General features: G+C 67.2%; 54 protein-coding genes, 1 tRNA gene and 1 riboswitch (2 of these 56 only partly in view). Of the genes, 25 read left to right on the top strand and 30 right to left on the bottom strand.

Annotated elements, in window-relative coordinates; all coding sequences use genetic code 11:
- The 3 genes from V3B41_RS10125 to V3B41_RS10115 all read left to right on the top strand — a co-directional run.
- Positions 1 to 49 carry the final stretch of a hypothetical protein gene (locus tag V3B41_RS10125; RefSeq protein ID WP_265129114.1) on the top strand. Its footprint begins 89 nt before the window's first position, so only the last 49 of its 138 coding nucleotides appear in the window; its start codon lies beyond the left edge, outside the window; it ends in the stop codon at positions 47 to 49.
- Between the two features lie 90 nt (positions 50 to 139).
- The gene (locus V3B41_RS10120; RefSeq protein WP_329860920.1) at positions 140 to 460 is read left to right on the top strand and encodes a helix-turn-helix transcriptional regulator; all 321 of its coding nucleotides are present in this window, start codon (positions 140 to 142) and stop codon (positions 458 to 460) included.
- On the top strand, positions 411 to 1,370 hold the full coding sequence (locus V3B41_RS10115; protein WP_329860918.1) for a reverse transcriptase family protein: 960 nt from the start codon (positions 411 to 413) through the stop codon (positions 1,368 to 1,370). The genes V3B41_RS10120 and V3B41_RS10115 overlap by 50 nt, the downstream gene beginning before the upstream one ends.
- On the opposite strand, the gene V3B41_RS10110 is transcribed toward V3B41_RS10115, so the two are convergent.
- A complete protein-coding gene (locus V3B41_RS10110) occupies positions 1,367 to 1,828 on the bottom strand; it encodes a hypothetical protein (RefSeq protein WP_329860916.1) in 462 nt (153 codons plus the stop codon). The two genes, V3B41_RS10115 and V3B41_RS10110, sit on opposite strands and share 4 nt — an antisense overlap.
- 90 nt (positions 1,829 to 1,918) lie before the next feature.
- Here V3B41_RS10110 and V3B41_RS10105 point away from each other — a divergent pair, with 90 nt between their 5' ends.
- Positions 1,919 to 2,206, top strand: a complete 288-nt coding sequence (locus V3B41_RS10105; RefSeq protein WP_329860914.1) for a helix-turn-helix transcriptional regulator — start codon at positions 1,919 to 1,921, stop codon at positions 2,204 to 2,206.
- 9 nt (positions 2,207 to 2,215) lie between these two features.
- Here the strand turns inward: V3B41_RS10105 and V3B41_RS10100 are convergent.
- From V3B41_RS10100 to birA, 4 genes are all read right to left on the bottom strand, one after another.
- A tRNA-Thr gene (locus V3B41_RS10100) sits at positions 2,216 to 2,291 on the bottom strand.
- Positions 2,292 to 2,488: 197 nt separating this feature from the next.
- Positions 2,489 to 3,331: an SPOR domain-containing protein gene (locus V3B41_RS10095; protein WP_197632524.1), complete on the bottom strand. Its 843-nt coding sequence runs from the start codon at positions 3,329 to 3,331 to the stop codon at positions 2,489 to 2,491.
- 9 nt (positions 3,332 to 3,340) lie between these two features.
- Positions 3,341 to 4,072 carry a type III pantothenate kinase gene (locus V3B41_RS10090; protein ID WP_197632523.1) on the bottom strand — a complete coding sequence of 244 codons (732 nt, stop codon included), beginning with the start codon at positions 4,070 to 4,072 and terminating at the stop codon, positions 3,341 to 3,343.
- Positions 4,069 to 5,037, bottom strand: coding sequence for a bifunctional biotin--[acetyl-CoA-carboxylase] ligase/biotin operon repressor BirA (birA, locus tag V3B41_RS10085; protein ID WP_329860911.1), 969 nt, complete (start codon positions 5,035 to 5,037; stop codon positions 4,069 to 4,071). Before birA ends, V3B41_RS10090 begins: the two co-directional genes overlap by 4 nt.
- A gap of 144 nt (positions 5,038 to 5,181) precedes the next feature.
- On the opposite strand from birA, the gene V3B41_RS10080 reads away from it, so the two are divergent.
- Positions 5,182 to 5,460 carry a hypothetical protein gene (locus V3B41_RS10080; RefSeq protein WP_005411956.1) on the top strand — a complete coding sequence of 93 codons (279 nt, stop codon included), beginning with the start codon at positions 5,182 to 5,184 and terminating at the stop codon, positions 5,458 to 5,460.
- Positions 5,427 to 6,215, top strand: a complete 789-nt coding sequence (locus V3B41_RS10075; RefSeq protein ID WP_329860909.1) for a M90 family metallopeptidase — start codon at positions 5,427 to 5,429, stop codon at positions 6,213 to 6,215. The genes V3B41_RS10080 and V3B41_RS10075 overlap by 34 nt, the downstream gene beginning before the upstream one ends.
- Before the next feature lie 36 nt (positions 6,216 to 6,251).
- Here the strand turns inward: V3B41_RS10075 and V3B41_RS10070 are convergent, their stop codons facing one another.
- The 4 genes from V3B41_RS10070 to dusA form a co-directional block, all read right to left on the bottom strand.
- On the bottom strand, positions 6,252 to 7,676 hold the full coding sequence (locus V3B41_RS10070) for a sensor histidine kinase (RefSeq protein ID WP_106549921.1): 1,425 nt from the start codon (positions 7,674 to 7,676) through the stop codon (positions 6,252 to 6,254).
- Between the two features lie 25 nt (positions 7,677 to 7,701).
- Positions 7,702 to 8,385, bottom strand: a complete 684-nt coding sequence (locus V3B41_RS10065) for a response regulator transcription factor (RefSeq protein ID WP_004136763.1) — start codon at positions 8,383 to 8,385, stop codon at positions 7,702 to 7,704.
- A 73-nt stretch (positions 8,386 to 8,458) separates the two neighbouring features.
- Complete coding sequence (locus tag V3B41_RS10060; RefSeq protein ID WP_049431386.1) at positions 8,459 to 8,833, bottom strand: hypothetical protein; 375 nt, start codon at positions 8,831 to 8,833, stop codon at positions 8,459 to 8,461.
- 213 nt (positions 8,834 to 9,046) lie between these two features.
- Positions 9,047 to 10,078, bottom strand: a complete 1,032-nt coding sequence (gene dusA, locus V3B41_RS10055; RefSeq protein WP_197619897.1) for a tRNA dihydrouridine(20/20a) synthase DusA — start codon at positions 10,076 to 10,078, stop codon at positions 9,047 to 9,049.
- 220 nt (positions 10,079 to 10,298) lie between these two features.
- Here dusA and V3B41_RS10050 point away from each other — a divergent pair, with 220 nt between their 5' ends.
- The 4 genes from V3B41_RS10050 to V3B41_RS10035 all read left to right on the top strand — a co-directional run bounded on the left by V3B41_RS10050 (position 10,299) and on the right by V3B41_RS10035 (position 13,309).
- On the top strand, positions 10,299 to 10,718 hold the full coding sequence (locus tag V3B41_RS10050) for a lysozyme inhibitor LprI family protein (protein ID WP_219632166.1): 420 nt from the start codon (positions 10,299 to 10,301) through the stop codon (positions 10,716 to 10,718).
- Between the two features lie 42 nt (positions 10,719 to 10,760).
- Positions 10,761 to 12,542, top strand: a complete 1,782-nt coding sequence (locus V3B41_RS10045) for a peptidoglycan-binding protein (RefSeq protein WP_329860905.1) — start codon at positions 10,761 to 10,763, stop codon at positions 12,540 to 12,542.
- 144 nt (positions 12,543 to 12,686) lie between these two features.
- Entirely contained in the window at positions 12,687 to 12,977 is a 291-nt protein-coding gene (locus V3B41_RS10040; protein WP_329860903.1) for a type II toxin-antitoxin system RelE/ParE family toxin, read from the top strand.
- Between the two features lie 38 nt (positions 12,978 to 13,015).
- Complete coding sequence (locus V3B41_RS10035) at positions 13,016 to 13,309, top strand: addiction module antidote protein (protein ID WP_049431370.1); 294 nt, start codon at positions 13,016 to 13,018, stop codon at positions 13,307 to 13,309.
- Between the two features lie 57 nt (positions 13,310 to 13,366).
- Here V3B41_RS10035 and V3B41_RS10030 read toward each other — a convergent pair whose 3' ends face one another.
- Positions 13,367 to 13,492 (bottom strand): hypothetical protein, encoded by a 126-nt coding sequence (locus V3B41_RS10030; RefSeq protein ID WP_295550089.1) that lies wholly within the window; start codon positions 13,490 to 13,492, stop codon positions 13,367 to 13,369.
- A gap of 5 nt (positions 13,493 to 13,497) precedes the next feature.
- Entirely contained in the window at positions 13,498 to 13,710 is a 213-nt protein-coding gene (locus V3B41_RS10025; RefSeq protein ID WP_049431367.1) for a hypothetical protein, read from the bottom strand.
- Between the two features lie 22 nt (positions 13,711 to 13,732).
- Here V3B41_RS10025 and V3B41_RS10020 point away from each other — a divergent pair, with 22 nt between their 5' ends.
- Positions 13,733 to 14,689 carry a cation transporter gene (locus tag V3B41_RS10020; protein ID WP_238378670.1) on the top strand — a complete coding sequence of 319 codons (957 nt, stop codon included), beginning with the start codon at positions 13,733 to 13,735 and terminating at the stop codon, positions 14,687 to 14,689.
- Positions 14,690 to 14,800: 111 nt separating this feature from the next.
- A complete protein-coding gene (locus V3B41_RS10015; RefSeq protein WP_004153735.1) occupies positions 14,801 to 15,226 on the top strand; it encodes an organic hydroperoxide resistance protein in 426 nt (141 codons plus the stop codon).
- Between the two features lie 340 nt (positions 15,227 to 15,566).
- Here the strand turns inward: V3B41_RS10015 and mmsB are convergent, their stop codons facing one another.
- The 5 genes from mmsB to V3B41_RS09990 are packed head-to-tail and all read right to left on the bottom strand — an operon-like array spanning position 15,567 to position 21,106.
- On the bottom strand, positions 15,567 to 16,457 hold the full coding sequence (mmsB, locus tag V3B41_RS10010) for a 3-hydroxyisobutyrate dehydrogenase (RefSeq protein ID WP_004136647.1): 891 nt from the start codon (positions 16,455 to 16,457) through the stop codon (positions 15,567 to 15,569).
- Complete coding sequence (locus V3B41_RS10005) at positions 16,454 to 17,629, bottom strand: enoyl-CoA hydratase/isomerase family protein (RefSeq protein WP_329860898.1); 1,176 nt, start codon at positions 17,627 to 17,629, stop codon at positions 16,454 to 16,456. Before V3B41_RS10005 ends, mmsB begins: the two co-directional genes overlap by 4 nt.
- On the bottom strand, positions 17,626 to 18,423 hold the full coding sequence (locus tag V3B41_RS10000; protein WP_197619896.1) for an enoyl-CoA hydratase: 798 nt from the start codon (positions 18,421 to 18,423) through the stop codon (positions 17,626 to 17,628). The genes V3B41_RS10005 and V3B41_RS10000 overlap by 4 nt, the downstream gene beginning before the upstream one ends.
- The gene (locus tag V3B41_RS09995) at positions 18,420 to 19,586 is read right to left on the bottom strand and encodes an acyl-CoA dehydrogenase family protein (protein ID WP_049431356.1); all 1,167 of its coding nucleotides are present in this window, start codon (positions 19,584 to 19,586) and stop codon (positions 18,420 to 18,422) included. The genes V3B41_RS10000 and V3B41_RS09995 overlap by 4 nt, the downstream gene beginning before the upstream one ends.
- Before the next feature lie 14 nt (positions 19,587 to 19,600).
- Positions 19,601 to 21,106 carry a CoA-acylating methylmalonate-semialdehyde dehydrogenase gene (locus V3B41_RS09990; protein WP_049431353.1) on the bottom strand — a complete coding sequence of 502 codons (1,506 nt, stop codon included), beginning with the start codon at positions 21,104 to 21,106 and terminating at the stop codon, positions 19,601 to 19,603.
- 114 nt (positions 21,107 to 21,220) lie between these two features.
- On the opposite strand from V3B41_RS09990, the gene V3B41_RS09985 reads away from it, so the two are divergent.
- Positions 21,221 to 22,588 (top strand): short-chain fatty acyl-CoA regulator family protein, encoded by a 1,368-nt coding sequence (locus V3B41_RS09985; RefSeq protein ID WP_049431349.1) that lies wholly within the window; start codon positions 21,221 to 21,223, stop codon positions 22,586 to 22,588.
- Between the two features lie 353 nt (positions 22,589 to 22,941).
- On the opposite strand, the gene V3B41_RS09980 is transcribed toward V3B41_RS09985, so the two are convergent.
- Complete coding sequence (locus tag V3B41_RS09980; protein WP_049429762.1) at positions 22,942 to 24,834, bottom strand: patatin-like phospholipase family protein; 1,893 nt, start codon at positions 24,832 to 24,834, stop codon at positions 22,942 to 22,944.
- Between the two features lie 188 nt (positions 24,835 to 25,022).
- Here V3B41_RS09980 and V3B41_RS09975 point away from each other — a divergent pair, with 188 nt between their 5' ends.
- The 4 genes from V3B41_RS09975 to pncA all read left to right on the top strand — a co-directional run bounded on the left by V3B41_RS09975 (position 25,023) and on the right by pncA (position 29,352).
- Complete coding sequence (locus tag V3B41_RS09975; protein ID WP_100443744.1) at positions 25,023 to 26,078, top strand: bifunctional nicotinamide-nucleotide adenylyltransferase/Nudix hydroxylase; 1,056 nt, start codon at positions 25,023 to 25,025, stop codon at positions 26,076 to 26,078.
- A 64-nt stretch (positions 26,079 to 26,142) separates the two neighbouring features.
- On the top strand, positions 26,143 to 27,552 hold the full coding sequence (locus V3B41_RS09970) for a nicotinate phosphoribosyltransferase (protein ID WP_049429764.1): 1,410 nt from the start codon (positions 26,143 to 26,145) through the stop codon (positions 27,550 to 27,552).
- Positions 27,553 to 27,641: 89 nt separating this feature from the next.
- Positions 27,642 to 27,859, top strand: a riboswitch (cobalamin riboswitch).
- Positions 27,860 to 27,997: 138 nt separating this feature from the next.
- On the top strand, positions 27,998 to 28,669 hold the full coding sequence (locus V3B41_RS09965) for an epoxyqueuosine reductase QueH (protein ID WP_049429765.1): 672 nt from the start codon (positions 27,998 to 28,000) through the stop codon (positions 28,667 to 28,669).
- Positions 28,670 to 28,725: 56 nt separating this feature from the next.
- Positions 28,726 to 29,352 (top strand): bifunctional nicotinamidase/pyrazinamidase, encoded by a 627-nt coding sequence (gene pncA, locus V3B41_RS09960; protein ID WP_329860892.1) that lies wholly within the window; start codon positions 28,726 to 28,728, stop codon positions 29,350 to 29,352.
- 98 nt (positions 29,353 to 29,450) lie between these two features.
- Here pncA and purU read toward each other — a convergent pair whose 3' ends face one another.
- Positions 29,451 to 30,302 (bottom strand): formyltetrahydrofolate deformylase, encoded by an 852-nt coding sequence (gene purU / locus V3B41_RS09955; RefSeq protein WP_049429870.1) that lies wholly within the window; start codon positions 30,300 to 30,302, stop codon positions 29,451 to 29,453.
- Between the two features lie 114 nt (positions 30,303 to 30,416).
- On the opposite strand from purU, the gene V3B41_RS09950 reads away from it, so the two are divergent.
- Positions 30,417 to 31,328, top strand: coding sequence for a LysR family transcriptional regulator (locus V3B41_RS09950; RefSeq protein WP_049429767.1), 912 nt, complete (start codon positions 30,417 to 30,419; stop codon positions 31,326 to 31,328).
- A 3-nt stretch (positions 31,329 to 31,331) separates the two neighbouring features.
- Here V3B41_RS09950 and V3B41_RS09945 read toward each other — a convergent pair whose 3' ends face one another.
- From V3B41_RS09945 to V3B41_RS09935, 3 genes are all read right to left on the bottom strand, one after another.
- Positions 31,332 to 32,432 carry an NADH:flavin oxidoreductase/NADH oxidase gene (locus V3B41_RS09945; protein ID WP_197620495.1) on the bottom strand — a complete coding sequence of 367 codons (1,101 nt, stop codon included), beginning with the start codon at positions 32,430 to 32,432 and terminating at the stop codon, positions 31,332 to 31,334.
- Between the two features lie 159 nt (positions 32,433 to 32,591).
- Positions 32,592 to 33,398 carry an NAD-dependent protein deacetylase gene (locus V3B41_RS09940; protein WP_100443743.1) on the bottom strand — a complete coding sequence of 269 codons (807 nt, stop codon included), beginning with the start codon at positions 33,396 to 33,398 and terminating at the stop codon, positions 32,592 to 32,594.
- 55 nt (positions 33,399 to 33,453) lie between these two features.
- Positions 33,454 to 33,855 carry an acyl-CoA thioesterase gene (locus V3B41_RS09935; RefSeq protein WP_004153688.1) on the bottom strand — a complete coding sequence of 134 codons (402 nt, stop codon included), beginning with the start codon at positions 33,853 to 33,855 and terminating at the stop codon, positions 33,454 to 33,456.
- Between the two features lie 154 nt (positions 33,856 to 34,009).
- Between V3B41_RS09935 and V3B41_RS09930 the strand changes: the two genes are divergently transcribed.
- Positions 34,010 to 34,645 (top strand): LysE family translocator, encoded by a 636-nt coding sequence (locus V3B41_RS09930; protein ID WP_049429770.1) that lies wholly within the window; start codon positions 34,010 to 34,012, stop codon positions 34,643 to 34,645.
- A gap of 132 nt (positions 34,646 to 34,777) precedes the next feature.
- Here the strand turns inward: V3B41_RS09930 and V3B41_RS09925 are convergent, their stop codons facing one another.
- Together V3B41_RS09925 and V3B41_RS09920 are read right to left on the bottom strand one after the other, a co-directional pair.
- Positions 34,778 to 35,797 (bottom strand): ribonucleotide-diphosphate reductase subunit beta, encoded by a 1,020-nt coding sequence (locus V3B41_RS09925; protein ID WP_049429771.1) that lies wholly within the window; start codon positions 35,795 to 35,797, stop codon positions 34,778 to 34,780.
- A 130-nt stretch (positions 35,798 to 35,927) separates the two neighbouring features.
- Positions 35,928 to 38,330 carry a ribonucleoside-diphosphate reductase subunit alpha gene (locus V3B41_RS09920; protein ID WP_049429772.1) on the bottom strand — a complete coding sequence of 801 codons (2,403 nt, stop codon included), beginning with the start codon at positions 38,328 to 38,330 and terminating at the stop codon, positions 35,928 to 35,930.
- A gap of 530 nt (positions 38,331 to 38,860) precedes the next feature.
- Here V3B41_RS09920 and V3B41_RS09915 point away from each other — a divergent pair.
- Positions 38,861 to 39,697, top strand: coding sequence for a DUF2884 family protein (locus tag V3B41_RS09915; RefSeq protein WP_197620491.1), 837 nt, complete (start codon positions 38,861 to 38,863; stop codon positions 39,695 to 39,697).
- A gap of 28 nt (positions 39,698 to 39,725) precedes the next feature.
- On the opposite strand, the gene zapE is transcribed toward V3B41_RS09915, so the two are convergent.
- Both zapE and V3B41_RS09905 read right to left on the bottom strand, forming a co-directional pair.
- A complete protein-coding gene (gene zapE / locus V3B41_RS09910) occupies positions 39,726 to 40,826 on the bottom strand; it encodes a cell division protein ZapE (RefSeq protein ID WP_295550065.1) in 1,101 nt (366 codons plus the stop codon).
- The gene (locus V3B41_RS09905) at positions 40,823 to 41,494 is read right to left on the bottom strand and encodes a CocE/NonD family hydrolase (protein WP_049429775.1); all 672 of its coding nucleotides are present in this window, start codon (positions 41,492 to 41,494) and stop codon (positions 40,823 to 40,825) included. Before V3B41_RS09905 ends, zapE begins: the two co-directional genes overlap by 4 nt.
- 43 nt (positions 41,495 to 41,537) lie before the next feature.
- On the opposite strand from V3B41_RS09905, the gene V3B41_RS09900 reads away from it, so the two are divergent.
- Entirely contained in the window at positions 41,538 to 42,395 is an 858-nt protein-coding gene (locus V3B41_RS09900; RefSeq protein ID WP_197633637.1) for an EamA/RhaT family transporter, read from the top strand.
- A gap of 141 nt (positions 42,396 to 42,536) precedes the next feature.
- On the opposite strand, the gene V3B41_RS09895 is transcribed toward V3B41_RS09900, so the two are convergent.
- The 3 genes from V3B41_RS09895 to V3B41_RS09885 all read right to left on the bottom strand — a co-directional run bounded on the left by V3B41_RS09895 (position 42,537) and on the right by V3B41_RS09885 (position 45,540).
- Positions 42,537 to 43,982 carry an ExeM/NucH family extracellular endonuclease gene (locus tag V3B41_RS09895; protein WP_329860885.1) on the bottom strand — a complete coding sequence of 482 codons (1,446 nt, stop codon included), beginning with the start codon at positions 43,980 to 43,982 and terminating at the stop codon, positions 42,537 to 42,539.
- A gap of 210 nt (positions 43,983 to 44,192) precedes the next feature.
- A complete protein-coding gene (locus V3B41_RS09890) occupies positions 44,193 to 44,711 on the bottom strand; it encodes a c-type cytochrome (protein WP_043400625.1) in 519 nt (172 codons plus the stop codon).
- 211 nt (positions 44,712 to 44,922) lie between these two features.
- Complete coding sequence (locus tag V3B41_RS09885) at positions 44,923 to 45,540, bottom strand: TetR/AcrR family transcriptional regulator (protein WP_049429778.1); 618 nt, start codon at positions 45,538 to 45,540, stop codon at positions 44,923 to 44,925.
- A gap of 161 nt (positions 45,541 to 45,701) precedes the next feature.
- On the opposite strand from V3B41_RS09885, the gene V3B41_RS09880 reads away from it, so the two are divergent.
- The 3 genes from V3B41_RS09880 to V3B41_RS09870 are packed head-to-tail and all read left to right on the top strand — an operon-like array spanning position 45,702 to position 50,510.
- Complete coding sequence (locus V3B41_RS09880; RefSeq protein ID WP_049429779.1) at positions 45,702 to 46,865, top strand: isovaleryl-CoA dehydrogenase; 1,164 nt, start codon at positions 45,702 to 45,704, stop codon at positions 46,863 to 46,865.
- 10 nt (positions 46,866 to 46,875) lie between these two features.
- Positions 46,876 to 48,486, top strand: a complete 1,611-nt coding sequence (locus V3B41_RS09875) for a carboxyl transferase domain-containing protein (protein ID WP_049429780.1) — start codon at positions 46,876 to 46,878, stop codon at positions 48,484 to 48,486.
- A gap of 41 nt (positions 48,487 to 48,527) precedes the next feature.
- Positions 48,528 to 50,510, top strand: coding sequence for an acetyl/propionyl/methylcrotonyl-CoA carboxylase subunit alpha (locus V3B41_RS09870; protein WP_295550050.1), 1,983 nt, complete (start codon positions 48,528 to 48,530; stop codon positions 50,508 to 50,510).
- 21 nt (positions 50,511 to 50,531) lie between these two features.
- On the opposite strand, the gene V3B41_RS09865 is transcribed toward V3B41_RS09870, so the two are convergent.
- The gene (locus V3B41_RS09865; RefSeq protein ID WP_049429782.1) at positions 50,532 to 51,707 is read right to left on the bottom strand and encodes a putative peptide maturation dehydrogenase; all 1,176 of its coding nucleotides are present in this window, start codon (positions 51,705 to 51,707) and stop codon (positions 50,532 to 50,534) included.
- 142 nt (positions 51,708 to 51,849) lie between these two features.
- Here V3B41_RS09865 and V3B41_RS09860 point away from each other — a divergent pair, with 142 nt between their 5' ends.
- The gene (locus tag V3B41_RS09860; RefSeq protein ID WP_049429783.1) at positions 51,850 to 52,155 is read left to right on the top strand and encodes an NHLP-related RiPP peptide; all 306 of its coding nucleotides are present in this window, start codon (positions 51,850 to 51,852) and stop codon (positions 52,153 to 52,155) included.
- Here V3B41_RS09860 and V3B41_RS09855 read toward each other — a convergent pair.
- Positions 52,128 to 54,599, bottom strand: the 3' portion of a protein-coding gene (locus V3B41_RS09855; RefSeq protein ID WP_049429784.1) for a putative peptide modification system cyclase. 66 nt of this gene lie beyond the right edge of the window; the window shows 2,472 of its 2,538 coding nt (coding positions 67-2,538); its start codon lies beyond the right edge, outside the window; its stop codon occupies positions 52,128 to 52,130. The two genes, V3B41_RS09860 and V3B41_RS09855, sit on opposite strands and share 28 nt — an antisense overlap.

Genomic DNA, 54,599 nt, shown 5'->3' with positions numbered 1-54,599 from the left:
GCGTTTGGTGATTGGGGTGATCTGGAAGTTGATGGATCGCTATCTCTGATTTCAGCCAATAGCCAGCAAGCACGATACGACAAGATCAGCACCCTCCCTTAGAACAGACCTAAGCACTCCTTGCAAAACGGGAGTAGACATGTTGAACAAAGCCCTCAAGATCGTCCGAGAAGTGCATCGGATGAAACAGGGCGAACTCGCTGACGCACTAGGAATCTCCAAGTCCTATTTGTCAGAACTGGAGCGAGGCGAAAAGAAGGTGAGCCTCGAAGTCTTGAACAAGTACGCGCACACCTTCGACGTACCAGCCTCCACCTTCCTCAGCTTCATGGAAGCGCTTGAAGGTGAGTCCGATGCACGGCGTGCTCGCGCCCGAAAACTGCTGAGCGTTCTCTCATGGACTGTTGGGAATGAACACACCGAGGACGAAAAAGACGACGCCCACACGAAAGCGAACTGAGCGCTACGCGATCGTTTCGTCCCCGCTATACGGAATGACGAGCCATACCCGGCTCGCCGCAATTCTGCGGTGGGCCGGGACGACTGGCCAGCTTAGAGAGTTCTGCAGGAGGCCCAGCAACTTCAGTCGGTACATCGACAGGTCGAAGCCAGGCAAGGAGCGGCTGATCGAAGCTCCTGCAAAAAGTGCCAAAGCCTTCCAAGCTCGCTTCCTTGAGCTCCTCCGCCGCGTTGAGCTTCCGGACTACCTGCATTCCGCGCGATCTGGCCGCTCCTACCTAAGCAACTCTGCCACTCATTGCGAGGCGGATGGATGCACGATCACGATGGACATCGACTCGTTCTATCAGTCAGCCACCCGCGAGCGCGTTATCCATTTTTTCGAGGTCTACTTGAAGCAGCCGAGGGACGTAGCTGAGACGCTGGCCAACCTACTCTGCTGCGATGGACACCTGGCTACTGGCAGCCCTGCAAGCCCTCTCGTGTCCTTTTGGGCATACCGCGAGGTATTCGACGCCATTGATAAGCGCGTCCGCTCACGCGGTGGGGTGTTTACGCTTTACATCGACGACATGGGGATAACCGGAAAAGGGTTCGGGCATACCGACATCCGTTGGATCAGTCGATTATTGCGCAAAGCGGGTCTGACCGTGAAGGAAACCAAGACCCGAGTGTTCCATGCACACGCACCCAAGCTTGTGACAGGCAGGGCATGCAGAAATGGAGTAAGCCGCGCCCCGAACAAGCAGCACCGAAAGATGCGGGCTGCGCAGACGCAGCTTGAGTTGAATCCCCACGATCCCAGCCTTAGGGCAAGTGTCGCAGGACAAAAGCGCCATCTCGCGCTATTGGACGACGCGAACCGCGACAGGCACCGAGCGGAAGCCGCACGGTTGACGAAAGGGCATTAGAGACAGGCCTCGACCCAAGCATCGGCGACGTTGTTCCGCCCCTCAAGAATCACTCGCCCATCCCCGAATACAAAGCGTTGGAAGCCGGTGTACCCGCCGAACTCGTTCTTGGCGTTGACTCGGCCGCAGGCGACCACGCCGAACTCCTCGGTGTAGTTGGCGCGCACATCCTTGAATTGCGCTGAGTTCGGGTCCTTAAACTCGCGCCTGACGGCGCGCTCGGCCGCGATGATGGCCTCGGCGCCGAACCACTTCTCCTGCTGCGCCTTCTTCTCGGCCGCCGACATGGGGCGATCCGGCTCGGGCTGTGGCGCTGCAGGCTCTTGCGCTTGCTTCGGCGACGGCTCTGCCGCCGTTACAGGCGCGGGGGCGACTGTCGGCTCGCTTCGCGGCACCACCTTCGACCCGATCCAGGCCAGGACCACCAGAACGACCAGAAGAATACCTATCCGCTTCATGCACTCCCCCTGAGCTAGGTCAGTAAATAGTCTATTTTGGACTAATCCAATACGGACTCTAGCGTGCGGTGACCCGCCTGTCACCGCACGATGGCCCAATCGACCCACAATCCCGACTACCAGCTACTGCTGGCCGTCCTGAAGACGGCCCGCAAGCGAGTCGGCATGTCGCAGGTCGAGCTGGCCTCGCGCCTGGGCAACACGCAGACGTTCGTGTCGAAGTGCGAGCGCGGGGAGCGTCGGATCGACGCCGTGGAGCTGGTCGAGTTCGCCGAGGCGCTCGGCGTGGAGCCGCTCGGGCTGCTGGGCGAGTACCTGGAACAGCGCGCGGCCAGGCTGTACCCGAGGTCCAGGAAGAGCAGCGCGAAGGGGCGCTGATCGCGGGGATGGTGCCGCTTGTCCGATTCGAACGGACGACCTACTGATTACAAATCAGTTGCTCTACCAACTGAGCTAAAGCGGCGATGTCGTACTTCTCTTGCTCAAACCGTGTTCGGCCTGCCCCGCAGTTTACGCGCTGGCGGGCCTAAAGCCTTGCCGCGCTTAGCCTTCCGGCCTGCCGCCACAACAACCGCGTCCGAGTTACAAGACAGTTGCTCTACCAACTGAGCTAAAGCGGCATGGGTGCATCACCGGCGGCAGCGCCGCGGTCCGGGGATTCTAGCGCAACCTTGCGCATTCCAGCGACCGGCTCTGTGCCGCGCCGCTGCGCTGCTGGGCCTGGGCCGGCTGCGTGCCCGCCGCCAGCTGCCCCTCCAGCCACCACTGGCCGGCGTCGCCGCTGGCCACCAGGCGCGGCTGGAAGCCGGCAGCCTGCACGGCAGCCATGCGCCGCTCGGCGCCTTCGCGGTTGCGATACTGGCCCAGCGCCACGGCGTTGATGTCCTCGCCCTGGCTGATGATGTAGTAGTCGCTCAGGCCGGCGGCGACGATGCGCTTGACCGTGGCCTGGGCCTCTTCGCGGTTGGCGCCGGCCGGCAGCATCACCCGGTAGCGGGCGCTGCCGCTGGCGGCAGGCTGTTCGCGCAGGCGTACCTGACTGATGACGTTGCCGGCCTTGCCCTGCGCGCTGGTGGCGGCGGCGCGGTCAGCAAACGGCCCCAGTGCGACACAGCGCGGCGGCTCGGCGGCGGCAGGCGGGGGCGCGGGCTTTTCCGGCGCCAGGGTCGGGGTCGGGGTCGGGGTCGGCGCGGGCGGCGTCACCGGCTTGGCAGCTGCGGCAACCGACGTGGCCTCAGGCTTGGCCGGCACGGCCGGCGCAGGCGTCGCTGCCACAGCGGTCTTCTCGGCCGGTTCCCGTTCTATCAGCGGCGCGGTCGGCGCGGCGGCCGTGGCTTCGGCAGCGGCGGTGGCATCCACGCCACCGGGCACCCAGCGCAGCTCGGCCACGCCGGGCGCTTGCGGCGGCGGCGCAGGCTTCTGCGGCGCATCGCGCAGCAGCCACCAGCAGGCGACGCCAAGATTGAGGATGGCCAGTACGACGATCAGGGCACGGGTCAGCATGCGCGGATACTAGCCTGCGGGCTGGTGCACCGCCCAGCGGGCGAGGCCATCCAGCACCAGCGACGGGTGGTAGTCGGCGCCGGGCAGCAGCGGCATCAGCGCCGGTGCGCCGCCGCCGTGCACCAGCAGCGACGGTGCCACGCCCAGCAGCGCGTCCGCCTGCTGTGCGCTGCGTTCGATCAGCGCCACGGCCGCACCATCGCAGCCGGAGGCCAGCGCGTCGGCGGTGTCGTTGGCGAATTCGCTGTAATCACCGCCCGTGGCCGGCAGCTGCACCGCGCGGGCATGCAGTGCTTCGCGCATGGTGGTGGGCGATGCGGAAATGCGGCCACCGTGGTGCTGGCCGTCGGCGTCGAGCAGATCAATCGTCAGTGCGGTGCCCACGCCCACCACCAGCACCGGGCGCTGCGCCTTGGCCGCGGCCAGCAGGGCCAGGAAGCGATCGACACCGAACTTTTCCGGCTTGGCATAGGCAATGCGCACGCCGGCGCATTCGGCGCTGGTGCGCACCACGTGCACGTGTTCAAAGCGGCGCTGCAGCTGGTCCAGCATGGCGCTGGTCAGCGACGGCGCGGCCACGCTGGCCACGAACGCGGTGCGGCCGCTGGGCAGGCTGTGCGGCGGCTGCCCGGCCATGCCTTCGGCGCCATGCGCCCAGGCCTGCACGTCGCCTGCACGGTCACCCTGCAACGGCGCGAACTTGAAGCGCGAGTTGCCGAGGTCGAACAACCAATCGCTCATGCCGCCCTCACGCTGACTTCGCCGGCGTGCAGCAGGCGCTCCTGGCCATCGATGCGCACGCGCAGTGCGCCGTCATCGGCCAGGCCGAGCGCGGTACCGTGCTGCCACTGTCCTTCCAGCTCCACGCGTACTTCGCGGCCGGCCAGCATGTCGAAGGCGGCGTAGCGTGGCAGGAAGGGCGCCAGCCCTTCGCGGTCGAATTCTTCCAGTGCCGGCAGCAGGCGCGCGAGTACGGCGGCGACCACGACGTTGCGATCCACCGGCTTGCCGGCCAACGTGTCCAGATCCACCCATGGCTGGGTGATCTGCTCGGCAAACGACGGCGGCATGTGCGTGTTGATGCCGATGCCGATCACCGCCCGCGCCGGGCCGGCGTATTCGCCACCGCCCTCGGCCAGCAGGCCGACCAGCTTGCGACGGCCATCAACGATCAGGTCATTCGGCCACTTCAGCTGTGCCTGGGTGTAGCCCAGGTCGTGCATCGCCTCGGCCACGGCGATGCCGGCCACCAGGCTCAGCCCGGCCAGGCGACCCAGGCCACCGGAGTACAGGCGCAGCACCGACAGATAGACGTGCGCTGCCAGTGGCGAGGCCCAGGTGCGGCCGCGGCGACCCCGGCCACCGGTCTGGCGTTCGGCCAGCAGAACGCTCACCCCGCGCTGGGGCGCGCTGCAACGCAGCAATTCGGCATTGGTCGAGTCCACTGTCCAGGCCACCTGCAGGTCATGCAGCAGGGCCTGCGCGTCGGCGGGGAGGCCGGCGCGGATCGTGGCCGGGTCCAGCAGATCGACCGGCCGGGTCAGGCCATAGCCCTCGCCAGCACGGCCCTCGATGTCTACACCGGCGGCTCTAAGTCCTTGAATACGCTTCCAAATGGCCGCCCGGGTCTGGCCCAGCTCACGGGCCAGGGCGTCGCCGGAGAGGCGACCGGCAGCGAGTTTGGCCAGCAATTGGCGGTCGTCCACGGCAGCTTCCACGAAGTCAGGAAGGAATTATGCGGGAAAGCCGCCAACGACGCCCGCCACGCTGGGTTCCGCGAGGGCTTCCAACGGGGCGCCGGGTTCGGGCTAGAATCGGGAACTCACCTTCCCTTAACGTGGATGTCGTCAATGCGCCGTTATGCCCATTGCCTGATCCTGCTGACGATGCCCTTCGCGGCGTCTGCGACGGCAGCGCTGGACGACAGCCGCGGGGCCTGCGTGTCCTCCAACGGCGATGCCGCCTCGCAGCGCGCACCGACCGCGACCGCTTCGGCCGCCACCACCAAGCCGGCGCCGGTCCGCCCGGCGGCCAACACCAGCACGGGCGGCGGTGGCAGCGACGACGACGTGCTGCAGCGCATCCGTGCCCCGAAGTGGCACAGCTACCTGCCGGGAATGTTCCGCTGATCAAGTCGTTGCTGCAGTGGCTGCGGCCTGCACCGCGGCCGATCGACGATGCACTGTGGGATGAGGCCTGCCGCCGCGCGGCCTGGCTGCACGGCCTGGACGACGAACGCCGCGCACGCCTGCGCGTGCTGGCCACCCGCTTCCTGCACGAGAAGACCATCACCCCGATCGGCGATCTGCAGCTGCACGCCGGCGATGGCGTGCTGCTGGCCGCGCTGTGCTGCCTGCCGCTGCTGGAATTCGGCGAGGTGGGGCTGGAAGGCTGGTCGCAGCTGGTGGTCTACCCCGATGCGTTCCGGGTGCACCGCAGCCACATGGATGCGGCCGGCGTGCTGCACGAATGGGATGACGAGCTGATCGGCGAGTCGTGGGACAGCGGCCCGTTGATCCTGTCCTGGGCCGACGTGCAGGCCGAGCTGGCCGCGCCGCACGAGGGTTACTGCGTGGCGGTGCACGAGATGGTGCACAAGCTGGACGCGCTGGATGGCGCGATGGATGGCACGCCGCCGCTGCCGCGCGAATGGCAGCGCGAATGGGCGCGCATTTTCCAGCGTGCCTACGATGCGTTCTGTGCGCAGGTGGACGCGGGCGAAGAAACGTTGATCGACCCGTACGCGGCCGAAGCACCGGAAGAGTTCTTCGCGGTGGCCAGCGAGTACCACTTCTCGGCACCGGATGTGCTGCAGCAGGCGCTGCCGGAGGTGGCGGCGCAGCTGCGGCAGTTGTATGGCGAGCCGCCGAAGATGGTGGGGTGATTCACGGGTCCGCCGGGCATGGCCCGGCGACGTGGATCACGGCCCCGGCGGCAGGCGCACTTCGAAGCGGGCCCCACCCAGTTCGCCGGAACGGCCAACGGCCAGCTCGCCGCGGTAATCCTTGATCAGGTCCTGCACGATCGACAGGCCGATGCCGTGGCCCTGCACGCGCTCGTCGCCACGCACGCCACGCTGCAGCACCTTGCCGATGTCGTCCGGGGCGATACCCGGGCCATCGTCGTCCACCGCCAGCAGCAGGCCCGCGCGGCGCGCGTTCGGGGCCGGCAGCGGCTGCGCGGTCAGCAGTACGCGGCGGTTGGCCCACTTGAAGGCATTTTCCAGCAGGTTGCCAAGCAGCTCCTGCAGGTCGCCCGGTTCGCCGTGGAAGCGCGCGGCCGGGTCGATGTCGAACTCGCACAGCACGCCCTTGGAGGCGTAGACCTTTTCCAGGCCACGTACGATTTCCTCGGCGTTGGACTCGATCGGCAGCGGTGCGGAGAACAGCTTGTGGCCCGATGACGCAGCACGTGCCAGCTGGTACGAAACCAGGTTGTTCATGCGCTGCAGCTGCACGTCCAGTTCCTCGCGCAGCGCGCCATCGCCGGCACCGCTGTCCATCTGCGTGCGCAGCACGGCGATGGGCGTCTTCAGGCTGTGCGCCAGGTCGGCCAGGGTATTGCGCTGGCGCTCGAGGTTCTCGCGCTCGCTTTCAATGAAGGCGTTGATGCTGTCGGTCAGCGGCTCCAGCTCGCGCGGGTGGCGCTCGCTCATGCGCTCGGTCTCGCCGCGCTGCACCTTGGTCAGCTCGGTGATCACCCGCCGCAGCGGGCGCAGGCTCCACTGCAGGATGACGGTCTGCAGCAGCAGCAGGATCAGGCCGATGCCGCCCAGGTAGAACCAGACACGGCCACGGAACACCCGCAGCTGCGCGCCCAGTGCGCGCGAGTCTTCCATCACGTAGATGGTGTACGGGAATTCGGTGGCCGGGTCGGCGTCGGCGTCCCACACCAGGCCCAGGCCATAGCGGTACACCGAGCCTTGGCTGCCGTCGATCTGGATCATCGGCAGCGGGCCTTCGAACACTTCCTGGCGCGGCGCCAGCAGGCCGCCGCCGACGGTGGGCAGCATCGGGCCTTCGGCGGACATCGAATTGCCCTTGCCGTGCGGCATCACCACCTGCAGGTACAGGCCGCTGCCGGGCACGTCGAAGCGCGAGTCCGGCGGCTGCTCGCGGATGTACAGCGAGCGGTCGCGGGTGAAGTCGATGCCGGCCGCGTAGGCGGTGGCGTAGTTCTTCAGGCGCTCACGCAGGTTCGCCTTCGCCGTATCGGCGAAGGCGGCGTCGAGCGCGTAACCGGCCAGCGCCAGGAACGCGACCAGGCCCACGGACGCGGCAAGCATCTGGCGCGCCTGCAGTGAGCGCGGCCGCCAGCGTCGGAAGAACCACAGACGGCCGGACATCATGGTCTCGCCAGGCGGAGCCGGCTCAGCCCTCGTTGCGCGGGATCGCGAAACGGTAGCCGCGACCGCGCACGGTCTCGATCGGCTTCAGTTCGCCATCCGGGTCCAGCTTCTTGCGCAGGCGGCCGATGAACACTTCCAGCACGTTCGAGTCGCGGTCGAAGTCCTGCTGGTAGATGTGCTCGGTGAGGTCGGCCTTGGAGACCAGTTCACCGGCGTGCATCATCAGGTACTCCAGCACCTTGTACTCGTAGCTGGTGAGGTCGACATTGCTGCCGGCCACGCTGACGGTCTGCGCAGCCAGGTCCAGGGCGACCGGTCCGCATTCCAGGGTCGGCTTGCTCCAGCCGGCGGCGCGGCGCAGCAGCGCGTTGACGCGGGCCAGCAGCTCTTCGACGTGGAACGGCTTGACCAGGTAGTCGTCGGCGCCCTGCTTCAGGCCCTCGACCTTGTCCTGCCAGCTCGAACGCGCGGTCAGGATCAGCACCGGAAACTTCTTGCCTTCGTCACGCAGGGCCTTGATCAGCTCCATGCCCGACATCTTGGGCAGGCCGAGGTCGATGATGCCGACATCGAACGGAACTTCGCGCCCCATGTAGAGGCCTTCCTCGCCGTCCTGCGCAGCATCGACGGCAAAGCCTTCGCGCTTGAGCCGGGCTGCCAGGGTCTCACGCAGCGGGGCTTCGTCTTCGACCAGAAGGATACGCATGAACTCTCCCTAGTGTCCTGGGTGTGGCCCGGAGGCCTGTGGGGTACGGGTTGATAGCGACAACTATCCCTGTTCAGGGGTTATCGCCGCGTAGTGATGACATATCCGACCGCGGCGTGCGCGGCTGTGAACGCGACGGGGCGGGGTCGTCCATGTAGCGGACACGGCCCCGGTCGTCCATGTACTTCACCCGGTTGATGTCACGACCATCGAACGGCACGCGCTCGGCGCCGAGGATGTGGCCGCCGGTGGTGCGCTGCACGCGGCGCACGGCATCGGACAGCGAACGCTCGTCGCCACGGTTGCCACGCTCGCCCCGCTCCATCATCTCCGCCCGCCCCTGGTCGCCGCGCGGCGGCTGCTGCGCCAGCGCCGAAGACAGCGGCACAGCCGACAGCACCACGCAGGTGGCGAAGGCAATGCGGCGATGGAAGGGAGCGGAAGACATCGATGCGATCCTAGCCGAGCTCGGCGATTCGTTCAAAAGTCGTAAATCCGGGAGCCGGGTTCGGGACCCGGCGCTTTACAATTCCTTTGCAAATTCTTGGTTTGGGGCAGTGAATCCGGTCTGAACTTTTCCGGCCCCGCCCCTGCGTTGTTCAGCTAAGTGAACATTCGGGACGAATCGGCGCCCCTTGTCAAGCCAGGAGTGTGACCGCGCTCACGCCGCGGCACGATCCGCGTCGCGTTCGGTGACGGCCAGCGCCTGCTCGACCAGGGTCCAATCGGCGCCAGGGCGGTGTGCGCCCTCGCTCAGCACCTGGCGGAACGCGCGGCCACCGGGTTGGCCGTGGAACAGGCCGAGCAGGTGGCGGGTGATGTGCTTCAGCGCCAGGCCTTCGCCCAACCGTGCTTCCACATAGGGGCGCAGCGCGCGCAGCAGATCGCCACGGGCCTGCAGCGGGGCGCCGGTGTGCAGCGCCTCCAGCTGATGCAGCAGGTAAGGGTCGTGGTAAGCCGCGCGGCCCAGCATCACGCCGTCGACGTGCGCGGCCTGCGCCTGCACCGCCTCGATGCTGGCCAGGCCGCCGTTGATCACCACCGGCAGTGCCGGGCGCTCCTGCTTGAGGCGGTAGGCCCAGTCGTACTTCAGCGGCGGAACCTCGCGGTTCTCCTTCGGCGACAGGCCCTTGAGCCAGGCATTGCGCGCATGCACCACCACCATGCTGGCACCGGCGGCGACCTGGCGGTCGACGAAGGCGGCGAACACGTCGTAGTCGTTGTCCTCGTCCACGCCCAGGCGGCACTTCACCGTCACCGGGATGTCGACCGCATCGACCATGGCCGCCACGCACTCGGCCACCAGCACCGGCTCACGCATCAGGCAGGCGCCAAAACGCCCGGCCTGCACGCGGTCGGATGGGCAGCCGCAGTTGAGGTTGACCTCGTCGTAACCCCACTCGGCGGCGATGCGCGCAGCCTGCGCCAGCAAGGCCGGATCGCTGCCGCCCAGCTGCAGCGCCAGCGGCTGTTCGCTGGCATCGAAGCCGAGCAGGCGCTCGCGATCGCCGTGGATGACCGCGTTGGCGTGCACCATTTCCGTGTACAGGCGTGCGCCCGGCGCCAGCACGCGATGGAACACGCGGCAATGGCGATCGGTCCAGTCCATCATCGGGGCAACGGACAGGCGCAGGGAATCGGCGTAACGGGCGGTGGCGGACGTCATCGGGGTGTTGATCGTGGAAACTGGCATTGCCAGTGAGATCAATAGTTTACACCGGGTGGCTGAATGGCGGCGGGTGGCGCCGGGATACCGCTTCGGCGCCCCGGCCCGAGGGCCGTCCGCACGCCGGGCGGCGCCCACCCGCAATGACGGGCAACCGGTCACAGTTGTCGCGATTCGTTGACGACGACGAAATATTGACGCCGTTATAGTCCAGCGCTCGCAATGGATTGGACGTGTGGAGCAGATGATGCAGCACAAGCGTTTGAGCAGGACCCTGGCCACCGCGCTGGCCGTCGCCACCCTGGCCATCGGCACGGCAACCGCAGCACCGGCGGCCACCGGGCTGAGCCCGACCTTCACCACCTGCCGTGACAAGGCGCAGGGTGCGGTCGAGCAGGCCGCCTGCCTGACCTCGGAAAGCGCGCGCCAGGACCAGCGCCTGAACCAGGCCTACCGCCAGTTGCAGGCAAAGCTGAGTGGCGCGAAGAAGACCAAGCTGGTGAATGCCCAGCGTGCGTGGCTGCAGTCGCGCAGCCGCGATGGTGAACTGGATGCCGCGCTCTACGACGATTCGCAGCCCGGCAACCTGCAGGGCGAGCTGAACGATGTGATGCGCCTGAGCGCGCGCGCCGACCAGCTGCAGAAGTATCTCCAGCTGCTGGACTGACCCATGAGGGGCAGACCCTCTGACTGCACAAGGATGTAAGACATGCCAACCAACATCGATACCCACGATCTCGATGCCACCTCCGGCGCCGTGTATTTCGCCGTCGGCCGTGGCACCGAAGGTGGCCCCGCCTCCTACCATCTGGCCATCGCCGGCATCACCCAGGGCGTGACCGAACCGCACTGGGGCACGGTGAACAAAGTCGCGCAGAACAGCGGTTACAGCCTGGGCGCGATCCAGGTCGACTTCGGCCAGCGTGGCGAATGGGCACTGGGCGCCATCGACGGCCACGCACTGAAGGCGGGTGAGACGACCTATGTCGACGCCGTGATCGATCAGGCCAGCAGCTATGCCAAGGCGCACAACCTGCCCTTCACCCAGGACCACGCCGACCTGCGCCGCGACCTGCTCAGCCACGGCAATGGCCTGAGCGGGCGCAGCTCGATCCAGTTCATCGATACCAGCACACGCGACAGCATCAACGCCTGGGCCGGTTCGGCCGAGGGCAAGCAGTGGATCCACGCCAACATCGACTACCCGCAGGTGCGCAACGCCACCCGGATCGGCATGACGATGGTGGACGCGCACGGCAGCGGCATCGCCGAGGAAAACCGCTTCGAAGCGATCAGCCTGATCGCCAAGACCGCCAACCAGTTGCCCAGCCAGCTGCCCAAGCTGCAGAAGGTGCTGGAAGAAGGCGGTGACTACGAGGCGCTGCGCGCCAAGGCCGGGCAGATCCGCGAAACCTACCAGTACTTCGATGCGCCCAAGGCCGGCGACATCGCCGTGCGCTATGAGGACGCGTATGCCAACAACAAGGACGCAATGGACCGCGCCCATGCCAAGGTCAGCAGCCGCGACTACTCGCCTGCCGGTGAGCACAACGACGCCGATATCCAGGTGGCGCTGGGCCAGATCGGCGCACCGCGCCAGCAGGCCGGTTCGCAGACGTTGAAGGAAGGGTCCAGCGGCCGTGACGTGCTGAAGCTGGAAAGCAACCTGGTCACGCTGGGCCATGCCAGTGCTGACGGCCAGCAGACGCTGAATCCGGACCGGCGCTTCGATGCCACTACCCGCAAGGCGGTGGAAGACTTCCAGCGCGCACACAATCTGGACCCGGTGGACGGCAAGGCCGGCCCGGCCACGCTGGCCGCGATCGACCGCGACGCGCGCGAACTGCAGGGCAACCTGGCCGCGCTGGGGCTGACCGATGCCAAGGGCCAGGCCATCGGCAGCGACGGCTATCTGGGCGGCGGCAGCCGCCACGCGATCAACACCTTCCAGCAGCAGCATGGCCTGCCTGCGACTGGCATCGCCGATGCGGAAACCCGCCAGGCGCTGGCCAATGAAGTGCGGCAGCGTGCGCAGGGACAGGGCAACACCCCGGAACAGCAGGCAGCGGCCGAGCCAGCGCGCGAGACGGTGTACCCGATGTCCGACCCGCGCAGCCCACAGAACTGGCTGTACACCGAAACCCTGGTGCAGGTGAAGTTCGCCGAGGAAGCGCGTGGCCTGCCCTCCGGCGAGCACAGCGAGAAGCTGGCCGCTGCGCTTACCGTGGAAGCTGCGCGCGCCGGCCTGTACCGGGTTGATCGCGTTGAGCTGAACCAGGATGGCTCGATGGCGCGCGCGGTGCAGGCCAATGCACTGCACGACGAAAGCGCGTTGAACCGCAATACCGCGCCGGTATCAACCGCTGACGCGATGCGCCAGAGCGTGCAGGAGAACAGCGAGCGGGCGTTGCAGGTGAGCGATCAGCAGCGCGAGCAGCAGAAGATCGACCAGCAGACCCAGCAGCACGGGCCGCGGGCCATGATGGCGTGAGGGATGCAGGCCCACGGGCCTGCTGTCGTCATTCGCGCGCTCCCACTGGTCCGCCTGAGGCAGACCAGTGGGGTCGAGCACGGTGCGTCGATGATCGTCGCGGATGCCAATTGAACCATGTATCCTTATGGATACTGTGGATGAATGGCGATTCTCCAGGCAACAGAAACATTCACGCGATGGCTGCGCGGACTCAACGACAGCAGGGCCCGCGGCGTGATCGTGGAGCGCCTGCAGCGCGTCGCCCGCGGTCTCGAGGGAGATGTTCGATCAGTGGGTCATGGCGTGAGCGAACTGCGAATCAACCATGGGCCGGGATATCGCGTGTATTTCGCGCGTCGCGGGAGATCCATCGTCGTGCTCCTGCACGGTGGCGACAAGTCGAGCCAGCGTCGCGATATCGAAAAAGCGGTCAGGCTCGCGGAGCTGCTGTAGCCACCATTTGATTCCATGCCGTTCCCAGGACTCTCCCCATGAGCAAGCTGAAGACGATTCCCTTCGACCCCGCCGACTATCTGGCTGATGACGTCGCAATCGCCACCTATCTGAGCGAGGCGTTGGCAGCAGGTGATGCGGGCCACTTCCAGGAGGCGCTCGGAACAGTGGCGCGCGCCCGCGGCATGGGCGGCGTTGCCGAGGTGTCCGGTCTTGGACGCGAGAGCCTGTACAAGGCGCTGCGCCCCGGAGCACACCCACGCTTCGATACCGTGCAACGTGTGCTGTCAGCGCTTGGGGTGCACCTGATCGTGCAGGCCGGCAAGGCCTGACCGCGACCGCTTCATTCGCCGGGCGTGGCCCGGCGCTACCCGGGCCAGGTGACCGCTTCAGTGCCCGCCGCCGCGCGCTTCCACCTGCTCGATCAATGTCTGGCAGGCCGCATTGAGGCCCACCACCGTCACCTCCGCACCATGCGCGGCCAGCTTTTCCTGCGCGCGTTCCAAGGCGGCCACGGCAGTCAGGTCCCACAGGTGGTCATCATCGATTCGAGCGGGCCGACCACGGCCAGCGTGGCCGACACCGGCAACAGGATGCGCAGCGTTTCCCAGGATGCCGGCGATGAAGGCAATGGAGAACGCGGGTTGACGCCGGCGATGAGCGAGAGGGCGATAGCCTCGGGAATCAGCGGCAGGACGACGACGATGCCGGGCAGCAGAAGGCAGCGGAGCATGGCGCCGCTCTACAATCGGGTCATGCCTACCGATCGCCCGCAGTTCTTCGACCCCGCCACCGAACAGGGCGTGCTGCGCCTGTCGATCGCCGCTTCGCTGCTGCTGGCCGCGGCGGCGGTGGTGTTCGGCCTGCTCGCCAATTCGTCATTGATCATCTTCGACGGCATCTACGGCCTGATCGACGTGGTGATGACCTGGCTGTCGCTGCTGGTGGCACGGCTTATCGCGCTGTCCACACAGACCGACGCCCTGCAATCGCGGCTCAACCAGCGCTTCACCATGGGCTTCTGGCACCTGGAACCGATCGTGCTGGGGGTCAGCGGCACGCTGATGATCGGTGCGGCACTGTATGCCCTGGTCAATGCGGTGGATGCACTGATGTCCGGGGGCCGCCACATTGCGCTGGGCCCGGCCATCGCCTTTGCCGGGCTGTCGATCGTGGGCGAAGGCGCACTGGCGTGGTTCATCCTGCGCGCCAACCGCCGCATCGGCTCGGAGTTCATCGCGCTGGATGCAAAGAACTGGGTGATCGCGGCCAGCATGTCGGCCTGCTACCTGCTGGCCTTCCTCGGCGGCGTGCTGGTGCAGGGCACCTCGTGGGCCTGGGTCGGGCCGTACATCGACCCGGCCATCCTCGCCTTCGTCTGCGTGCTGGTGATGATCGCCCCGCTCGGCACCGTACGCCGGGCGCTGGCCGGCATCCTGCTGGTGACGCCGCCGGAACTGCAGGCCCACGTGGATGCGGTGGCGCGCGGCATCGTCGCCAGGCATGGCTTCGTCGAGCACCGCAGCTACGTGGCGCAGGTGGGGCGTGGCGAGCAGATCGAGTTGTTCTTCGTGGTGCGCGAGGACGACCCGCCGCGGCCGCTGGTGGAATGGGACCAGCTGCGTGATGAGATCGGCGATGCACTGGGCGAGGCTTCGCCGGACCGCTGGCTGACCATCATGTTCACCACCGACCGCGAATGGACGATCTAGGCCCGCAGGACGATCAATCAAGTTTTTCGTACGCATTGCAACCCAACGTACGCGGAAACCGGGCAAAGTAGGCTCCAACGCAACACCCACCCACCGACCAGGAGCATCCCGATGTCCATCGAAAAGGTTCTGTACACCGCCCAGGCCACCTCCACCGGCGGCCGTGAAGGCCGTTCCGTGTCCTCCGACAACGTGCTGGACATCCAGCTGTCGACCCCGCGCGAGCTGGGCGGCGCCGGCGGCCCGGGCACCAACCCGGAGCAGCTGTTCGCCGCGGGCTACTCGGCCTGCTTCCTGGGCGCGCTGAAGTTCGTGGCCGGCCAGGCCAAGGTCGCGCTGCCGGCCGACACCACCGTCACCGGCAAGGTCGGCATCGGCCAGATCCCGACCGGCTTCGGCATCGAAGCCGAGCTGACCATCAACGTGCCGGGCGTGCCGCGCGAGCAGGTGGAAGAACTGGTGCAGAAGGCGCACATCGTCTGCCCGTACTCCAATGCCACCCGCGGCAACATCGACGTGACGTTGATCGTTGCCTGATGCAACGCGGGGTCGGCCGGGGTCGGATCCCTTTGCCAACGGCAAAGGGCTCTGACCCCAGCACAGGATCTCAGGGGTCAGAGCCTTTTCGCGTTGCGAAAGGGATCCGACCCCAAAAAAAAATGGGCGGATGCCGGTCGAAACCGGGCATCCGCCCATCCCACCTCGGGTGGGCCCCGGCACGCGACCGGGGACGCATTCGCTTGCGAAGCGCCGAGCCCATGCTCTGCTGATCCGTCCGACGCTGAGACATCCGGCGGAAAAGCAGCCGAGCATGGGCTCGGCTCTACAGAATCCGGGGGGCGCCATCCATACGGAGGAAAGGCGCGCCGCAGACCGGTTACTTCTCGCTCGTGATGAGCTGCACGACGCTGGAGAAATCCAGCTTGCCGCGGCCGGCCTGGTGGTTCATCGAGTACAGGTTGCGGGCCACTTCGCCCAGCGGAATCGAGGCGCCGACACTCATCGCCGCTTCCACCGCCAGACCCATGTCCTTCAGCATCAGGTCACTGCCGAAACCGCCGCTGTAGCCGCGCGAGGCCGGCGCATTCTCCAGCACGCCCGGCCACGGGTTGCACACTTCGGTGGCCCAGCTGCGGCCCGTGCTGACCGCCATCATCTGCGACAGCACCTTCGGGTCCAGCCCGTGCGCCACGCCGAGCGCAATGGCTTCACCGGTCACCGCCATGATCACGCCCAGTGCCATGTTGTTGCACAGCTTGGCGACCTGACCGGCGCCGCTGGCGCCCACGTGGAAGATGTTCTTGCCCATCGCCTGCAGCACCGGGCGCGCGCGTTCCAGCGCGTCCTCTTCACCACCGACGATGAAGGTCAATGTGCCGGCCTGGGCACCGGCGGTACCGCCGGACACCGGCGCGTCGATCATCTGCAGGCCGCGCGCGGCGGCGGCTTCAGAAACCTTGCGTGCGCTGGCCGGGGCGATGGTGCTGCAGTCGATGACCAGTGCACCGGCGGGAATCGCGGCGAGAATGCCGTCGTCGCCCAGGTACACGCCTTCGACGTGGCGGCTGGCCGGCAGCATCGAGATCACCACTTCGGCATCGGCCAGGGTTTCGCGTGCCGACGCGGCCGCGCTGGCACCGGCGTCGACGGCGGCCTGCACTGCGGCCGGGACCAGATCGAACACGCGCACGGTGTGGCCGTTCTTGACCAGATTGGCGGCCATCGGGCCACCCATGTTGCCCAACCCAATGAATGCAATGCGGCTCATGCCAGGCTCCTTTCAGCGACGGGGGTGCCCAGGTCGGCCAGCGGATGCGCGGCATCGGCCCAGGGCGAAGCGAAGAACGTATCGGCCCACGCGGTGTCGGCCTCGGCCAGGCTGGCCGGGTTCCACTGCGGGTTGCGGTCCTTGTCGATCAGCAGCGCGCGGATGCCTTCGGCGAAATCGCCGTGGGCGGCGCAATGCAGCGCGGTGATGTACTCCAGACGATAGACACTGGCCAGATCCTGGCCGGCGCTGCGGCGCTGCAGTTCAAAGGCCAGCCGCGCCGAGCCCGGCGCACCAGCAGCGAGGGTCTTCTGTGCCGCCTGCAGCCAGGCATCGTCGGTCTGCAGGCCACTGATGCGATCGATGATGGCGGCAAGGTCATCGCCCTCGCACAGCCCGTCGACCTGCGCGGCATTGGCCAGCAGCGGACCGGTGGCGGCATCGCCGGCGTGGGACTGCAGCAGATGGCTGAGGCGTTCGTGGTTGTGTGCGGCATCGCCCGACCAGGCCACCTGCAGCAGCGCATCGAACACTGCGCTGCGGCGTTCTTCAGCCACGTGCACATCGGCCAGGCCGGCATAGATGGCATCACCCGGGTTGAGCAGGGCGCCGGTCAGGGCCAGGAACAGGCCGCCCTTGCCGGGCACGCGCGGCAGCAGCCAGCTGCCACCGACATCGGGGAACAGGCCGACGGTGATTTCCGGGAAGGCCAGCTTGGAGCGCTCGCTGACCACGCGATGGCTGGCGCCGGACATCAGGCCGATGCCGCCGCCCATCACGATGCCGTGGCCCCAGCACAGGATCGGCTTGGCGTAGGTGTGGATGAGGTAATCGACGCGGTATTCGACGTCGAAGAACTCGGCCGCGTAGTCGTTCTCGCGGATGTCGCTGCGGCCGGCCTCGCGGAAGGCGACCATGCTCTGGTACAGGCTGTGCAGGTCGCCGCCGGCGCAGAACGCCTTTTCGCCAGCACCCTGCAGCACCACCATGGCGATGCCGCCGTCGTCGGCCCAGGCGTTCAACTGCTTCAGCAGCAGGTGCGCCATCGGCAGCGAGAAACCATTGAGCGTACGCGGCGCGTTGAGCGTGGCGATGCCGATGCGGGTGCCGTTGCCGGCCACGCGCTCTTCGAACAGCACCGGTGCGTCGTCGGCAGCGGTGTCGGTGCTCATGCGTTCTTCCACTGCGCGGTGCGCTTTTCCAGGAAGGCAGTCACGCCCTCGACCTGGTCGGCGGTGTCGAACAGGTCGACGAAGGCTTCGCGCTCGGCCACCAGCGCCGAGGCGTGGGTGCCGGTGCGGGTGGACTGCACCAGGGTCTTGCAGGCGGCGATGCTGGTCGGGCTCTGCTTGCCGGCCTTCTTCGCCCATTCCAGCGCCAGTGCCTTGGATTCGCCCTTGCCAACCTTTTCTTCGGCCAAGCCAATGCGCAGTGCGGTCTCGGCGTTGATGCGCTCGCCCAGCAGGATCATGCGCTTGGCCCATCCCTCGCCCACCAGGCGCGGCAGGTTCTGGGTGCCACCGGCGCACGGCAACAGGCCGACGGTGGCCTCCGGCAGCGCGACCTGGGCGTGGTCTTCGATGATGCGCAGGTCGCAGGCCAGCGCGCATTCCAGGCCACCGCCCATGGCGTAGCCGTTGATCGCGGCGATCGACACACCACGGAAACCGGACAGCGCTTCGAAGGCTTCACCGAAACGGCGCGCGGCTTCACGTGCAGCGGCCTTGTCGCCGGAGGCGAACTGGTTGAGGTCGGCGCCGGCAGAGAAGAACTTCTCGCCGTCACCGGTGATCACCAGCGCGTAGATCCCGCGGTCTGCGTTGAGCGCGCCCACCAGGTCGCGCAGCGCCGACAGGCTGTGCACGGTCCAGGTATGTGCCGGCGGGTTGTTCAGGGTGACCACGGCGGTGTGGCCGTCGGCCTCGACCTTCAGGCCCACGTGCTCCTGGGTACGCCAATCCTTCATCGCAGTTCCTCTTCGGTGTTGAGCAGGTGACGGGCAACGATCACCCGCATGATCTCGTTGGTGCCTTCCAGGATCTGGTGCACGCGACAGTCACGCAGCAGGCGCTCGATCGGGTATTCGCGGATGTAGCCGTAGCCACCATGGATCTGCAGCGCTTCGTTGCAGACGTTGAAACCGGCATCGGTGGCGAAGCGCTTGGCCATCGCGCACCAGACATTGGCATCGCTGGCACCGGCATCGAGCTTGCGCGCGGCGGTGTGCACCATCTGCCGGGCGGCCACCAGCTGGGTGACCATGTCGGCCAGCTTGAACTGCAGCGCCTGGAACTCGGCCAGCGCCTTGCCGAACTGGCGGCGCTCGCCCATATAGCGGCGTGCGGCATCCAGCGCGCCCTGCGCGGCACCCAGCGAGCAGGCGGCGATGTTGATGCGGCCGCCGTCCAGCCCCTTCATCGCCAGCTTGAAGCCGCCACCTTCCTCTCCCAGAAGGTGGCTGACCGGCACGCGGACGTTTTCGAAGGTGATGCCACGGGTGGGCTGGCTGTTCCAGCCCATCTTCTCTTCCTTGCGGCCGAAGCTGATGCCCGGCAGGTCCGACGGCACTGCAATGGCGCTGACGCCACCTGCACCGACACCGCCGGTACGCGCCATCACCACCAGCAGCTCGGTGGCACCAGCGCCGGAAATGAAGGCCTTGGAGCCGTTCAGCACGAAGTGATCACCATCGCGCACCGCCGTGGTCTTCAGCGAGGCCGCATCGGAACCGGCACCCGGCTCGGTCAGGCAGTACGAGGCCAGCTTGATGCCCGAGGACAGGTCGGTGCCCCACGCATCGCGCAGTGCCGGCTGGCCCCACTTGGACACCATCCACGAGGCCATGTTGTGGATGCTGATGTAGGCCGCGGTCGACGGATCGACGTTGGCGAGCTCCTCGATGACGACGGCGGCGTCCAGTCGGCTCAGGCCGCTGCCGCCCACTTCCGGGTCCATGTACAGACCGCAGAAGCCCAGTTCACCGGCCTTGGCGATCGCCTCGCGCGGAAAGATGCCCTCCGCATCCCATCGCGCGGCGTGCGGTGCCAGTTCGGCCTGTGCGAAGTCGCGCGCGGCCTCGCGGTACGCCTGCTGCGCTTCTTCCAGTTCCGTCGTCATCGAGTGGCTCATGGCTGCTCCTGCCGTTACTTCAGGCTGATCGTGGTGTTGACGCCGTGGCTGAGCGTCTCGTCATCGAACCAGCGCGCGGTGACCGTCTTGGTCTGGGTGTAGAACAGCACCACCTGCTTGCCGTACGGGCCCAGGTCGCCCAGCTTGGAGGCGCGCGAACCGGTGAACGAGAACAGCGGCACCGGCACCGGGATGGGCACGTTGATGCCGACCTGGCCGACGTCGATGTCTTCCTGGAACTTGCGGGCGGCCGCGCCGGACTGGGTGAACAGCGCGGTGCCGTTGCCGTTCGGGTTGCTGTTGACCATCGCGATGGCGTCTTCCAGCGTCTCTGCTTCGAGGATGACCAGCACCGGCCCGAAGATTTCTTCCTGGTAGATGCGCATGTCGGTGGTGACACCGGCAAAGATGGTCGGGCCGACGAAGTTACCCTTCTCGAAGCCATCGACCTGCGGCTTGCGGCCGTCGAGCACCAGCTGGGCGCCCTGCTCCACGCCCGAGGCGATCAGGCCTTCCACGCGCTCGCGGGCGCTGCAGGAAATGACCGGGCCGACATCGGTACCGGCGACGGTGCCGCCGCTGACCTTCAGGGTCTTGGCCTTGGCCACCAGGTCCTGCACCCAGTTGCGTGCTTCACCGACCAGCACCAGGGTGGAGGCGGCCATGCAACGCTGGCCAGCGGCACCGAACGCAGCACCGACCATCGCGTTGAGGGTCTGTTCCTTGTTGGCGTCCGGCAGCACCACGGCGTGGTTCTTGGCGCCCATCATGCACTGCACGCGCTTGCCGGCCAGCGAGGCGCGGTTGTAGACATGGGTGCCGACGCGGGTGGAACCGACGAACGACACGGCCTTGATGTCCGGATGGTCGCAGATCGCGTTGACCACTTCTTCGCCGCCATGCACCACGTTCAGCACGCCCTTCGGAATGCCGGCTTCCAGCGCCAGTTCAACCAGGCGCATGGTGACCATCGGGTCCTGCTCGGACGGCTTGAGGATGAAGGTGTTGCCGGTGGCGATCGCCATCGGGAACATCCACAGCGGGATCATCGCCGGGAAGTTGAACGGGGTGATGCCGGCGCACACGCCCAGCGGCTGCATGATCGTGTAGGTATCCACGCCATTGGCCACGTTGTTGGCCAGCTCGCCCAACTGCAGGTTGCCGATGGCAGCGGCATGCTCGACCACTTCCAGGCCGCGGAACACATCGCCTTCGGCGTCCGGCAGGGTCTTGCCCTGCTCGGCGGTGAGGATGTGGGCCAGCTCGCTCATGTTCTCGCGGATCAGCTGCTGGTACTTCAGGAAGATGCGCGCGCGGGTGCCGATCGGGGTCTTGCGCCAGGTCTTGAAGGCTTCCTTGGCGGCGGCGACGGCGGCGTCCACTTCGCCGGTGGTGGCGAACGGCACCTTGGCCAGCACGTCCTGGGTGGCCGGATTGATCACGTCCTGCCAGTGGGAGGTGGCCGATTCGATGAACTGGCCATCGATCAGCATGCGGATACGGGGCGCTGCAACAGTCATGACGACAATCCCACGGGCTCGAAAGATGCTTGGCATTATTCACAGCACCCACCTCGATTTCCGGGCTGAATCCGCTTAATCTGGCCAACACGCCAGACGATTCATGTTAATTCTGTGAATTATTCAGCCACCCAGCGACAACTTGGCCTGCGCCTGCTGCGGCTGCGCGAGCAGCGCGGCTACAGCCAGGCCGACCTGGCACGAGCGCTGGGGTTGTCGGCCAGCTACCTGAACCAGATCGAGCGCAACAAGCGCCCGCTGACGCCGGCGGTGCAGAAGAAGCTGGGTGAGGTGTTGGGCGACGTTTCGTCACTGTTCGACGAGGATGAACCCGCTGCCCTGCAGGAGGCGCTGGGCGAGACCTTGCGCGACCTGGGCCTGGCGGAGGTGAGCGCGACCGAACTGCGCGCACTGGCCGGCAACCTGCCGCAGGTCAGCCGCGCCCTGCTGGACCTGCACCGCCGCCACCTGGCTCTGCGCGAACATGCCGCTGCCCTGGAATTCCAGCTGGGCGAGCCGGGTGCCGGCAGCACCCTGCCCGCCGGTGACCAGGTGCGCGAGTTCTTCAACCGCATGCACAACCACATCCCCGAGCTGGACGAACTGGCCGAGCGCCTGTTCGCCGAGTGGGGGTTGTCGCCCGGGCACGTGGCGCCGCGCCTGCGCCAGCTGCTGGCCGATCGCCACGGGGTGCTGGTGGAAGTGGCCGCGCTGCAGGCCGGGCGCGAGAAGCGCCAGTACGACGCCGGTACCCGCCGGCTGTGGCTGCCGGACTACCTGGAGCCGGGCCAGCAGGCGTTCCAGATGGCCGCCGAACTGGCCCTGCACGGCTACCTGCCACAGATCGATGCGGTGGTGGCGCGTGCCGGTTTCAGCGATGACGCGCGCATCGCGCAGGCGCGTATCGGTCTTTCAAACTACTTCGCCGGTGCGCTGGTGATGCCGTACCTGCGCTTCCTGCGCGCCGCCGAGGCCAGCAGCTACGACATCGAACTGCTGGCGCACCAGTTCGGCGTCGGCTTCGAAGCGGTCTGCCACCGGCTGAGCACGCTGGCGCGGCGCAGCGCGCCTGGCCTGCCGTTCTTCTTCATCCGCGTGGACCGCGCCGGCAATGTGTCCAAGCGCCACTCGGCCACCGACTTCCACTTCTCGCAGGTGGGCGGCTCGTGCCCGCTGTGGATCGTCTACGAGGCGTTCAACCAGCCCGGGCGCATCCTCACCCAGACTGCGCGCATGCCCGATGGCCGCCGACATTTCTGGCTGGCACGGCAGGTCAGCAGCGGGCCGGTCGGGCATGGGCAGCCACGCAAGACGTTTGCGGTGGCACTGGGCTGCGATCTTCAGCATGCCGAACGGCTGGTGTACTCGCTGGGGCTGGACGTGCAGAGCCCGGGCAATTCGGTGTCGATCGGGCCGGGCTGCCGGGTGTGCCCGCGCGAGGACTGCATGCAGCGTGCGTTCGCGCAGTTGCCGGGGCGGTAGGGTTGGTTCGGCAGGGCTGCGCCCTGCACCTGCTTCAATCCAAGGCAACAGCAAAAGCAACAGCGGGCTTTCCGTGGGATGGCGGGGTGGGTCCGGTGGCGGGGGACGCCGTAGACCCGTCCTTGGGGGCTTGGCCGCGGCATCCATGCCGCGGACACCCCCGCCACCGGACCCACCCCGCCTTCGACAGATCTCCGCGAGCTGTCAAAACGGCATCCTTTGCTGCTGTGGGTAGGTGTCGACCTTGGTCGACACGCTTGATCCACGCCACGCGTGGATGCTCTTCGATGAATGTTCGAAATGCTCGACTTCAACGGGGTTCCATCCACGCATGGCGTGGATCTGCTACCCGGTCAGTAGATCGGCGTCACCTTCATCTGCGGCAGCGGGCGTGGTGCGCCGTCGGTCAGGTCCGGGCCAAGGTCTTCCCAGGTGCGGCCCTGCTCGACCATCTGCGCCCACAGCTGCTGCGAGCCGCGACGCTTGTCGTCCGAGCCCAGCTTGTACGACGGCGGTGCCGGTTCACCCCGGGCGACCATCGAATAGGCCGCGCGGTAGGCCAGCACCTGCTGCGCCGGGTCGTCGGTACGCGCCACTTCCAGCGTGTAGCGCTGGTAGGCCGAGGCCAGGTTGCGCCAGCGGATCCAGTAGTGGTTCTCGAACGAGAACGAACAGAAGCGCGCACCGGCCAGGCTGCCCTTGTCGGCGATGCGGGTGAGCACCTCCTGTGGCATGTCCAGGTTCATGCCGCCTTCGTCGCCCTGCAGGCTGACGTGCACGATGCGGTCGCGGTAGCCCGGCGCGCGCGCCTGCAGCAGATCACGCCAGTTCTGCATGGTTGCCACCACCGCGAACAGAAAACGCCCCAGTTCCGCAGCCGCCAACGGCGTGGCGATCGACTGGTAGGTGCGCTGCCAGCCATGCCGGTTTTCGGTGGGCAGGAACACGGCGTGTTCCAGCGCCTGGCGGCCACTGCTGCCCTGGTTCACCTCTTCGGCGTGCTGCGGGTAGACCAGATTGATGGCGAAGGTCGGCCAGCGCGGCAACGCGGCATCGAACAGATGAATCGGGAAGTTGCTGCTGATGCCGCCATCGGAGAACCAGCAGATGCGGAACGCGGTGATCACCGGGCCGCAGGCCTGCCCGGCACTGGTCAGCCCTTCCATGCTGTCGGCCACGTTGTGCTCGGGGTCGGCCGCTGGCGCAGTCGGATCGCAGCGACGCTCGCGGCGCGAAGGTTCGTGCAGCGGCACGGCGCTGATCAGCAGCGGGAAGCTCAGGCTCATGCGCGTGGCCACCAGCACCGGCAGCTGCGGGCCCGGCGGCAGGTGATAATACTGGCGCCCCTCCACCTCCAGCGGCGGGCCAGCCTGCTTCACCAGCCACTGCACCACGCTGGCCGGGAACAGCTGCTCGAATTCCTCGCGCAGGAACCAGAACTGCGCGCCGCCCAGCGGCAGCGTACGCGGCTCGTTGTGCGACACGCAGGTGGTGATCATCTGCAGGCTGATCGCATGCGGGCTGTCCGGCTCGCCGGCATAGCGCGGCGCGTCGTGCAGGTCGGCGAAGGTGAGCGGTGCATCCAGCGGCTTGCCGGACAACTGCTGCAGGCATTCGTGCAGCCACTCGGTCAGTGCCGGCGTGCGTGCATCGCGGCCGAGTCCACTGCACAGGCCCAGCAGATTGCGTCGCGCCACGCGTGCCACACGCAGCGCGGCACCGGCCACACCCGCACCATACGCACACAGCAGCGACGGCAGCAGCGTGGCCGCCACGCCGCTCCAACCACCGCCCCACCAGCCCAGGCCGAGCAATAGCGCCAGCGACACCAGCACTTCCAGCGGTGCGATCTCGAACACGGCAACGGCCAGGCACAGCAATTTGTGCGGCAGGCTGGCATTGCCGGTCAGCACCACCAGCAGCCGATAGGCCGCGCGTGCGCCGCGCGCCGGCTGGAACAGGCTGTAGATAAAGCCGCGCCGCGACAGCTGCGCCGATACCGCCGACAACCCACCATAGCCGGCATCGCCGGGCAAGTGCTCACCGGCCTGCTGGCGGCGATCACCGCAGGCCGCCGCAGCCGCCACCGCCGCAGCGATGGCGCCGGCCGAAGTGCCGCCGATGCTCTTGAATCGATACTCGCGCGCCAGCGCCAGTACCGCATTGGGGTACACGATGCCGCTGGTGATGCCGCCTTTCATGACCAGATCGCAGTACTTGTCTGCCACTGTCTTGCCCCCGAGCATGCCGTCCGCCGCGTGGGTGCCAGTATGGCGCAGAGGCTTCTCAGGGCCTGAGAACACCACCGCAGTCCGAGCAGGAATCTGCGGCGTTCAGCCGATGGCATGCCTGCAGGCTTGACCCGCCCAGCCATCGGCGTAGCATCTGCAGCAAGCCAAGGGACAGACCTGCGGCTGCCACAACGACATGAGGGATTCTCATGGAATTCGACTATCTCGTCTTCATCGGGCGTTTCGAGCCCTTTCACAACGGCCACGCCGCCGTTGCGCGCCTGGCCCTGAGCCGGGCCCGCAAGCTGATCTTCCTGGTCGGCTCTGCCGATACCCCCCGCAGCCTCCGCAATCCCTGGACCGTGGCCGAACGTGCCGTGATGATCCAAGCCGCCCTCGACGGCCATGGCGACCGCCTGCTGATCCGCCCGCTGCGTGACCACCTGTACAACGAAGCCCAGTGGATCGCCAACGTGCAGCGCCAGGTGGCCGAGGCCCTGCGCAACGACGGCGCCGCGGCCGATGCCAGAGTCGGCCTGATCGGCATGGACAAGGATGCGTCCAGCTACTACCTGCGCGAGTTCCCCCAGTGGCCGCTGGTGGACGTGCAGCACACCGCCACGCTGTCGGCCACCGAACTGCGGCGTTACCTGTTCGAGGCCGGCGACGTGGACTTCCACGGTGCATTGCTGATGCTGCGTGGCAATGTGCCGGCGCCGGTCTTCGACATGCTCGAAGCGTTCCGCAAGAGCGCGCCGGCCTATGCCCAGCTGGTGGCCGAGTACCGCTTCATCGAGCAGTACAAGGCCGCCTGGAAGGATGCGCCCTACGCGCCGACCTTCGTCACCACCGATGCGGTGGTGGTGCATTCGGGCCACGTGCTGCTGGTGCGCCGCCGCTCGGAACCCGGCAAGGGGCTGTGGGCATTGCCCGGCGGTTTCGTCGGCCAGGAACAGAGCCTGCTCGACAGCTGCCTGCGCGAACTGCGCGAGGAAACCCGGCTGAAGATCCCGCTGCCGGTGCTGAAGGGGTCACTGAAGGGCCAGCAGGTCTTCGACCACCCCGACCGCAGCCAGCGCGGCCGCACCATCACCCACGGTTTCCACTTCGAATTCCCCGCCGGCGAGCTGCCGCCGGTGCGCGGCGGCGATGACGCCGACAAGGCGCGCTGGGTACCGGTAAGTGAAGCCCTGGACATGGGCCCGCAGCTGTTCGAAGACCACCTGCACATCCTGGAGTATTTCCTCGGCCGCGGCTGACAGGCCCGGCCTCCCCACTGGCGGATAGACCGCCGGTGCCACCCGACGCGAAGGAGCTTCCGTCATGCACTACCTCGATAATCTTCTCCTCAACACCGACAGCTACAAGGCCAGCCACTGGCTGCAGTACCCCCCGGGTACCGATGCCACGTTCTTCTACGTCGAATCGCGTGGCGGCCTGCACGATCGCACGGTGTTCTTCGGCCTGCAGGCGATCCTCAAGGACGCACTGGCACGGCCGGTCACCCACGCCGACATCGACGACGCTGCTGCGGTGTTCGCCGCGCATGGCGAACCGTTCAACGAGACCGGCTGGCGCGATATCGTCGACCGGCTTGGCGGCCACCTGCCGGTACGCATCCGTGCCGTGCCCGAGGGCAGCGTGGTGCCCACCCACCAGGCACTGATGACGATCGAGTCGACCGATCCGGCCGCGTTCTGGGTGCCGTCGTACCTGGAAACGCTGCTGCTGCGGGTGTGGTATCCGGTCACCGTGGCCACCATCAGCTGGCACGCACGGCAGACGATTGCCGCGTTCCTGCAGCAGACCAGCGACGATCCGCAGGGGCAGCTGCCGTTCAAGCTGCACGACTTCGGCGCGCGCGGTGTATCGAGCCTGGAATCGGCCGCGCTGGGCGGTGCCGCGCACCTGGTCAACTTCCTCGGCACCGATACCGTATCGGCCCTGTGCCTGGCCCGCGCGCACTATCACGCGCCGATGGCCGGCTATTCGATTCCCGCCGCCGAGCACAGCACCATCACCAGCTGGGGCCGCGAGCGTGAAGTGGACGCCTACCGCAACATGCTGCGCCAGTTCGGCAAGCCCGGTGCGATCGTGGCGGTCGTGTCGGACAGCTATGACATCTACCGCGCGATCAGCGAGCACTGGGGTACCACCCTGCGCGATGCAGTGATCGCCTCGGGCGCCACCCTGGTCATCCGTCCCGACTCGGGCGACCCGGTGGAGGTGGTGGCCGAAAGTCTGCGCCGGCTGGATGAAGCGTTCGGCCACGTGATCAACGGCAAGGGCTATCGCGTGCTCAACCACGTGCGGGTGATCCAGGGCGATGGCATCAACCCGGATATGATCCGCGCCATCCTGCAACGCATCACCTACGATGGCTACGCCGCCGACAACATAGCCTTCGGCATGGGCGGCGCCCTGCTGCAGCGACTGGACCGCGACACGCAGAAGTTCGCGCTGAAATGCTCGGCGGCACGGGTCGACGGTGAGTGGGTCGATGTATACAAGGATCCGGTCACCGATGCCGGCAAGACCAGCAAGCGTGGCCGCATGCGCCTGCTGCGCCGCCTGGGTGACGGCAGCCTGCATACGGTGCCACTGCCGGCCAACGGCGACGACACCCTGCCGGTCGGCTTCGAGGACGCGATGGTGACCGTGTGGGAGAACGGGCACCTGCTGCACGACCAGCGGCTGGACGACATCCGCGCGCGGGCTGCGGTGGGACGTTGAAGGTACGTCCCGCCCGGGGTCGGATCCCGTTGCAGCGCAACGGGCTCTGCCCCCTTGACCCTGGCCAGCAACCCGTCCACCGTGGGCGCGCCGAAGGTATCCCTCCAGGCGTTCACGCGCGGGGAGGGATTTAAACGGGAATCCGGTGAAGGCGCCTCACGCGCCCATTCCGGAGCTGCCCCGCAGCGGTGAATGGAAACGAATCCTGCCAACAGCACTGGGCTCACGCCTGGGAAGCGGCAGGGAGTAGGTGGGCTGCGGCCCGTGTCCATCAGCCCGAATACCGGCCCCGGCCGGGGGACACGACCGTCCCCTGATTCGACCTGGACTCTCCGCGGGGAGGGTGCCGGGGCCGTCGTCGTCCTGCGCGCGCAGGCGGTGTGGCCGCGCGCGTCCTGTTCACGGTATCCGGCCAGCCCACTTCCACGCCCTGACGCACCCGACGATGACCGAGTTCCAACGCCCCGCCCTGACCCTGCCCGCCGACGGCAAGCGCCTGCTGCTGCATTCGTGCTGCGCACCCTGCTCCGGCGAAGTGATGGAGGCGATCACCGCCTCCGGGATCGACTACGCGATCTTCTTCTACAACCCCAACATCCACCCGGTGAAGGAATACGAGCTGCGCAAGCAGGAGAACATCCGCTTCGCCGAGAAGCACGGCATTCCGTTCATCGACTGCGACTACGACACCGACAACTGGTTCAGCCGTGCGCGCGGCATGGAGAACGAACCCGAGCGCGGCATCCGCTGCACGATGTGCTTCGACATGCGTTTCGAGCGCACCGCCCTGTACGCGCACGAACACGGTTACGACACCATCAGTTCTTCGCTGGGCATCTCGCGCTGGAAGAACATGGCGCAGATCAACGACTGCGGCATCCGTGCCGCGTCGCGCTATGAAGGCCTGCAGTACTGGGACTACAACTGGCGCAAGGGCGGCGGTGCCAGCCGCATGATCGAGATCAGCAAGCGCGAGCAGTTCTACCAGCAGGAGTACTGCGGCTGCGTGTATTCGCTGCGCGATGCCAACCGCCATCGCCGCGAGAACGGCCGCGAACGGATCAAGATCGGCCTGCTGTACTACGGGCAGGACGCTGGGACGCCGCAGGGCGATTGACCTGTGCCGCCGGGGCGGCCACGCTGGTCGCCCCTTTGCGTTGTAGTGGATCTGCCATGACCGCCCTGCCCGCCGACGTCGCCCTGCTGGTGATCGACCTGCAGCCGGACTTCATGCCCGGTGGCGCGCTGGCCTGCGACCAGGGCGATGCCCTGGTGGCACCCATTGCAGGGCTGCTGGCGCAGCGCCGCTATCGCACGGTGGTGGCCACCCAGGACTGGCACCCCGCCGATCACGCCTCATTTGCCAGCCAGCACCCCGGCAAGCGTCCGTTTGAGACCATCCTGCTGCACGCACAGCCACAGACCCTGTGGCCCGACCATTGCGTGCAGGGCAGCGACGGCGCCGCGCTGCATCCGGGCGTGGACTGGACTGTGGCTGATCTGATCCTGCGCAAGGGCACGCGCCAACAGGTGGACTCGTACAGCGCCTTCCGCGAGAACCATGGCCCCGATGGCGAGCGTCCTGCCACCGGCCTGGCCGGTTGGCTGCACGAGCGCCGCATCCGCGAAGTGCATGTCTGCGGCCTGGCCCGCGACTACTGCGTGCTGTGGAGCGCGCAGGACGCAGTGAAGTCCGGCTTCCGGGTGAAGTTCCTGTGGGAGCTGACCCGACCGGTGACCGACGCCAACGATGCGATGGTGCGCGAGGCGCTGGGCAAAGCAGGGATCGCGATCATCTGAGTTGCCCTGTAGAGCCGAGCCATGCTCGGCTCATCCGTCAGATTCACGGCCTTGGGCCGAAGTGCAGCCGAGCATGGCTCGGCTCTACAGAAAGGCCCCTACCGGAATACGACGGTGCGATGCCCGTTGAGCAGGATGCGGTGCTCCACATGGCGGCGAACCGCGCGTGCCAGTACCAGCGATTCGGTATCGCTGCCCAGCCGCACCAGCTCGCGCGGTGCCATCGCGTGGTCCACGCGGGCCACGTCCTGTTCGATGATCGGGCCTTCGTCCAGATCCTCGGTGACGTAGTGCGCGGTGGCACCGATGATCTTGACCCCGCGCGCGTGCGCCTGGTGATACGGCTGCGCGCCCTTGAAGCTGGGCAGGAAGCTGTGGTGGATGTTGATCGCACGGCCGGCCAGTGCGCGGCACAGCGTGGGCGACAGGATCTGCATGTAGCGCGCCAGCACCACCAGGTCGATGCGCTCGTGCTCGACGAGGTCGATGATCTGCTGTTCCTGCACCGCGCGCGTTTCGGCGGTCACCGGCAGGTGGTGGAACGGCACCTGGTAGGACGCGGCCAGCGGCGCGAAGTCGGCGTGGTTGGACGCCACTGCCGCGATGTCCACCTTCAGCTGGCCACTGTGGGCGCGGAACAGCAGATCGTTGAGGCAGTGGCCCTGCTTGCTGACCAGCACCAGCAGGCGTGCGCGGCGGCGGCCATCGTGCAGCTGCCAGTCCATGCCGAAGCCTTCGGCGAGCGCGGCCATGCTCGTGTGCACGGTCTCCAGCGGCAGCCCGGCGTCGCGGTCGAAGTGCACGCGCAGGAAGAAGCGGCCGCTTTCCTCGTCACCGAACTGCTGGGCGTCGAGGATGTTGCAGCCGTGGTCGAACAGCAGGCCGGACACGCGGTAGACGATGCCGGTACGGTCGGGACAGGACAGGGTAAGAATGGAATCGGGGCGCATCCCCCGAGTGTAGGGCAGCGCCGCGTCCGCCGGATCGATGGTCACCGATGCAACCGAACAGCTTGGTTCAGTCCCAAGCGATACTTGGGTGTACCCGTGGCAAGCTGGTTGGTCATGAACCTGTTGCAACTGATCCGCAGCTTCACCCGCACCGCAGAGACCGGCAGCATTGCCGCCGCGGCCCGCATCCTTGGCATCAGCGCCACCGCTGTCGGCCAGAACATCAACCGGCTGGAGGCCCATCTGGGCGTGCGGTTGCTGAACCGAAGCACGCGGCAGCTGGCTCTCAGCGAGGCCGGCGCGCTGTACCTGGCGCAGGTGCGCCACATCGAAGCCGACCTGGCGCGTGCGCAGGCCATGGTCACCGCCGGCGACATCGAACCGGCCGGGCCACTGCGCATCGCCAGCAGCAGCGCGTTCGGCCGCCACGTACTGGCGCCGTTGCTGCCGTCACTGCAGCAACGCTACCCGCAACTGCAGCTGGAACTGCGCCTGACCGACCGTGCCGTGCAGCATGGCCCTGAAGCCGTGGATGCCAGCATCCGCATCGGCGCACAGCTGGAGGACGGCGTGGTCGCACGGCAGCTGGCGCGCGTACCGTTCGTGTTCTGCGCCTCGCCGGCCTATCTGAAGGCGCACGGCACCCCGCGGCAACCCTCCGACCTGGGCAGCCATCGTGGTCTGCTGCACCGCTTCCCCACCGATGGCCGGCCATTGCGCTGGGGCCTGCTGAAGGACGGCCAGCGCGTGGACGCCGCGCTGCCACCAAGCATGGTCTGCGATGACATCGATGCGCTGGCGACGCTGGCGGCGGCCGGTGCCGGCATCACTCGATTGGCTGCGTTCGTGGCCGAGCCCTACCTGCGCGATGGCCGCCTGCAGGCGGTGTTCGGCGCCGATACCGCGTGGCGCCCGGAACCGATGGAGGTCTACTTCTGCGTCAGTGACCGCCGCGACTTCACCGCCAAGATCCGCGCGCTGTTCGAACACCTGCAGGCCGGCATGGCGCCCGCCTGGCGGGTGTGAGCCTCAGCGTGCCTTGAACACGCCACGCGCGTCGCGCGGCTCGCAGCGCAGGTACTGCGGCGCCGGTACCACGCTCTCGCGCAGTGCAGCTGCGGCATGCCACGGCCAACGCGGGTCGTAGAGGATGCCGCGCGCCAGGGCCACGGCATCGGCGTGGCGATGGCGCAGGATCGATTCGGCCTGTTCCGGTTCGGTGATCATGCCCACCGCGATGACCGGCATGCGCACCTTGGCCTTGATCGCCGCCGCGAACGGCACCTGGTAACCCGGGCCGACGGTGATCTTCTGGCGCTCGTCCAGGCCGCCGCTGGAGACATGCAGGAAATCGCAGCCGCGCGCGTCCATCACCTGCGCCAGCGCCTCGCTCTGCACCAGATCCCAGCCGCCATCGACCCAGTCGCTGGCGGAGATGCGCACGCCCACAGCGACCTTGTCCGATACCGCCGCACGCACGGCGTCGAACACTTCCACCAGCAGGCGCAGGCGGTTGGGCAGCGAGCCACCGTAACCATCGGTGCGGCGGTTGCTCAACGGCGACAGGAACTGATGCAGCAGGTAACCGTGCGCGGCGTGCAGCTCGATCAGTTCGAAGCCCAGGCGCTCGGCACGCACCGCGCTGGCGGCGAAGGCGGCGATGACGTCGGCGATACCGGTCTCGTCAAGTTCCTGCGGCGCTGGATCGGCGGCATGGAACGGCAGCGGCGACGGCGCCACCGTAGTCCAGCCACGGGTATCGTCGGCCGGCAGCTGGCCGCCGCCGTCCCAAGGCCGGTTCACCGAGGCCTTGCGGCCGGCGTGGCCGAGCTGGATGCCCAACGGCATCGGCGACCAGCGGCGGACGCTGGCCAGCACCTGTGCCAGCGCGGCTTCAGTGCCATCGTCCCACAGGCCCAGGTCGGCCCAGCTGATGCGGCCGCGCGGTTCGACGGCGGTGGCTTCCAGGATCAGCAGGCCGGCACCGGACTGCGCCAGGTTGCCCAGGTGCATGGCGTGCCAGTCGCTGGCGCGGCCGTCCTCGGCGGAGTACTGGCACATCGGCGCGATGACGATGCGGTTGGACAGGGTCAGGGGGCCGAACGAAATCGGCGAAAACAACTGGCTCAAGACGGTGATGGACGACGAAGGGGTGCGTATTGCACCGCCGCACGGCCTGCGAATCAACCGTCTGGATGGATCGCTGTTTCGCGCGGCCTGCTGAAGCCGAGCGTGGGCTCGGCTCTACAGAAACCAACACCCCCTTGTAGAGCCGAGCCCGCGCTCGGCTCAGCCCGCCACCCAACCGGCCAACGCCTCGGCGCAGTCCCGCTCGTCCTTGAACTGCAGCAGGTCGTCGGCACGGGTACGGCCACGATTCAGCGCCGCCACCGGCAACCCTGCCTTCGCGGCCGCCTGCACGAAGCGGAAGCCGGAATAGACCATCAGCGACGAGCCCACCACCAGCACGGCATCAGCCTGTTGCAGGTGGTCATGCACCGCCGCCACGCGTTCACGGGGCACGTTTTCGCCGAAGAACACCACGTCCGGTTTCAGCAGGCCGCCGCAGGACGGGCAATCGGGCACCACGAAGCTGGAGAAATCGGTCTCCAGATCGGCATCGCCATCCGGGGCGATGCCGGCCTCCAGCGCGTCCCAGCCCGGGTTGGCGTCCAGCAGGCGCTGCTGGAAGTCCTCGCGGCCGCTGCGGCGTTCGCAGCCCATGCAGCGCACCTGGTCCAGGCGGCCATGCAGGTCGATCACGTTGTGGCTGCCGGCGCGCTGGTGCAGGCCATCCACGTTCTGGGTCAGCAGCACCTGCAGCGTGCCGCGCGCTTCCAGGGCGGCCAGGGCCTGGTGGGTGCCGTTGGGCCGGGCCAGGCCGAAGCGCGGCCAACCCAGCAGGCTGCGCGCCCAGTAACGCTGGCGGGTGGCCGCCTCGCCCATGAAGGCCTGGTAGGTCACCGGCGGCGTGCGTTTCCACTGGCCGTCGGCATCGCGGTAGTCGGGAATGCCCGAGGCAGTGCTGCAGCCGGCGCCGGTCAGCACGAACAGGCGCTGGGCGCGGTCGATGAAGTCGGTCAGCGGCGGGGTCATGGGAGCCAGATGGGGGCGCGTGGGCGCCCCCGCAAGCGCTGGTCAGTTGGCCGGGTCAGGCCGCCGGCAGGGGCGGCACCGCGATCGGGTGGCCTTCCTCGTCCAGCGCGATCATCACGAAGTGGCCGCGGGTACACAGCTTGCGCTCGCCGCTGTGCAGGTCCTCGGCGACCAGCTCCACCTCGACCTTCATCGAGCTGCGGCCGACTTCGACGATGCGGCCGATGGTCTCGACCATCTGGCCGATGCGGATCGGCAGCTTGAAGTCGACCTGGTCGCTGCGCGCGGTCACCACGGTGCGGCGTGAGTAGCGGGCGGCGGCCAGGAAGGCGGCCTTGTCCATCCACGCCAGCGCCTGGCCACCGAACAGGGTGCCGAGGTGGTTGGTGTGGTTGGGGAAGACGATTTCGGCCATGCGCACTTCGGTGGGCGGCACGGTCTCGGGAATCGGGGTCATGGGAGCGGCTTCGGTGTGTGGGGTCCCGTGATTTTATGCGACCGGCGTGACGGCCATCGGAACGAATGTGCAATGGCCACCTGGCAGTGGTGCCTGCGCAGGCCGCGTCCATGGCAGGCGCTACACTGCGCCACGACCACCGCCAGGACCACCCATGCCCGCCACTTCCGACCTTCTGGCCTTTGCACTGGTCTCGCTGGCCATGGTGATCACGCCCGGGCCGAACATGATCTACGTCATCTCGCGCTCGATCTGCCAGGGGCCGATGGCGGGACTGATCTCGCTGGGCGGGGTGGCGCTGGGCTTCGTGTTCTACATGCTGTGCGCGGCGCTGGGCATCACCGCCCTGCTGATGACGGTACCGTTCGCCTACGACGCGCTGCGCATCGGCGGCGCGCTGTACCTGCTGTACCTGGCCTGGCAGGCGCTCAAGCCGGGTGGCCGTTCGCCGTTCGCGGTGCGCGACCTGCCGCAGGACAGCCCGCGCAAGCTGTTCACGATGGGCTTTCTGACCAATCTGCTGAACCCGAAGGTGGCCGTGATGTACCTGTCGCTGCTGCCGCAGTTCCTGCACCCGGACGGCGAAGGCAGCGTGCTGATGCAGTCGATCGTGCTGGGCTCCACCCAGATCCTGGTCAGCGTCAGCGTGAACGGTATGATCGCGCTGACTGCAGGCAGCATCGCCGGCTTCCTGGCTGCGCGCCCGACCTGGCAGGCGGTGCAGCGCTGGCTGATGGGCACGGTACTGGCCGGGCTGGCGGTGCGCATGGCGGTGGAAGGGCGGCGGTAGCCGCCCTTTGTAGAGTGGAGCCATGCTCCACTGCTGTTCGCGAAGATCAATCGAGCATGGCTCGACTCTACAGAAACGAAGAACCCCGGCATTGGCCGGGGTTCTTCGTTGCGGTAGGCCTGACCGGTTCGATCAGAAGTTCATGTCGAAGGCCACTTCGCCCTGCACGCCCACCTGGTAGGCCGAGACGCGGCGTTCGAAGAAGTTGGTCAGTTCCTGCACGTCCTGCAGCTCCATGAACGGCAGCGGGTTGCGCACGTTGTACTTCTTTTCCATGCCCAGCTTGGCGAAGTGCTGGTCGGCGCAGTGCTGCAGGTACTGGCGCATGTCGCGGGTCGAGATGCCGGCCACGCCGCCGGACAGCACGTCCTCGGCGAACTGCACTTCGCATTCGATGGCTTCGGCCAGCATGTCGTAGACCTGCTGCTTCATTTCATCGTCGAACAGGTCCGGCTCTTCCTCACGCACCACGCGCACCGACTCGAACGCGAACTCCATGTGCGCGCTCTCGTCGCGGAACACCCAGTTGGTGCCCGAGGCCAGGCCCGGCAGCAGGCCGCGCGAACGGAAGTAGTACACGTAGGCGAACGCAGCGAAGAAGAACAGGCCTTCGATGCAGGCAGCGAAGCAGATCTGGTTGAGCAGGAACTGGCGGCGCTGTTCGCGGGTCTCGATGCGGGTCAGGCTCTGGATCGAGTCGATCCACTTGAAGCAGAAATCGGCCTTCTTCTTGATCGAGTCGATGTTCTCCACCGCCGAGAACGCCTTGGCGCGCTCTTCCGGATCCGGCAGGTAGTTGTCGAGCAGGGTGAGGTAGAACTGCACGTGCAGCGCTTCTTCATACAGCTGGCGCGACAGGTACATGCGCGCTTCCGGCGCATTGAGGTGCTGGTACAGGTTCAGCACCAGGTTGTTGGACACGATCGAGTCGCCGGTGGCGAAGAACGCGACCAGGCGGTGGATCAGGTGGCGCTCACCCGGCGACATCTTGCTGTGCAGGTCGGTGATGTCGATCTGGAAGTTGATCTCTTCCACCGTCCAGGTGTTCTTGATCGCGTTCCGGTACATGTCATAGAACTGCGGGTAGCGCATCGGGCGCAGGGTCAGTTCAAAACCGGGATCGAGCAGCATCTGCTTGGGCTTGTCGGCCATGGGTGTTTCCTTGTCTTCTCGGGTCAAAACGCCGGGCATGGCCCGGCGCTACCTGGGTGTTTCCGTGCGGCAGCCGAGCATGGCTCGGCTCTACAGGTGCGAGGTGCCGGCAAGGCCGGCACGCCGCGTCTTACTGGCAGGCCTCGCAGGCTTCCGGGTTTTCCAGCGAGCAGGCGATGGCTTCGTCCGGGCTGAACACCTTGGCCGGTGCGGCGGCACTCACCGTGGTCTTGGCGATCTTGGTGGCCGGGCGCGAACGCAGGTAGTAGGTGGTCTTGATGCCCTGCTTCCAGGCGTACATGTACATGGAGGACATCGCGCCGATGTTCGGGCTTTCCATGAACAGGTTGAGCGAGGCCGACTGATCGATGAAGGCGCCACGCTCGGCGGCCATGTCGATCAGCGAACGCATCGGCAGTTCCCACGCGGTGCGGTAGACCTCGCGCAGCGTTTCCGGAATCTGCGCCACGCCGGCGATGGAACCTTCGGCCAGCTTGATGGCGTCGCGCATGTCGGCGGTCCACAGGCCCAGCTTCTTCAGCTCGTTCACCAGGTAGCGGTTGACCTGCAGGAAGTCACCGGACAGGGTCTCGCGCTTGAACAGGTTGGACACCTGCGGCTCGACGCACTCGTAGCAGCCGGCGATCGAGGCGATGGTCGCGGTCGGTGCGATCGCGATCATCAGCGAGTTGCGCAGGCCGTGTTCCTTGATGCGCTCACGCAGGGCATCCCAGCGCGCGGTGTCTTCCGGCACCACGTTCCAGGCGTCGAACTGCAGTTCGCCGCTGGCGGCACGGGTGTCGTTGAACGACGGGTGCTTGCCGCGTTCCTGGGCCAGCTCGCAGGAGGTTTCCAGCGCGTGGAAGTAGATCGCTTCGGCAATCTTCTTCGACAGCGCGCGGGCTTCGGCGCTGTCGAACGGCAGGCGCTTGCGGAAGAACACGTCCTGCAGGCCCATGCAGCCCAGGCCGACCGGACGCCAGCGCAGGTTGGCACGGCGCGCGGTTTCGATCGGGTAGAAGTTCAGGTCGATGACGCGGTCGAGCTGACGCACGGCCAGGCGCACGGTCTCGGCCAGCTTCTCGAAGTCGAACTCGTTGTGCTCGTCGAAGTGGTTGCCCAGGTTGATCGAACCCAGGTTGCACACCGCGGTTTCATCGTTGGAAGTGACTTCCAGGATTTCGGTGCACAGGTTGGACAGGTGGATCACGTTGCCCGGACGCAGGGTCTGGTTGCTGGCGCGGTTGCACTTGTCCTTGAAGGTCATCCAGCCGTTGCCGGTCTCGGCCAGCGTACGCATCATGCGGGCGTACAGCTTGCGGGCAGAGATGGTGCGGTTGGCCTTGCCCTGCGCTTCGGCCTGCAGGTAGGCGGCTTCGAAGGCTTCGCCGAACAGGTCGGTGAACTCCGGCACCACGCGCGGATCGAACAGCGACCATTCCTGGTCGGCTTCGACGCGCTTCATGAACAGGTCCGGCACCCAGTTGGCCAGGTTCAGGTTGTGCGCACGGCGGGCTTCGTCACCGGTGTTGTCACGCAGTTCGAGGAAGTCCTCGATGTCGGCGTGCCAGGTTTCCAGGTAGACGCAGGCCGCGCCCTTGCGCTTGCCGCCCTGGTTCACCGCGGCCACGGACGAATCCATGGTCTTCAGCCACGGCACGATGCCGTTGGAGTGGCCGTTGGTCGACTTGATGAGCGAACCACGCGAACGCACGCGGGTGTAGCTGACGCCGATGCCGCCGGAGAACTTCGACAGCTGGGCGATGTCGCCGTACTTGGAATAGATCGACTCCAGCGAGTCCTGCGGCGAATCCAGCAGGAAGCACGAGGACAGCTGCTCGTGGGTGGTACCGGAGTTGAACAGGGTCGGGCTGGACGGCAGGTAGTCCAGGTTGCCCATGCGCTTGTACAGCGCCAGGGTCTCGGACACGTCCTCGCTCAGCGCGCTGGCGATGCGCAGGAAGAACTGCTGCGGGGTCTCGATCACCTTGCGGGTGTGCGGGTGGCGCAGCAGGTAACGGTCGTACAGGGTACGCAGGCCGAAGTAATCGAAGTTCAGGTCCAGCGAGATGTCGATGGCATCGTTGAGCTTGCGCGCGTTGGTCTGCACGAAGTTCAGCAGGCGGTCGTTGATCAGGCCGACTTCATGGCCACGGCTGACCGACTGCGAGAAAGCGTAGATTTCCTGGCCCGAGACTTCCTTGGCGATGTAGTTGGCCAGCAGGCGCGCAGCAAGGCGGCCGTACTCGGGCTCTTCACCGATCAGCAGGGCGGCGGTGCGGATGGACAGTTCGTCCAGCTCGCGGGTGGTGGCGCCGTTGTACAGGCCGGAAATGGTGCGGGTGGCCACGCGCATCGGATCGACGGCGTGCAGGCCTTCAGAGGAACGCTGCACCGCGCGCACGATCTTGTTCAGGTCCACCAGTTCGGTGGTCCCGTTGCGCTTGGTCACACTCATCGCGTTGGCCGTCGGCGGCGACGTCAACAGGAACTCGCTTTCCTTCTCGATGGTGGCGCTGGATTCGGTGCTCACGGCGTATGTCCTCTTGGCGTGATTGGGGGTGCTCGATGCATCGGGGTGACGCAGCCCGGGACATGACGGCCCAGGATGGCAGGACGGCGTCGCAGGGAATGAGACCCTGCGCCTGCCACTGCCGTTGACGATCGCGGATGGGTGCTGCTGCCAACCCCCAGACTTGGGGTTGCTGCGACCGACGGCCACAAGATAGTGGGGGTAATGGGGTCCGTCAACGCCAAATGTAGTGAAATTCGGCAATCCCTTGCGCCGCAAGGATCGTGCCATCGGCGCCCTGATCAGACGCTTCAGACCTGCCGGAACGGGCTGCGCAGTCAAGCCCGAAAGGCGTCACTGCGGTGGCACAACACACCGCGGAAACGGAACAATGACAGCTTCACATGACAGTGATGAAGCTGGCTAGGGACAACCCTGTGGATAGGTGGTGGGCAGCCGGTGGGAATGCGGTGGACGGGTGACTTCCGGCCGGTGACGCCCGCGCGCGGGCAGCCGATGCTGGCCCCTCGCCTGCGGAGAAGGATGATCCGATGCACCTGCGACTGCCCCTGCTGGCACTGCTGCCCGCTCTGTTCACCGCTCCCGCGCTGGCCGCCGAGGGGCCGGGCCTGCGTTCGGACCAGTGCGGCATCCACACCGACTACGACGTGCTGGTGGACAGCGGTGGCATCTGGCTGCGGCATGGCCCGCAGGCGCCGCATGAAGTGGTGTTCCACGACGGCGAGCTGAGCCTGGACGGCACGATGGTGCCGGTCAGCGCCGCCGACGCTGCCCGCCTGCGGCAGATGGAGGCCGGCGCCCGCCAGCTGATGCCCGCCGCCACCGCGCTCGCCCATGAAGTCTCCGGGGTCACCTTCGATGCGCTGGACGCCGCCTTCGAAGCCATCACCGGCAAGTCCCGCAACCGCCAGATGCGGGCGATGCGTGGCGAGATGCAGGACTGGATCGAGGCCAGCCTCGGCCGCGGCTACTGGGAGCAGGACACTTTCGGCGATGGCTTCGACGCGCACATCGAGCAGATGGCCGAGACAATGGCCACGTCGATGACCCGCAGCGTGCTGTGGCAGGTATTCACCGGCCGCGCCGGCGCCATGGAGCGCCGCGCCGACCGCCTCGATGCCGAGGTCGACCGCCGCATGGAAGCGCGCAGCCAGCAGCTGGAAGCCAGGGCCATGGCGCTATGCCCGCTGGTGCAGTCGCTGGCGGATGCCCACGACGCGCTGGAGCTGCGCTACCAGGGACAGCCGCTGCGGCTGCTGGAGCGCGGCGACAGCGTGCGGGTAGAGCATGGCAGCGGTTCGGGGCTGCATGTGTCGGCCGGGCCGGAGGAGCGGCCGCGTGACGACGCCTTGGCGCCCTCCCGATAACCACGCGGCTCTACAAACGGCACGACCCTCACGCCCGGTGCGGGGTACCCAGGTACTCGGCGCTCTGCATCTCGATCAGGCGCGAGGCGGTGCGCTCGAACGCACCCTGCAGGCGCTGGCCGGTGTACAGCTCGATCGGCGAGGTGCTTGCGGTGCACACCAGGTTGACGTGGCGGTCGTACAACTCATCGATCAGGTTGACGAAGCGGCGCGCGGCATCTTCGTTCAGGCGGTCAAAGGCGGGAATGCCGCCCAGCAGCACCGTGTTGAACTCGTGCGCGATCTCGATGTAATCCGAAGGGCCGCGCGGACCTTCGCACAGCGCGGCGAAATCGAACCAGGCAATGCTCTTGCCGCGGCCACGGACCGGGATCTTGCGGCCCTCGATCTCGATGTTGCCGGGCTTGGCCGGCTGACCACCACTCAGTTCGTTCCAGCGCGTGGCCAGCCAGTCGTCGCTGTCGGCGGCCAGCGGCGCGCGGTACACCGGCGAGCGGGTCAGCGCGCGCATCCGGTAATCCTCGGTGCCTTCGGCGTACAGCTCGACGCAGAACCGCTGCAGCAGGCCGATCGCCGGCAGGAAGCTCTCGCGCTGCAGCCCGTTGAGGTACAGGTTCTCCACCGCCGTGTTGGAGGTGGTGATCAGGGTCACGCCCTCGGCGAACAGGCGCTCCAGCAGCCGTGCCAGCAGCATGGCATCGCCGATGTCGGTAACGAAGAACTCGTCCAGCACCAGCACGCGCAGGTTGCTGCGCCATTCCTGGGCGATCTTCGCCAGCGGGTCGCTCTGCCCCTGGTGCTCGCGCAGGCGCTCATGGACGCTGCGCATGAAGCGGTGGAAGTGGGTGCGGTACTTCTGCTTGATCGGCAGGCCGTCGTAGAACAGGTCGACCAGGAAGGTCTTGCCGCGGCCGACGCCACCCCAGAAGTACAGCCCCTTTACCGGCTCGGGCTTCTTCCAGAACGAGGACAGGCGGTCCAGCCAGCCGTCCTCGGCACTGTCCAGCAGGCCCAGGTGGATGCGGTCCAGCTCGGCCAGCGCCGCATGCTGGGCCGGGTCGTTCTGCCAGTCGCCACGGGCGACCCCTTCCGCGTACCGCTGCGACGGGGTCAACTCGGTTGCACTCATGCCGCCGCGCCCAGCCAATGCTTCACGCCGTGGGTCAGCGCGCCACGCAGGTCGATCAGCTTGCGGTGGAAGAAGTGGCTGGTCTCGGGCATGCGCACCAGCTCATGCGGGAAATCCAGCGTGTCCAGCCACTGATAGACCGCCTGCGGGTCGACGATCTCGTCCTGCTCGCCCTGGATCACCAGCCAGCGCGCCGGCGGTGCGATGCCATCGAAATCCCAGCGGCCGGCCGGCGGCGCGATCGAGATCAGCGCTTCGGGCTGCAGCGCGGCAGCGGCCTTCAGCGAAACGAACGAACCGAAACTGAAACCGGCCAGCCACAGGCGGTCGTCGGGGCGCTGGCTCTGCACCCAGGCAGCCACGGCCTTCAGGTCATCCTGCTCGCCCACGCCGTGGTCGAACTCACCGGCCGAACCACCGACGCTGCGGAAGTTGAAGCGCACCGTGGCGATGCCCAGCTCGCGCAGGGTGGTGGCGGTCATGGTGACCACCTTGTTGTGCAGGGTGCCGCCTTCGGTGGACAAAGGGTGGCAGATGATGGCCACGATCGGCTGCACCGGCACATCGGCCTTGGGCAGGTCGACGACCACTTCCAGCGGGCCGGCCGGGCCGTCCAGTTCGAGGCAGGCGGTTTCGCCGGGGGCAACGGGGAACAAGGGCTTGTGCATGGCACCATGATACCGTCCCCCGCCCCTGCCCTGTGCCCGCCCCATGCTCTACCTGTCTTTGGCCGTGATCTGCAGCGTGCTGGTTTCGGTGTTGTTGAAGGTGGCTGGACGCCGCCAGCTGGATGTCGCGCAGATGGTCACCTGGAACTATCTGGTGGCCGCGACAATGACGGCGGTGGTGCTGCAGCCGCCGCTGGACGCACTGCGCGCGCCGCATGCCCCGTGGCTGTCATTGCTGGCGCTGGCGGTGGTGCTGCCCTCGATCTTCCTGGTGCTGGGCCGTGCGGTGGCGGTGGCCGGCATCGTCCGCAGCGATGTGGCGCAGCGGCTGTCGCTGCTGCTGTCATTGGCCGCCGCGTTCCTGTTCTTCGGCCAGAGCGCCACGCCGTGGAAGCTGGCCGGCCTGGCGCTGGGCCTGGTCGCCATGGTTGCGATCAGCCTGCGCCCGCGTGGGCCGGCCCTGGCGGCCTCACCCGGCGGTTGGGGGTGGTTGCTGGGCGTGTGGGGCGGGTTCGCGGTGGTGGACGTGCTGCTCAAGCAGGTGGCGCTGTCGGGCACACCGTCGATGGCGGCGGTGCTGGCCAGCTTCAGCGTGGCCTTCGTGCTGATGCTGGCGCTGCAGTTGTCGCGGCATTTCAGCGGCCGCAGCCGGCTGGCCTGGCGCAACCTCGGTGCCGGCGCGCTGCTGGGCCTGCTCAATGGCGGCAACATTCTCTTCTATGTGCATGCGCACCAGGCGATGCCGCAAAGCCCGGCTACCGTGTTCGCCGGCATGAACATCGGCGTGGTGGTGCTGGGTGCGCTGGTGGGCGTGTTCGCCTTCGGCGAGGCGACCACGAAGTGGAACCGCGCCGGCCTGGCACTGGCGGTGCTGGCGATCGGGTTGATCGCCTGGGGGTGAGCATGTGCATCGGGGTGGGGGGGGGGGCGGGGGGGGGGGGGGGGGGGGGGGGGCGGGGGGGGGGGGGTGTGGGGGGGCGCCCCTGGCCTCGGGGGGGCCCCCCCCGTCCTGGCGCGGGGGCCCCCACCCCTGCGTTGGGCGTTATTTATCGAAACCCAGCAGCAGCGGGTCGTGGTCGGAGCTGCGCCACGGCCCCTGCACATTGCGGCCCTGGTAGCCGCTGGCGTCCTGCTCGTCGGCGTTGCTGTGCCATTCGGCGGCGCCGCGCAGGCGCTTGGCCATGCCCGGGCTCAGCAGTGCATGGTCGAGGCGGCCGGTGTAGCCGTTGTAGACGTAGCTGTAGGGATGCTCGACCTTGGCCACCTTGAACGCGTCCTGCCACCCCAGGTCATGCAGGGTGCGGATCGGGTCTTCCATCGCATAGGCGTTGAAATCACCCAGCAGCACGGCGTCCTTTGCACCGGTGCCGGTTGGATCCGTCTGCAGCCAGGCGTGCAGCTGCTGCGCGGAGGTCACGCGGGTCGCATTCCAGCAGCCCTGGTTGTCATTGTGGTCGGCGTCTGCACCGGCGGCCTCGCGACAGCCCTTCGACTTGAAGTGGTTGGCCACCACCACGAACGGCGCGCCCTGCTTGCCCTGGAAGGCCTGCGCCAGCGGCACGCGGCTGTGCTCGACGAACGGGCCACCGGTCAGCGTGGCCGGCTTTCCCTGCGGCTGCAGGCGGTTGCTGCGGTAGATGATGCCGACCCGGATCGGATTGTCGCCGGGGCCGTTGCCGGCATCGACGAAGCGCCAGTCACCCTGCGCGCCGCGGTCCCGGTTGAGCGCATCGACCAGTTCGGCGATGGCCGACTGCGGGCCGTAGCCATCGTTTTCCAGTTCCATCAGCGCGGCGACGTCGGCACCCAGCGCGTTGACCGTGGTGACCAGCTTGGCCACCTGCGCCTTGTGTTCATCCAGTGTGCGCGCACCGCGCAGGGTCGGGAAGCCACCGCCCTGGCCGTCGCCGTTGAAGAAGTTCTCCAGGTTGAAGGCCGCCACGTGCAGGCTGCCCGGCACCGTCGGCACCGCCGGGCGCTTCAGCTCCGGCAGCTTCAGCACGCCTTCGACCTGCAAGCGCGGGTGCCCCTGCGCGTCCACGTGCACGACACCTTCCACGTTGCGCAGCTGCATGCCGGCGCGCAGCACCGGGTTGCCCGGCAGGTACGGCACGCTGGCCGGGTCGCGGGCATCACTGCCATCGTCCAGCACCAGGCGGCGGCGCAGGTTGTCGGCCATCACCTGCTCGTAGCCGGCAGTACCCGGCGCGGCCACTTCGGTGGGCTGCCAGAGGCGGCCATCGAAGGCGACAGTGAGCTGGCCGAAGCGCTCCAGGCCATCGGTGCCGGCCAGGGTGAGCGGCGCGGCGATGCGCACACGCTGGCCGTCCAGCGCGCGCCAGTCAGCCGGCGCGGCGGTCAGCACCACGGTCGCGCTGCTGCGCGCGGCAGCGGGCGTCGTAACCGGTGCGGCCTGCGGCTGGGCCTGGGCGAAGGCGCTGGCCGGCAGCAGCAGGGACAGGGCAAGAGCAAGGGAACGGCGGCGCATCGACGGGCGATTCCAGGGAAGAGGGCGCACAGACTAACCCTGAAATGCGAAACCCCGCTTGCGGGCGGGGGAATATGGGCGATCAGGCCTCGGTGGGCAAAGCCGGTGCGGTGACCGGCGTGACCGGCGGTTAGGCGATTCGGTCGTTCGGCGGTTCGGCGGTTCAGCAGTTCGGCCATCCAGCGGTTTGGCCGTTCCGCCGTTCGGAGGCTATTTCAGGTTGCCCAGCATCCAGTCCACGGTGGCGTGGATCTGCTCCTCGGTCAGCGCCGGGTTGCCACCCTTGGGTGGCATGATGCCGCCGTCCGGGCCGGTATAGCCCTCGATGGCGTGCTTGTAGAGCGTGTCCTTGCCCTGCGCGATGCGCTTGTCCCAGTGCGAGTGGTCCAGCGTTGGCGCCATGCCCACACCCGTGGTGTGGCAGGCAGTGCACAGGTTGTCGAAGATGACCTTGCCGTCCTTGGTGCCGCCGTAGGCCACCTGCGACGCGGCCTTGGCCAGCGCGGCGGCCTTGGCGGCGGCCTGCGCGGCAGCGCCGGTGCTGCCGGCATAGACCGCGCCGGTGGGCGAGATGCGCTGTTCGGTGCGCTTGGCCGCGGCCGGCGACACCTCGGGCGGAATCCGGGTGTGGATGTAGGCGGCAAGGAGGATGAGGCCGAGGGTGATGGTCGCCAGCAGCGCGATCACCATGGAGAAGCGTTTCAGGAACTCCAGATCGTAATTCCGCACTCTTCGTTACCCCTGGCTGATAGTCGTTGGACCACGGCTGAGCGACTGCGTGATGGACCGAGTATAGAACGCGCTTTGCGTGCGACAACAGGCGTCACTGCTGGTGCGGCGCAACATGCCGGGGGGCTGGGGTCAGATCCCTTTTGCCACGCAGAAGGGATCTGACCCCGGCAACGCAAGCGCGGCAACAGCCGCCGGGCATGGCCCGGCGCTACCGTTTTGCGGAGGCGCCGATCGCGCGCAGGCAGAAGCTGCAGATCGCATCCACCAGTGCGCCTTCGTCGCGGTGCGCTTCGCGGCTGGGCGCGGTCGGGCCGACCATCGCTTCGGTGAAGGCACCGACCAGGCACGCGGCCGTGGCGTGCGCGTCCTGCGCCGGCAACTCACCGGCGGCCACGCCCTCTTCCACCAGGCGCAGGAAGACATCCCCAAAGGCACGACGACCGCGCATGCGTTCGGCTTCCACGTCCGGGTCGACCGGCTCGACGATGAAGGCATGGGCCAGCCCCGGCCCGGCCAGGGCGCGGCGGACGAAGGCGGTGATCGCCAGCCGCAGCCGCTCGCTGGCCGCCTCCGGACCACTGGCAATGCGCTCCATGATCGCCACTTCATGGGCCACGGCGGCGTTGAGCACCTCCACGAACAGTTCGGCCTTGGACGGGAAGTGGCGGTAGATCAGGCCGGTGGACACCCCGGCCTGGGTCGCTACGGCGGTCACCGGGGCGTTGCGCCAGCCACCGGTGGCGACCAGCTCGCGGGTGGCCAGCAGGATCCTTTCACGGGCCCCGGCCAGGCGTTCTTCCATCAATGCAGAGCGTTTATAGGCCATGTTCTGATTCTAGTTTCAATTTTTGAATTCGTATTCACTTCTTACCCGAACCCCGCTACGCTGGGGTCCAATCGCCCGTGCGGGCAGCGGTCCTGCAGACCGCCGCCCGCTCCCCCGCCGGGTGCGTCCATTTCCTGCCATCCCGCCGTGGAGCCACCACAATGCACGTGCCATCCCTGAACTTCGATCTTGGCGAAGACATCGACCTGCTGCGCCAGAGCGTGGCCCATTTTGCCGCCGCCGAGGTCGCACCGCTGGCCGCCGAAGCCGATGCCAGCAACCAGTTCCCGCTGGCCCTGTGGCCCAAGCTGGGCGAACAGGGCCTGCTCGGCCTCACCGTGGAGGAAGCATACGGCGGCACCGGCATGGGTTACCTGGCCCATGTGGTGGCGATGGAAGAAATCTCGCGCGCCTCCGGCGGCATCGGCCTTTCCTATGGCGCGCACTCCAACCTGTGCGTGAACCAGCTGCGCAAGAACGGCAACGAGGAACAGAAGCAGCGCTTCCTGCCCGACCTGTGCAGCGGCGCCAAGGTCGGCGCGCTGGCAATGAGCGAACCGGGCGCCGGCTCGGACGTGGTGTCGATGAAGCTGCGCGCGGACAAGCGCGGCGACCGCTACGTGCTCAACGGCAACAAGATGTGGATCACCAACGGCCCGGATGCCGACGTGCTGGTGGTCTATGCCAAGACCGACATGGACGCCGGCGCCAAGGGCATCACCGCCTTCCTGGTCGAAAAGGGCATGAAGGGCTTCTCCACCGCGCAGAAGCTGGACAAGCTGGGCATGCGTTCCTCGCCCACCTGCGAGCTGGTGTTCCAGGACTGCGAAGTGCCGGAAGAAAACGTACTGGGCCAGGTCGGTGGCGGCGTGCGCGTGCTGATGTCCGGCCTGGACTACGAGCGGGTGGTGCTGTCCGGTGGCCCGCTGGGCCTGATGGCGGCGGCCATGGACGTGGTGATGCCCTACGTGCACGAGCGTCACCAGTTCGGTGAGGCGATCGGCAGCTTCCAGCTGATCCAGGCCAAGATCGCCGACATGTACGTGGGCCTCGGCGCCTGCCGCGCCTATGTGTATGCCGTGGCGCGCGCCTGCGACCAGGGCCGCACCACCCGCCAGGACGCAGCCGGTGCCATCCTGTACGCCGCCGAGAAGGCCACCTGGCTGACCGGCCAGGCGATCCAGATCCTGGGCGGCAACGGCTACATCAACGAATACCCGACCGGCCGTTTGTGGCGCGACGCCAAGCTGTATGAAATCGGCGCCGGCACCTCGGAGATCCGCCGCATGCTGATCGGCCGCGAACTGTTCCAGCGCACCCTGTAAGGCCACCGCGATGACCGTCCTGAACAGCCAGCTGCAACCGGGCAGCGATACGTTTGAAGCCAACCGCACGGCCATGCAGGCCGTGGTCGACGACCTGCACGCCACGCTTGCCCGCACCGCACTGGGCGGCAACGAAGCGGCACGCGCCAAGCACACCGCACGCGGCAAGCTGCTGGTGCGTGACCGCATCGACGCCCTGCTCGACCCAGGCAGCGCCTTCCTCGAAATCGCGCCGCTGGCCGCGCATGGCATGTATGAAGACGCCGTGCCCGCTGCGGGCGTGGTGGCCGGCATCGGCCGGGTGAGCGGCGTGGAGTGCGTGATCGTGGCCAATGACGCCACGGTCAAGGGCGGCACCTATTACCCGATGACGGTGAAGAAGCACCTGCGCGCGCAGGAGATCGCCGAGCAGAACCACCTGCCCTGCATCTACCTGGTCGATTCCGGTGGCGCCTTCCTGCCGCTGCAGGACGAGGTGTTCCCCGACCGCGACCACTTCGGCCGCATCTTCTACAACCAGGCCAACCTGTCGGCGCAGGGCATTCCGCAGATCGCCTGCGTGATGGGCAGCTGCACCGCCGGCGGCGCCTACGTGCCGGCCATGAGCGATGAAACGGTGATCGTGCGCGAACAGGGCACGATCTTCCTCGGCGGCCCGCCGCTGGTGAAGGCGGCCACCGGCGAAGTGGTGACCGCCGAGGAACTGGGCGGCGCCGACGTGCATACGCGCATTTCCGGCGTGGCCGACCACATGGCCGACAACGACCTGCAGGCACTGGCACGCGTTCGCGCGATCATCGCCCAGTTGAACTGGCGCAAGCCGGAACCGGCGATGGCGGTACAGCCTTCCGAAGAACCGCTGCTGCCGGCGCACGACCTGTACGGGGTGATCCCGGCCGACACGCGCAAGCCCTACGACGTGCGCGAAGTGATCGCGCGCCTGGTCGATGGCTCGCGTTTTGATGAGTTCAAGCCGCGCTACGGCGCCACGCTGGTCACCGGCTTCGCCCATCTGAACGGCTACCCGATCGGCATCATCGCCAACAACGGCATCCTGTTCTCCGAGTCGGCACTAAAGGGCGCGCACTTCATCGAGCTGTGCACCCAGCGCAACATCCCGCTGGTGTTCCTGCAGAACATCACCGGCTTCATGGTCGGCCGCAAGTACGAACAGGGCGGCATCGCCAAGGACGGTGCCAAGCTGGTGATGGCGGTGGCCTGCGCCAGGGTGCCCAAGTTCACCGTGGTGATCGGCGGTTCGTTCGGTGCCGGCAACTACGGCATGTGCGGCCGCGCGTACTCGCCGAACTTCCTGTGGATGTGGCCGAACGCGCGCATCGGCGTGATGGGTGGCGAGCAGGCGGCCAGCGTGCTGGCCACGGTCAAGCGCGATGGCATCGAAGCCAAGGGCGGGCAGTGGCCGGCAGCGGAGGAAGACGCGTTCAAGGCGCCGATCCGCGACCAGTTCGAACAGCAGGGCCACCCGTATTACGCCAGCGCGCGCCTGTGGGACGACGGCGTGATCGATCCGGCCGACACCCGCCGCGTACTGGCCCTGGCGCTGTCGGCCAGCCTCAACGCCGCTCCACAGCAGACGCGCTTCGGCGTGTTCCGCATGTAACCCATGCCATGACCGAGCACGCTCCCATGAAGCCCGTTGCCATGTTCACCAAAGTCCTGATCGCCAACCGCGGCGAGATCGCCTGCCGCGTCATCGCCACCTGCCGCCGCCTCGGCATCGCCACCGTGGCGGTGTATTCCGATGCCGACCGCACTGCGCGTCACGTCCGGCTGGCCGACGAAGCCATCCACATCGGCCCGGCCGCCGCGCGCGAGAGTTACCTGCGCGGCGATGCCCTGCTCGACGCCGCACGCGCGACCGGCGCGCAGGCCATCCACCCCGGCTACGGCTTCCTCTCCGAGAATGCCGACTTCGCCGACGCCTGCGCCGCCGCCGGCATCACCTTCATCGGCCCACCGGCCAGCGCCATCCGCGCGATGGGTGACAAGAGCGCGGCCAAGGCACTGATGGCCCAGGCCGGCGTACCGCTCACCCCGGGCTACCACGGCGACCAGCAGGCGCCGGACTTCCTGCGCGCACAGGCCGACGCCATCGGTTACCCGGTACTGATCAAGGCCAGCGCCGGCGGCGGCGGCAAGGGCATGCGCAAGGTCGAGCGCAGCGAGGACTTCGTCGATGCGCTGGCCAGCTGCCAGCGCGAGGCGGCCTCGGCGTTCGGCAACGACCATGTGCTGGTCGAGAAGTACGTCGAGCGTCCGCGCCACATCGAGATCCAGGTGTTCGGCGATTCCCACGGTGATGCGGTGTACCTGTTCGAGCGCGACTGCTCGGTGCAGCGCCGCCACCAGAAGGTGCTGGAAGAAGCGCCGGCGCCGGGCATGAGCGCCGAGCGTCGTGCGGCGATGGGCAAGGCCGCGGTCGATGCCGCGCGCGCGGTGGGCTATGAGGGCGCGGGCACCGTGGAGTTCATCGCCGGCCCGGACGGCGATTTTTACTTCATGGAAATGAACACCCGCCTGCAGGTCGAGCACCCGGTCACCGAGTACATCACCGGCACCGACCTGGTGGAGTGGCAGCTGCGGGTGGCTTCGGGCCAGCCGCTGCCGCTGCGCCAGGAACAGCTGGCCATCCACGGCCACGCAATTGAAGCGCGGCTGTACGCCGAGGATGCCGATCGTGGCTTCCTTCCCTCCACCGGCACCCTGCGTCGCCTGCGCCTGCCGACGCCGTCGGCCAACGTGCGCGTGGATACCGGCGTGGAGGAAGGCGACAGCATCACCCCGTACTACGACCCGATGATCGCCAAGCTGATCGTCTGGGACGTGGACCGCGTTGCCGCGCTGCGCCGCATGAGCCAGGCACTGGCCGACTGCCAGGTGGTGGGCGTGACCACCAATGCCGGCTTCCTGCGCCGGCTGGTGAACACCGATTCGTTCACCCACGCCAAGCTGGATACCGCGCTGATCGAACGCGAACAGACGGCGTTGAGCGTAGTCGGCGACAGCGAACATGCACTGTGGCTGCTGGCAGCGGTGGCCGCCGTGACCAGCACCGCAGGAGCCATCACCGATGCCCGCGACCCGCATTCGCCATGGCAGGCACAGGACGGCTGGCGCCTCGGCGCATCCGCCCCGCGCGTGCTGCCGCTGCAGCAGGGCGAGCGCCGGCACACGCTGAGGGTGTGGCCGCAGGCTGATGGCTGGCGCGTGCAGTGCGACGACGCAGCACCGGTGCAGGTGATCGGCACGGCCGATGCACAGCATCTGACCGTGCAGCTGGGCGAGCGCCGTTGGTCACTGCAGCTGCTGCGCGAAGGCGACCAGCTGTACCTGTTCGGCGCCGACGGCCAGCACCGCTTCACCCTGCATGATCCGGTGGGCGAATCGGACCACGCCGTGGCCGATGCCGGCAGCCTGCTGGCGCCGATGCCGGGCAAGATCGTCGCCACGCTGGTCGCGGCCGGCACCGAGGTCAAGCGCGGCACCCCGCTGGTGGTACTGGAAGCGATGAAGATGGAGCACACCCTGCAGGCACCGGCCGACGGAACGGTGAAGGGCTACCGCGCCAAGGCAGGCGACCAGGTGGGTGATGGCGCGGTGCTGGTGGACTTCGAAGCGGCGTGATGTGGCAGAGGCCGCGCGGGGTCAGCCCGCGCGGTCTTCAAGGTTCCAGATCACGCCTGCCGGGTCCAGCTCGCTGGTCGTCATCCGTGATGCACGCCATCCGAAACCGCAGACCGCGAGCACCCCCTCATTGATCGTGTCCAGGCCCAAGGCTCGTTCGATCGGCTTTTCGTTGATCGCCGCAGTAATGAATGCTCCCAGGCCGGCATCCGTGGCCGCCAGATACAGCGTCTGCGATAGATGTCCCGCCTCCATCGCGACAACCCGATAGCTTTTCCCATGCTGGCGATACTTCCAGTACGTCCTGTTGAAACGCGGGGCCAGGATCACCAGCACATGCGCATCCGCAAACCAGTGCTGCTGCCCGACCATGGACATCACGAAGTCGCCATCGATGGCCACGGGGCAATCAATCGGCAGCAGTCCGTGGCCCTGCGCTCGATAGAGATACATGCCGGCAGCAAGTCCTTCGACATTACGCACCAGCACGTAGGCTTCGACAGGATGCAGTCCGCCGCCTGAGGGTACGTTCTTCTTCAGGAACACCAGATCATCGCCTTCTCGCTGGCAGCTGCTGCTGCCGAATGCCCGCTGCAGCATCTGGCTCAGCAGGGGCAGTGGCAGTGATCGGGTGACATCGAAGTTCCGGCAGGTGACGCGCCGCGCCAGCAGTGCGTCGAAATCGTTGGACTGCTGAGGCGGCAGTGGTACCAATCCTGCTTCGGCAGCGGCAGCGGCAGCGTGCGGTGGGGGCGCTCCCAACGTCCTGCGCATCTGCGAGGCTGTTTCGATCTGTGATTCACGCATGTTGCGAACGGCGTCAACATCCTCCCAGCGTGAGAAGGCATGCATGACCGCAGCCAGCGGGTGCCAGTGCGTTGCACGCAGCCGCTCATCACGAGCGGCAACATCGTCATCCTGTCCGCGGGTCAACACCAGGCGACTGGCAATCAGCAGGTCCATCGCAGGTGAACAGGCTTTCTCTGCCTCAAGCGTGGTCCATGCACTTGGGCTCAGGCTTCCCAGCAGCGCCTGTGCCGTGGCGTCCAGCACCACCGGCGCATCCAGGTGAGGGGCGAGTGCCTCCCAGGCAAGCGTGCGCACCAGGCCATCACCACCGCGCAGCAGGCCTTCAAGCTCAAACCGGATCTGCTCGGTGGGCTGTACCACTACGATCGCGCAGCGCCTGACATCCATCGGATCAGCCTTCCTTCATCGTGAATCCACGTTATCGAACCGCGGCCCGATTCCTTTACATCTTCCGCTCCACCCTCTCAAGAACCGGTTTGCCAGGCCGACATCACCACTGCCCCTCGACACTCCATGGATGCAGGACACAATGCCCACGTTGACGCTCTCGCTGCCGGTTGCCAGGACGCTGGTTCAGCGCCTCGCCACCGATGACACCTTCCGCCAGCTCTTCGCCACCGACACGGCCGCCGCGATACTGCTGGCTGGACACGTTCCATCCAACCCGGCTGACCTTCAGCAGTTCGTCCAGGATTGCTGCAAGAACATCTGCCTGGCGGAGAAGGACGTCATCGCACAGGCCGAAGACCAGATCGTCGCCATGCTGACCAGTGGTACCGGCTACTCCGTGCCGATGCTTGAGGACGGTTACGGCTCGCCGCGCACGCTGCGCTGAGGCATCGAGGCCATGGTGTCGGCAGCCTCGATTGCCGGCGCCGCCATGAGCCTGCGCACATCCACTACGTTAAGTGCCTGCAGGCAGAAGCTGCATTGCGCTTCTGCATAGGCAAATCCGGGGCGATCACGCAGCCAACGCGTCTGCTCATGGGCAACATCCTTCAAGCCCGCCTCCAGCGCCAGGTCACGCACTGCCAGCCGCACCTGCAGGCGTGGCTGCTTCTTCAGCAGCGGTACGAGCAGGTCCAGCCCGGCCTGGGGCCGACCCTCATGCTGCATCATCCGCCCGGCCAACAGGGTGACGTACTGGCGCAACACGCTGCTGTCAGGAAGATCCTGAAGCGCGTTCATCCGGGCCTGGACCGCCTTGGCCGGTGCGGCATCGCCCAGTCTCAGTGCCAGCAAGGCTGCCGCGTGTGCTGCAACCAGGCGATCCACTACCTCCACCGCGGGTTCGCCGCTCAGCTCTTCGAATGGCGCGGTCGCGGACGCGCGCGCCACCATCAAGGCTTTCGACTTTCTGCCGGCCATCATGTAGGCGACGGCCAGGGGCATGTCGAAGTTGTACCGATCCATGCCCTGGCGCCGTGCGGCAAGCATCCTCCCCTGTTCGGCGAGCTTGATGGCGCCCTCGACATCGCCTTGGTCAAGCGCAATCGTGGTAGCGAAATTACCAGCATGGAAGTTGTTCGGATCGATCCGTCCAAGCAGCGCATTGGCCTTCTCGAACTCGGCACGCGCTGCCGCCACCGTCGCCTGGCGCATCAATGCACCCTCCCAGCCATTGCTGGCGGCACGGCTGAACGCGATGTCAGCGTCTGCGTAGCGCTCGCTGGCCAGCAAGGCGCGGCCGTACTGGTCCTGTGCAATCTCAGGCAATTCGACCCTGCTATGTGCAACACGCCTGGAAAGCGCCAGGGCCTCGGCAAGGCGGTTCTCGTGGAAAAGATTCAGACCGGCGTTGTAGCTTGCAGGCATGTAATCCGGATACAGCTCTGCCATGCGCGCCCAGCCATCGGTGGCACGATCCGGATCACCGATCTGCAGCGCCCAGTTCTGCACATACAGGCGCTCGCGTGGCGTAAGGTGCCCTGATCGACGGTCGGCCTCTTCCAGCAGACGCTTGGCATCGTGGTAGTTCATCATGGCGAAGCGACAGCGGGCTTGGCCCAGCCATGCCAGGGCGAACTCAGGATCGACCTGGATCGCCTGCTCGAAGAACGCCATCGCGCCGTTGAAATCTCCGCGGCTGTAGCGCTTCTGGCCCAAGGCAAACGCACGCAGCGCATCCATGCTGCCCGTGGTCACCTCGGGCAGGGATTGGCTGTCGCGCTGGATCAATGCGGGCTCTTCGCCCAGGCGATCGCGCAGCTGGCGCGAAACATCGTCCACCGCCGCCAGTACCGCACCCGCCTTCGCATCGGCGGATACCACGGCCAGGGTGCGCAGCGTCGACGGCTCGACCACCTCCACGCTGAAGCGGGTGCGGCCGCCGATATCGGTAGCCGATGGCACGAACACCAGGCGGGCGCCGGTGCGCACCGCCACAGCGGCGGCATCGCCGCGTTCGCGGAGGCCACCATCCAGCGGTTTCCGCATCATCTCAAGGGTACGGCCAACGCGGTCGTCACTGACGACATTGACGTAGCGGGACTGCTCGAGACTGATCCGGAACGCCTGGTCCAGGGCGTCATCAAGCAAGCGGTTGCCGGTGAGGTTGTGCAGCCCGCCAAGCACCACCCAATCGCGTTCAGCGAATGCGATGGCCGGCTGTGGCCGGGTCAGCAACCAGACGCCAAGCACCGCGGCCAGCAGTACGGCGGCCTGCGCCGCCATCGCCAGTGGACGGCGCCACAACGGAAGATCACGCCGGGCCTTGGCCGTGTGCCGCAGCCGCCCCGGCGTGGGCATGCCCGCCGCCTGCACGCCGTAGACTTCAGCAGGCTGGCTCACACCCTTGAAGCGCCAGCGCCCGAACGATCGCCATTGCAGGCCTTCAGCCATCGCGCCCAGCGACCCACTGGAGCGACGCATGATGGATTCGGCCACCGCCGAAAGCAGGATCTGGCCCGGCCGTGCCAACTGCATCAGGCGCGCCGCCGTCGGCTTGGCCAGGCCTTCGACTTCAATCGCCTTGGCGCCAGCCCGCACTGCCTCGGCGCTGTTCTCCCACGTGAGCACATCGCCAACATGCAGACCGGCCCGCGCCTGCAGATGGATCTCGTGTCTCTGCCCCAGCGGCTGCAGCCCACGCTGGTAATCCAATGCGAAGCCAAGCGCGTCGATCGGGCGCTCGAACAGCATGAACAACCCGTCGGAGCGATCGATCAGCTGGCCGTTCCAGCGCTGCTGCAGCGCCAGCACCAGCCGGTCGTGTTCCTGGAACAGTTCGGCGGCAGCGACGTCGCCGATGCGTTCGACCAGCAGCAGCGAGTCACACAG

The sequence above is a fragment of the Stenotrophomonas sp. SMYL89 genome (genome assembly GCF_036319985.1).
Classification (GTDB): Bacteria; Pseudomonadota; Gammaproteobacteria; order Xanthomonadales; family Xanthomonadaceae; genus Stenotrophomonas; species Stenotrophomonas maltophilia_Q.
This window is presented reverse-complemented; position numbering and strand designations above follow the sequence as displayed.

Excerpts from the sequence above, each read along its gene's own strand:
- pncA (WP_329860892.1), top strand. The coding sequence starts at position 28,726 with ATGACCGCCCTGCCCGCCGACGTCGCCCTGCTGGTGATCGACCTGCAG.
- V3B41_RS10005 (WP_329860898.1), bottom strand. The coding sequence starts at position 17,629 with ATGAGCACCGACACCGCTGCCGACGACGCACCGGTGCTGTTCGAAGAG.
- V3B41_RS10105 (WP_329860914.1), top strand. The coding sequence starts at position 1,919 with ATGGCCCAATCGACCCACAATCCCGACTACCAGCTACTGCTGGCCGTC.
- V3B41_RS09930 (WP_049429770.1), top strand. The coding sequence starts at position 34,010 with ATGCCCGCCACTTCCGACCTTCTGGCCTTTGCACTGGTCTCGCTGGCC.
- V3B41_RS10045 (WP_329860905.1), top strand. The coding sequence starts at position 10,761 with ATGCCAACCAACATCGATACCCACGATCTCGATGCCACCTCCGGCGCC.
- V3B41_RS10120 (WP_329860920.1), top strand. The coding sequence starts at position 140 with ATGTTGAACAAAGCCCTCAAGATCGTCCGAGAAGTGCATCGGATGAAA.
- V3B41_RS09925 (WP_049429771.1), bottom strand. The coding sequence starts at position 35,797 with ATGGCCGACAAGCCCAAGCAGATGCTGCTCGATCCCGGTTTTGAACTG.
- purU (WP_049429870.1), bottom strand. The coding sequence starts at position 30,302 with ATGCGCCCCGATTCCATTCTTACCCTGTCCTGTCCCGACCGTACCGGC.
- V3B41_RS09900 (WP_197633637.1), top strand. The coding sequence starts at position 41,538 with ATGCTCTACCTGTCTTTGGCCGTGATCTGCAGCGTGCTGGTTTCGGTG.
- V3B41_RS09875 (WP_049429780.1), top strand. The coding sequence starts at position 46,876 with ATGACCGTCCTGAACAGCCAGCTGCAACCGGGCAGCGATACGTTTGAA.
- V3B41_RS09965 (WP_049429765.1), top strand. The coding sequence starts at position 27,998 with ATGACCGAGTTCCAACGCCCCGCCCTGACCCTGCCCGCCGACGGCAAG.
- V3B41_RS09905 (WP_049429775.1), bottom strand. The coding sequence starts at position 41,494 with ATGCACAAGCCCTTGTTCCCCGTTGCCCCCGGCGAAACCGCCTGCCTC.
- V3B41_RS10110 (WP_329860916.1), bottom strand. The coding sequence starts at position 1,828 with ATGAAGCGGATAGGTATTCTTCTGGTCGTTCTGGTGGTCCTGGCCTGG.
- V3B41_RS09995 (WP_049431356.1), bottom strand. The coding sequence starts at position 19,586 with ATGAGCCACTCGATGACGACGGAACTGGAAGAAGCGCAGCAGGCGTAC.
- V3B41_RS09990 (WP_049431353.1), bottom strand. The coding sequence starts at position 21,106 with ATGACTGTTGCAGCGCCCCGTATCCGCATGCTGATCGATGGCCAGTTC.
- V3B41_RS10115 (WP_329860918.1), top strand. The coding sequence starts at position 411 with ATGAACACACCGAGGACGAAAAAGACGACGCCCACACGAAAGCGAACT.
- V3B41_RS09950 (WP_049429767.1), top strand. The coding sequence starts at position 30,417 with ATGAACCTGTTGCAACTGATCCGCAGCTTCACCCGCACCGCAGAGACC.
- V3B41_RS10035 (WP_049431370.1), top strand. The coding sequence starts at position 13,016 with ATGAGCAAGCTGAAGACGATTCCCTTCGACCCCGCCGACTATCTGGCT.
- V3B41_RS09935 (WP_004153688.1), bottom strand. The coding sequence starts at position 33,855 with ATGACCCCGATTCCCGAGACCGTGCCGCCCACCGAAGTGCGCATGGCC.
- V3B41_RS09915 (WP_197620491.1), top strand. The coding sequence starts at position 38,861 with ATGCACCTGCGACTGCCCCTGCTGGCACTGCTGCCCGCTCTGTTCACC.
- V3B41_RS09885 (WP_049429778.1), bottom strand. The coding sequence starts at position 45,540 with ATGGCCTATAAACGCTCTGCATTGATGGAAGAACGCCTGGCCGGGGCC.
- V3B41_RS09860 (WP_049429783.1), top strand. The coding sequence starts at position 51,850 with ATGCCCACGTTGACGCTCTCGCTGCCGGTTGCCAGGACGCTGGTTCAG.
- V3B41_RS09880 (WP_049429779.1), top strand. The coding sequence starts at position 45,702 with ATGCACGTGCCATCCCTGAACTTCGATCTTGGCGAAGACATCGACCTG.
- V3B41_RS10095 (WP_197632524.1), bottom strand. The coding sequence starts at position 3,331 with ATGCTGACCCGTGCCCTGATCGTCGTACTGGCCATCCTCAATCTTGGC.
- V3B41_RS10020 (WP_238378670.1), top strand. The coding sequence starts at position 13,733 with ATGCCTACCGATCGCCCGCAGTTCTTCGACCCCGCCACCGAACAGGGC.
- V3B41_RS10060 (WP_049431386.1), bottom strand. The coding sequence starts at position 8,833 with ATGTCTTCCGCTCCCTTCCATCGCCGCATTGCCTTCGCCACCTGCGTG.
- mmsB (WP_004136647.1), bottom strand. The coding sequence starts at position 16,457 with ATGAGCCGCATTGCATTCATTGGGTTGGGCAACATGGGTGGCCCGATG.
- V3B41_RS10070 (WP_106549921.1), bottom strand. The coding sequence starts at position 7,676 with ATGTCCGGCCGTCTGTGGTTCTTCCGACGCTGGCGGCCGCGCTCACTG.
- V3B41_RS09980 (WP_049429762.1), bottom strand. The coding sequence starts at position 24,834 with ATGCTCGGGGGCAAGACAGTGGCAGACAAGTACTGCGATCTGGTCATG.
- V3B41_RS09895 (WP_329860885.1), bottom strand. The coding sequence starts at position 43,982 with ATGCGCCGCCGTTCCCTTGCTCTTGCCCTGTCCCTGCTGCTGCCGGCC.
- V3B41_RS10080 (WP_005411956.1), top strand. The coding sequence starts at position 5,182 with ATGCGCCGTTATGCCCATTGCCTGATCCTGCTGACGATGCCCTTCGCG.
- V3B41_RS10025 (WP_049431367.1), bottom strand. The coding sequence starts at position 13,710 with ATGCTCCGCTGCCTTCTGCTGCCCGGCATCGTCGTCGTCCTGCCGCTG.
- V3B41_RS10050 (WP_219632166.1), top strand. The coding sequence starts at position 10,299 with ATGCAGCACAAGCGTTTGAGCAGGACCCTGGCCACCGCGCTGGCCGTC.
- V3B41_RS10000 (WP_197619896.1), bottom strand. The coding sequence starts at position 18,423 with ATGAAGGATTGGCGTACCCAGGAGCACGTGGGCCTGAAGGTCGAGGCC.
- V3B41_RS09865 (WP_049429782.1), bottom strand. The coding sequence starts at position 51,707 with ATGGATGTCAGGCGCTGCGCGATCGTAGTGGTACAGCCCACCGAGCAG.
- V3B41_RS09870 (WP_295550050.1), top strand. The coding sequence starts at position 48,528 with ATGTTCACCAAAGTCCTGATCGCCAACCGCGGCGAGATCGCCTGCCGC.
- V3B41_RS10090 (WP_197632523.1), bottom strand. The coding sequence starts at position 4,072 with ATGAGCGATTGGTTGTTCGACCTCGGCAACTCGCGCTTCAAGTTCGCG.
- V3B41_RS10040 (WP_329860903.1), top strand. The coding sequence starts at position 12,687 with ATGGCGATTCTCCAGGCAACAGAAACATTCACGCGATGGCTGCGCGGA.
- V3B41_RS09970 (WP_049429764.1), top strand. The coding sequence starts at position 26,143 with ATGCACTACCTCGATAATCTTCTCCTCAACACCGACAGCTACAAGGCC.
- zapE (WP_295550065.1), bottom strand. The coding sequence starts at position 40,826 with ATGAGTGCAACCGAGTTGACCCCGTCGCAGCGGTACGCGGAAGGGGTC.
- V3B41_RS10015 (WP_004153735.1), top strand. The coding sequence starts at position 14,801 with ATGTCCATCGAAAAGGTTCTGTACACCGCCCAGGCCACCTCCACCGGC.
- V3B41_RS10065 (WP_004136763.1), bottom strand. The coding sequence starts at position 8,385 with ATGCGTATCCTTCTGGTCGAAGACGAAGCCCCGCTGCGTGAGACCCTG.
- dusA (WP_197619897.1), bottom strand. The coding sequence starts at position 10,078 with ATGCCAGTTTCCACGATCAACACCCCGATGACGTCCGCCACCGCCCGT.
- V3B41_RS09940 (WP_100443743.1), bottom strand. The coding sequence starts at position 33,398 with ATGACCCCGCCGCTGACCGACTTCATCGACCGCGCCCAGCGCCTGTTC.